A 54,316-nucleotide genomic window follows, 5' to 3' on the forward strand; every position below is an offset into this window, starting at 1 on the left:
ATCAGGTCCATCAGCTCGAAGGGGCCCATGCGGAAACCGCCGCAGTCGCGCATCACGGCATCGATCGTGGCCGGGTCGCCCGCCTGTTCGAGCAGCAGGCGCAGCGCCTCCGCATAATACGGGCGCGCCACGCGGTTGACGATGAAGCCGGGCGTCGACTTCGCATGCACGGGGTTCTTGCCCCAGGCCGCGCCGGTCGCGACCACGGTGTCCGCGACGGCCTTGTCGGTGGCGACACCGGAGATCACTTCCACCAACGCCATCAGCGGGACCGGATTGAAGAAGTGCATGCCGACGAGGCGCCCCGGGCGTTTCAGTCTTGCGCCGATGGCCGTGACGGAGATCGACGACGTGTTCGTGGCGAGGACGCAGTCCGGCCCGACGATGCCTTCCAGGTCGGCGAACAGGGCGCGCTTGACGTCGAGGTCCTCCACGACGGCTTCGACGACCAGCGCGGCATCCTTCGCTTCATCGAGCGCACGCATCGCGTGGATGCGCTCGCGCGCGAGATCCGCTTCCGCCGCGCCCATGCGGCCTTTTTCGACCAGTCTTGCCAAGGCTTTGACGATGTCGGCGATGGCCTTTTCGACGGCTTCCGGACGGGTGTCGTACAGCCGCACGGTGTGCCCGGCGACGGCCGCCACCTGGGCGATGCCGGCGCCCATCGCGCCGCTGCCGATGACGGCGACGACGCTGTTTTTCTCCAATGCCTGGGTCATGTTTACTCCCCCTTGAACGCGGGCTGGCGCTTGGCGATGAACGCGGCGACGCCTTCGCGGTAATCGTGGCTGTAGCCCAGTTCGCGCATCATCTCCGCTTCCAGTTGCAGCTGCTGTTCCAGCGTATTGCCCCAGCTTTCCTGCATGGCCCGCTTCGTGAACGCCAGACCCTTCGTCGGCGCGGTGGCGAAGTGGCGGGCCATGGCCAGCGCTTCGTCCATCAGCGATTCGTCCGGCACGCAGCGCCAGATCAGGCCCCATTGCTCGGCCTTCTCGGCCGGCAGCTTGTCGCCCAGCAGGGCGAGACCCATGGCACGCGCGGGACCGAGCAGCCGGGGCAAGGCCCACGTGCCGCCCGTGTCCGGGATCAGGCCCAATTTGCAGAACGCTTCGATGAAGGATGCCGATTGCGCGGCCAGCACGATGTCGCACGCGAGCGCCAGGTTGGCGCCGGCGCCGGCGGCCACGCCGTTGACGGCGCAGATCACGGGCAGCGGCAGGCTTTTCAAGGTGAGCACGAGCGGGGCATAGAATTTTTCGACGGATTCGCCCAGGTCGACGCCCGGCGCGCCCGGCTCCACGGCGCGGTCGTTCAGGTCCTGGCCGGCGCAGAAGCCGCGGCCGGCGCCCGTCAGCAACAGCACGCGCACCGACTTGTCCTGTTCCACGCGCTTCAAGGCGGCGCGCACTTCCAGGTGCATCGCCTGGGTAAAACTGTTCAGGCGTTCGGGGCGGTTCAGGGTCAGCGTGGCGATGCCCTGCTCGATCGTGAACAGGATGGATTCGTAGGTCAAGGTGTCTCCTCGTTCTCAATTCCGTCATTCCCGCGCAGGCGGGAATAGTGCCCCCGGCACTATTCCCTCCATACTGAGCGTCCGAAGCCGATTCAGCATGGGTCCCCGCCTTCGCGGGGACGACGGAGGGGTGTTTATTCGACCACGTCGAAATCGACGACAACCTTGTCCGTCACCGGGAAGCTCTGGCAGCTCAGCACGAAGCCGCGCGCGACCTCGTAGTCTTCCAGCGCATAGTTGACGTCCATGTCGACCTGCCCTTCGCGCACCTTGCAGCGGCACGTCGAGCACACGCCGCCCTTGCAGGAATAGCGCATGTCGAGGCCCGCGCGCAGGCCGGCGTCGAGGAGCGATTCCTTGTCGCGGTCCATCGTGAAGGTGGCGTGGTTGCCGTCCATGATCACGGTGACTTCCGTGTGGTGGTGCGTCTCGCCAGCAGCCTGGCCGCGCGGCTTGCGCGGTTCCTGCGCGGCGCCGGCGGCGAACAGCTCGATGCGGATGCGCTCCTTCGGCATGCCGGCTTCCTGCAGCGCGGCGGAGACGCCATGCATCATGTCTTCCGGACCGCAGATGAACGCGTAGTCGACGTCTTCCACGCGCAGCCAGCGCTGGAACAGCTGGCGGCATTTGTCCTGCGTGATGCGGCCGTTGAACAGCTCGATGTCCTGCTGCTCGCGGCTCATCACGTAGACGAGGTTCAGGCGTTCCAGGTACTGGTCCTTCAGCTCTGCCAGTTCGTCGCGGAAGATGACGGACGACGACGCGCGGTTCCCGTACAACACGGTGAAGCAGCTGTGCGGCTCGGCGATCAGGGTCGTCTTGACGATGGACAGGATCGGCGTGATGCCGCTGCCGGCCGCGAAGGCCAGGTAGTGGCGGCGGCTCCCGGGTTCCAGCGGCAGGTTGAAGCGGCCTTCCGGCGGCATCACGTCGAGCGTGACGCCGGGCCGGATGCACTCGTTGGCCCAGGTCGAGAACAGGCCGCCTTGCACGCGCTTGATGGCGACGCGCAGCTTGTCATCCTGCACGGCCGAGCAGATCGAATAGGAGCGGCGCACGTCCTCGCCGTCGATCATCGCGCGCACTGTCAGATGCTGGCCCTGGCGGTAGCGGAAGGCCTCGCGCAGCGGCGGCGGGACGTCGAACGTGACGGCGATCGCGTCGCGCGTCTCGTGCTTCACGTGCGCCACGGTCAATGGGTAGAACTTGCTCATGTGGGCCTCAATGGCATTTGAAGTAGTCGAACGGCTCGCGGCAATCCAGGCATTGATACAGTGCCTTGCACGGGGTCGAGCCGAACTGGCTGGTGAGACGGGTATGCATCGAGCCGCAGTGCGGGCAGGCCACGTCGGGCTGCTGGATCGCATGGCGCTTCACGCCGCGCGCCAGGCCGCTGATGTCGATCACCTGCTGCACCGGCGGCGCGATGCCGTAGCCCTTCAGCGCGGCCTTGCCGGCGGCGCTCATCCAGTCCGTCGTCCATGCGGGCGACAGGCGGGTGACGATGCGCAGGCGGTCCACGCCACGTGCGCGCAAGGCCTTGTCGATGTCTTCGGCGATGACTTCCATCGCGGGGCAGCCGGAATACGTCGGGGTGATCGTGACGACGCATTCACCGTCGTCGTGCACGTCCACGGCACGCACGATGCCCAGGTCCACGACGGAGATCACGGGAATCTCGGGATCCGGGACCTCGCCCAGCCAGGACCAGACCTCGCCGGCCGTGATGGACGCCGCGGTCATCACCATTCCACGCCCGGGTAGGCGCGCTGCAGGAACTGCATCTCGGCGAGGATGTAGCCGAGGCGCTCCGTGTGCCGGCCCTGTTTGCCGCCGCGCTGGACGTAGGCATCCGCGGGCGGCATCGTCAGCGTCGCTTCGTCCAGCACCTCGGCCACGTGGACCAGGAATGCCTCGCGCAGCGGCTCCGCTGCCGGTGCCACGCCCTGCGCGACCATCGCCAGGTCGACGTCGTCGTAGATGAACATCTCGCCGGCGTAGGTCCACAATTCGTCGAGCGCGTCCTGCATCTTGCGGCGGCTGACGTCCGTGCCGTCGCCCAGGCGCACGACGAGGTCGCCGCTGCGGCGCAGGTGGTACGTCACCTCCTTGATCGACTTTTCCGCGATCTCGCCGATGCGGCGGTCGCTGGACGCCAGCAGGCCGCGCATCAGGAAGTAGTGCCACGTATCGAACAGGAACTGGCGCGTCAGGGTCTGCGCGTAGTCGCCGTTCGGCTGCTCGACGAGCAGGCAGTTGCGGAACTCGCGCGTGTCGCGCAGGTACGCCAAACGATCCTCGTCGCGGCCGTGGCCTTCGATCTCGCCCGCATACGTCAGCCACATCCGCGTCTGGCCCAGCAGGTCGAGGGCGACATTGGTCAGCGCCATGTCTTCTTCCAGCGCCGGGCCCTTGCCGCACAGCTGCGACAGTTGCTGCGACAGGATCAAGGCATTGTCGCCCTGGCGCAGAAGGTATTCGAACTTGTTCGCGTCCATGGTCCGCTCACAGGTTCTTGACGTCTTCCGGCATCGGGAAGAACGTCGGGTGGCGGTAGACCTTGCTGTTCGACGGCTCGAACAGGGCGTCCTTGTCGGCCGGGCTGGACGCGACGATGTCGGCGGCCTTCACCACCCAGATCGACACGCCTTCGTTGCGGCGCGTGTAGACGTCGCGCGCGTTGTTGATCGCCATCCCGGCATCCGGCGCATGCAGGCTGCCCACGTGCTTGTGGGCGAGGCCGTGCTGGCTGCGGATGAAGACTTCCCACAGGGGCCATTCCTTGCTCATTATTGTCTCCGTTCAGCTCGTCGTTCCCGCGCAAGCGGGAACCCATGCTGAGGCGATTTCAGACGCCCGGTATGGATTCCCGCGTGCGCGGGAATGACGTAATTAAATTATGCGGCGGCTTTCTTTGCGGCCTGCTTGTCCGCGTGCGCGACGAGCGCCTCGCGGAACCATGCGCCATCCTCGTACGCCTTCACGCGGGTCCGCAGGCGCTCCTTGTTGCACGGTCCGTTCCCTTTCAGGATGTTATAAAACTCTTCCCAATCGATCTCGCCGAAGTCGTAATGACCCCGTTCCTCGTTCCACTTGAGGTCCGGATCGGGGACGGTGAGGCCGAGGAATTCGGCCTGGGGCACGGTCTGGTCGACCATGCGCTGGCGCAGCTCGTCGTTCGAGAACAGCTTGATGCGCCAGGCCGTCGACTGGGCGCTGTTGACGGATTCCGCATCGGACGGGCCGAACATCATCAACGACGGCCACCACCAGCGGTTGAGGGCATCCTGCGCCATCGCCTTCTGCTCGGGCGTGCCCTGGGCCAGCTTCATCATGATGTCGTAGCCCTGGCGCGCGTGGAACGACTCTTCCTTGCACACGCGGATCATCGCGCGGGCATACGGACCGTACGAACAGCGGCACAGCGGGATCTGGTTGATGATCGCGGAGCCGTCCACGAGCCAGCCGATGGCGCCGATGTCGGCCCACGTCAGGGTCGGGTAATTGAAGATGCTCGAATACTTGGCCTTGCCGGAGTGCAGGGCGGCCAGCAGTTCGTCGCGCGACACGCCCAACGTCTCCGCCGCGCTGTACAAATACAGCCCGTGGCCGGCTTCGTCCTGGATCTTGGCCAGCAGGATCGATTTGCGCTTCAGCGTGGGCGCGCGCGTCACCCAATTGCCCTCCGGCAGCTGGCCGACGATCTCGGAGTGCGCGTGCTGGGAAATCTGGCGGATCAGCGTCTTGCGGTACGCCTCGGGCATCCAGTCCTTGGCTTCGATCTTCACGCCGGCGTCGATGCGCGCCTGGAACGCCTGTTCTTCCGCGCTCATGTCGGCGCGGGTCTGGACCTGTTTCAGGCCGGTTTCAACCATCTGGGCATACATGGCTGGTCTCCCTGGGTTCTGTGTCGATTCATAATACGATACACTAATCGCGATGTATAGCGAAATTTTGAATCATATTGAGACGCGGTAAAATCGCCCACCATGACCCAGCCCAGCAGCCACGAGTGGATCAACCACTTTCTCGAGACCGACCCGCCGCGTTCCAAATCGCTCGTGATGACGATCTTCGGCGACGCCATCGCGCCGCACGGCGGCCGCCTGTGGCTGGGCAGCCTGATCGAACTGGTGGCGCCGCTCGGCGTCACGGACCGGCTCGTGCGCACGAGCGTGTTCCGCCTCGTGCAGGAGGGCTGGCTCGTCGCGAACCGCGAGGGCCGGCGCAGCAGCTATGCGCTGCAGCCGGACGCCGCGCCCCGCTTCGCGCGCGCCAACCGCCGCATCTACGCGCCGCCCGGCGTCGACTGGGACGGCCGCTGGACCCTGCTGCTGGCCCCCAACGGCAGCATCGACAGCGCGCTGCGCGCGGCCGTGCGCAAGGAACTCGAATGGGAAGGATTCGCCATGCTGGCGCCGGGCCTGCTGGCGCATCCGGCGGCCGCCCCGGACGGCGTGGCCGAGGTGCTGCGGCGGGTGGAAGGCGGCGGCAAGATCTTCGTCTGCGCCGCGACGGAGCTGCCTTGTGCCGGCGCGCGGCCGCTGGCCGAACTGGTGCGCGAAGGGTGGGATTTGTCTGCCGTCGTGACCGGCTACCGGCGTTTCATCAAGGAATTCTCGCCGCTGCTCGACCTGCTGCGCGGCGAGCCCGAACCGGATCCGCAGCGGGCCTTCATCGTGCGTACCCTGCTGATCCACGCGTACCGCCGCGTCCAGTTGCACGATCCGATGCTGCCGCTGGCGCTGTTGCCGCAGCCGTGGCCGGGGTCGGAGGCGTATGCGCTGGCGCAGGCGATCTACCGCCTCGTGTGGGCGCCGGCCGAGCGGCATCTGATGGACGTGCTGCGGCGCGAGGATGCGGCGGCGCCGGCGGCGGATGCGGGGCTGGCCGAGCGGTTCGGCGGGCTGGGCTGATCAGCAATCCAGCGCGAACTGCGCCGCCGCCATCGGATGACGAATACGGTCCAGCGCCAGTTCCAGGTCGAGCCCCGGCCAGTACAGGCATTCCGCGCCCAGGGGCTGGATATGGCACAGCTGCGCCACGGTGGCGTGCTCGAACCACGGGAACAGCGCGAACGGCACATAGAGCTCTTCGTCGCGCCAGCGCAGCCAGAAGCCGCGCCGGTCGATGGTTGTGATTTCCGGCCGCGCCACACGGATGTTCATCATGTTCCCTCCTCCTCGATGAGGCCAAGCAAGAACAGTAGCAAACCCTTGGTCGTCATCCATTAAGCAGTATCATGCCGGCTCACACCCAACAACATCAGGACGCACTATGTCTATCAAGATCAGCAGCCAGTTCGACGCTGGCGCCATCGATATCGTGAACGCCACGAGCGCGAACGCCATCGACCTGAACATCCGCAAGGACTCCCACGCCGACATCACGCAGTGGTTCTACTTCCGCCTGCAGGGCGCGCAGGCGCAGCCGTGCACGATCCGCCTGCTCAACGCCGGCAAGTCCGCGTATCCGAAGGGCTGGGAAGACTATCACGCGATGGCCAGCTACGATCGCGTCAACTGGTTCCGCGTGCCGACGAGCTTCGACGGCCAGGCGCTCACGATCGAGCACACGCCCGCCATGGACAGCGTCTACTACGCCTATTTCGAGCCGTATTCGTGGGAACGCCACCTGGAGCTGCTCGACCGCGCCCAGCTGTCCGAACACGTGCGCATGCTGGACCTCGGCTCGACCGTCGACGGGCGCGACCTGAACCTGCTCGTCATCGGCGACGAGGCCGCGAACAAGAAGAAGGTGTGGGTCATCGCGCGCCAGCACCCGGGCGAGACGATGGCCGAGTGGTTCGTCGAAGGCATGCTCGACGCCCTGCTCGACCCGGCCCATCCGTTCGGCCGCCAGTTGCTGAAAGAGACCGTGTTCTATGTCGTGCCGAACATGAACCCGGACGGGTCCGTGCGCGGCAACCTGCGCACGAACGCGGCCGGCGCCAACCTGAACCGCGAGTGGCTGAATCCGTCGTTGGAACGCAGCCCGGAAGTGTTCCTGGTCCGCAAGAAGATGGAAGAGACGGGCGTCGACCTGTTCCTGGACGTCCACGGCGACGAAGGCCTGCCCTACGTCTTCATCGCCGGCAGCGATGCCCTGCCGACCTTCACGGCGAACCAGGCCGCCGCGCAGAAGGCATTCTCGGACGCGTTCATGATCGCCAGCCCGGACTTCCAGGACGTACATGGCTACCCGAAAGAGCCGTACACGGACGAGGTGCTGACGACGGGTTCGCCGTACGTGACGCATGCGTTCGGCTGCCTGTCGCTGACCCTGGAACTGCCGTTCAAGGACAATGCCAACGACCCTGACCCGCTGGTCGGCTGGGACGGCGCCCGCAGCGCACGCCTCGGCGCCGCGGTGCTGCAGCCGGTGCTGCAGGCCGTGCGTCAGTTGCAAAAATAAGAAACGGGGCACGAGCCCCGTTATCCGCTTACAGGAAAGTAAACACCTGTTCCTGCGTGAGACGCGATTTCGGCAGGCTTGCGTTGAAATCGCTGTCGGCGTGGTAGCCGAAGCTCAGCAGGACGAGGCTGGACAGGCCTTTCTCGTGCAGGCCCAGTTCCGCGTCCAGCGCGGCCGGGTCCAGGCCTTCCATCGGGGTCGTGTCCACGCCCAGCGCGCTGGCTGCCAGCATGGCGTTGCCCAGCGCGATATACGCCTGCTTCTCGAACCACTGCGGCAGGTCCTTCAGCGTGTAGCGGTGCAGGTTGACGTAGCCCTGGCGGCCCTTGGCCTGGCCGGCCCTGGCGGCATCGTCCTTGAAGCGGCCGTCGCGCTGTTCCTGCTCGAGCAGGCGCTCCAGGTGGCCGCCTTCGGCGTCGACGCGCGTGCAGAACAGGATCACGTGCGACGCGTTCAGGATCTTCGCTTCGTTGTAGCTGTACGGACCCTGCACGCCCTTGGCCAGGCGCGCCTTCGCTTCCGGCGTGCTGGCGACGATGAAGTGCCAGGGCTGCGAGTTCACCGACGACGGGCTGTTGCGCAGCACTTCATAGATCTGCTGCATCGTCTCTTCGGGGACGCGGCGGGTCGGGTCGTAGGCCTTGGCGGTGTAGCGCTTGCGGGCGGCGGCAAGAATGTCCATCGGGTTCCTTTCAAAAATGCGTATCTGCACATTATTGCAGGAACCCGAAAAACGCGTGCGTCACATGGTCATGATGGGCGCGTCGAACACGAGGCCGTTGCCGATCAGCTGCACGCTCAGGTCCACGTTTTCCGGACTCTCGCTGATGCCGGCGAGCACCTCGCCACGGGTGGCGATCTTGCGGTCCAGGGCGTCCGTCCAGAAGTCCAGCCCGGCCTGGTCCGGCGCGCGGTGCAGGATGTGCTCGTAATACTTGACCACCAGGTCGCGGTTGGCGAGGCCGCCGTACAGCTTCTGGTATTCCGCCGATGCGAGGAAGGCGCCGGTGATCCCCGCCAGTGTCGCGCCCCCGCCATCGATCTGCTGCGTCCAGAAATCCAGGCCCGGCTCGTCCGGATTGCGGCCGAATGCGGCCTGGTACAAGCGGAACAACTGGCCGCCCGTGTTGTCGACGCTGATGAGCGCGACGTCCTTGTCGTCGAAATACACGCGTTCGACGCCCGTCAGCGTGTCGATGCCGCCGGTGCCCTTCAGGTCCGCGATCGTCCACGCGGCGCCCGTGCGTTCGATCCGGTAGTCGGCGTAGGCGCCCTTGTAGGCGATGGTGTCGAAACCGGCGCCGCCGTCGATCACGTCGCTGCCCGCGTCGGCACCGATGCGGTCGTCGCCGCCGCCGGCCCGGATGACGTCGCTGCCCGCGAAGCCTTGCAGGATGTCCTTGCCGGCGCTGCCGGTGATGGTGTCGGAGCCGGCCAGCAGGGCCGTATAAATCTGGGTATCGGTCGTGGCCTTGAGGACCGTGTCCAGGAACGTCCCGCCATCGATGGTCAGGTCCGTCGCCTGGAACACCGGCAGGCCGGAGTAGCCCAGCTGGACCAAGTTCACGGCCGTCGCGGTGCCGCTCACGTCGCCGGACGGGCCGATCGCGAAGTTACCCAGGATGGACAGGTGCTGGAGCCCGTTTTCCAGCGTGACGCTGCTGGACGAGGTCGAGATGATTTTCCATTGCACGGCCGTGCTGCCGATCAGGTCGAGCTGCAGGCCGAAAGTCTGGAGTGTTGCCATGACGTCTCCCGTGACATAGAAAGTCGTCAATGTAACACATGGTTATGACATTTTTGCAATAGATTGTCATGACCTCATGGCAAATGTGAAATCAATTGCCCGCGACGACCATCTGCTCGATCAGGATGGAACCCGTCGACTTGTTCCCGCGCGTGAGCACGTCGTTGCCGACGCCGACGATGGCCTGGAACATGTCCTTCATGTTGCCCGCGATGGTGATCTCTTCGACCGGATACTGGATGACGCCGTTCTCGACCCAGTAGCCGGACGCCCCACGCGAGTAATCGCCCGTGACGTAGTTCGTGCCCTGCCCCATCAGTTCCGTGACGAGCAGGCCGGTGCCCATCTTGCGCAGCATGCCTTCGAAGTCGTCGGCGATCTTCGTTTCTTTCGAGATGATTTCCAGGTTGTGCGAGCCGCCGGCGTTGCCCGTCGTCTGCATGCCCAGCTTGCGGGCCGAGTACGACGACAGGAAATAGCCTTGCAGCACGCCGTCGCTGACGACCTTGCGGCGCTGGGTACGCACGCCCTCTTCGTCGAACGGGGCCGAGCCCACGCCGCCGATCAGGTGCGGGTCTTCGACGATCTGGATGTGGGATGGGAAAATGCTGCTCCCCAGCGAATCGAGCAGGAAGCTCGACTTGCGGTACAGGGCACCGCCCGAGGTCGCCTGGACGAACGCACCCAGCAGGCCGGCGGCCAGCGGCGCCTCGAACAGCACGGGGCACGTGCGAGTGTCGAGCTTGCGCGCGTTCAGGCGCGCGAGGGCGCGTTCGGCGGCATAGCGGCCGATCTTTTCCGGATCGCCCAGTTTGTTCGGATCGCGCGCCGACGAATACCAGTCGTCGCGCTGCATGTGGGCGCCCTTGCCCGCGATCGGCGCGACGGACAGCGTGTGGCGCGAGAACGGGTAGCCGGCGCAAAAGCCGAGCGAGTTGGCCGCCACGAAGTGCGACTGCTGCACGTAGACGCTGGCGCCTTCACTGTTGGTGACGCGCTTGTCGACGGCGAACGCGGCCGCCTCGCAGCGCTGGGCGATGGCGACGGCATCCTCGGCGCTGATGTCCCATGGGTAACACAGGTGCAGGTCGCGCGGGTTCGTTTCCAGCAGGTCGGCATCCGGCAGGCCGGCGGCCGGGTCCTCGGCCGTGAAGCGGGCGATGTTGTACGCCGCCTCGACGGTGGCGCGCAGCGAGTCGCGCGAGAAGTCGGACGTACTGGCGTGACCACGGCGCTGGCCGGAGTAGACGGTCACGCCGATGCCCTTGTCCTTGTTCTGCTCGATGGTCTCGATCTGGCCCTTGCGGACCGTCACCGCCAGCCCGCTACCCTCGCTGATCTCGACCGACGCATCGCTGGCGCCCGTTTCCTTGGCAATGGCAAGCACGTCCTGTGCAAGCTGCTTGAGCTGATCCTGGGTATGGGTGAAGACGGTATCGGTCATGTGCGTTTTTCGTAGCGAGCCCTAAAACAGTTATCATAGCAGCCGTTTACTGTTTTTACCGGCCGGCTTCGTGCCTGCCGAATCTAGATCATCATGCCAAATGCCAACCGCGGCTCCGTCGGCTTCCGCTCCGACGAGTTCGACCAGGAATACGACCGCCCTTCCAAGTCCGAACTCAAGCGCCAGAGTAACGAGCTGCAGAAGCTCGGTGAACAGCTCATCGAGGCGCCGCGCGACCGCGTCAAGCGCGTCCCGATGCCGGACGAAGTCCGCGACGCCATCCTCATGTGCCAGACCATCACCAACCACGAAGGCCGGCGCCGCCAGCTGCAATTCGTCGGCAAGCTGATGCGCTCGCTCGACGAGGAAGAGGTCGCCGTCATCCAGCGCACCATCGAAAGCTGGAAGGGCACCTCCAAGGCCGAGGCGGCCGCGCTGCACGCGCTGGAGCGCCGCCGCGACAAGCTGCTGGCCGACGACAAAGCGCTGACCCAGTTGCTGGAAGAACACCCGGACCTGGACGTGCAGCACCTGCGCACGCTGATCCGCAATGCGCGCAAGGAACAGGCGGAGAACAAGCCGCCCAAGGCCTACCGCGAAATCTTCCAGATCCTGAAGGACCTGGCGAAGGCGCCGAAGGCCGCGCCTGCCGATGAAGCCTCCGGCGACGAGGACGAAGACGATGAGTCTGGACAATAAAGTCGAAGAGCTGGTCGTCGGCCTGGTCTCGGTCTCGGACCGCGCCAGCGGCGGGGTCTATGAAGACAAGGGCATTCCCGCGCTGCGCGAGTGGCTGGAAGCGGCCCTCGTCACCCCGTTCCGCGTCGAGACGCGCCTGATCCCGGACGACCGCGCCAGCATCGAGCAGACGCTCGTCGAGCTGGTCGACACCGCGCGCTGCCACCTCGTGCTGACGACGGGCGGCACGGGCCCCGCCCGCCGCGACGTCACGCCGGAAGCAACCGTCGCCGTGGGCACGAAGGAGATGCCTGGCTTCGGCGAGCAGATGCGCCAGATCAGTCTGCACTTCGTGCCGACCGCGATCCTGTCGCGCCAGACGGCCGTGATCCGCGAGACGCCCCATCACGCCGCCCTGATCATGAACCTGCCGGGCCAGCCGAAGTCCATCAAGGAAACGCTGGAAGGCCTGAAGGACGCGGACGGTCGAAACATCGTCGGCGGCATCTTCGCGGCCGTCCCGTATTGCATCGACCTGATCGGCGGCCCGTACGCCGAGACCGACCCGGCCGTCTGCAAGGCCTTCCGGCCGAAGTCGGCGCAACGACCAAAGGACCCCGCATGAGCGACCTGCTCGAACACATCCAGATCGAGACCAACGACAACCCCGAGATCGCCATCATCTGGATGCACGGCCTGGGCGCGGACGGCAACGACTTCGTGCCGATGGTGCGCGAACTGGACCTCGCCGGCCTGCCCAGCATCCGCTTCATCTTCCCGCACGCGAACACGATGCCGGTGACCATCAACAACGGCTACGTGATGCGCTCCTGGTACGACATCACGGGCCTGGAACTCGGGCGGCGCGAAGACGAGAATGGCCTGCGCGCCTCGCAGAAAGACATCGAAGCCTTCATCGAGCGCGAAAAGGCACGCGGCATTCCCGCCTCGCGCATCATCCTGGCCGGCTTCTCGCAGGGCTGCGCGATGGCCATCCAGACGGGCCTGCGCCATCCGGAACCGCTGGCCGGCCTGCTGTGCCTGTCCGGCTACGTGCCGTTGTCGGCCAACGTGGCGACCGAACGCTCCGACGCCAGCAAGTCCACGCCGATCTTCATGGCCCACGGCCGCTACGACAACGTGGTGCCATTCAATCGCGCGGAAGCGTCGCGCGACCTGCTCGTCTCGCTGGGCTACCGGCTCGAATGGCATGAATACGCCATGCAGCACACGCTGTGCCTGGAAGAAGTCCAGCACATCTCGGCGTGGCTCAAGAAAGTACTGGACTGAATCATGGCAAAGAAAGAGGAACTCGACGAGGAAACGCTGGCGCTGATTCACTGGTGCATCGAGGTCGAACACCACCTCGTCGCCGGCGGCGCCACGCAGAAACAGGCGCAGGAACACATCGAGGAACAGGTCGAGTGGTTCACCGACATGTTCTACGAAGGCCTGACGCCGGAACAGGCGGCGAAGGAAGCGCTGGCCTGAGCTGACCTGAGCCCGCCTACTCGGGCACGCAGCGCGGCGAATTGGCGGCAGCCCATTCCGCGGCCGTCCTGAGCGACGCCTCGACCGGCTCGCCTTTCGGCGCCGGCTGCATAGGCGCGATGCCGCCGCGGAAGACCGGACCATCGGCCAGCGCATACCGCATTTCCGTCAGCAACAGCATGGCGCCGTCGGGCAGCCAGTACACCTTGTTCGCCGTCGACATGCCGTACGACGCCTGGCCGAACGTCCGCACCCGCTCCTCCCCCATCAACGCGACGAGCAGCATCTCGCCCGCGCTCGCCGTCTTCGCGCCGACCAGCACGGCCAGCGGCCCGGCGGCAAAGGACGAGAATGGATTGGCGCGGTCCCCCACGTCGCGCGCGGCCATGCCCGCGAGACCGGTGCGATCGACCACCGGGATCGCCTTGCCGTCGCGATCCACCCAGCGCGCCTTGTTGGCATTGCCGAACAGCGGATACATGGCGATGAACGGCGGCCACGCGTTGCCGCCCGTCTGCTCGCTCAGGTCGACGACGAGCGCGCAGGCCCGTCCGACGCCGGGCAGCGCGGCCGCGTCGTCGTACACGCGCCGCACGTAGGCCGACATGGCCGCGGGCGCCATGTCCGTCGTCGCCGGCGGCACCCAGCGCAAGACCGTGCCTCGGCTCGTCGCGACCAGCTGGAACGGCGCAACGCGGGGACCGGCCGGCTGCGGCAGCGCGGACTGTCCCGGCGCCTGGGGCGGGAACAGGAACGAGTGGCCGCCCGTGTCCAGCGTGCCGAGCACCTTGCGGATGCGCGCATACAGGTCGTTCCGGTCGACGTCCGCCGTCTTGCCGTCGACCGCGGCCAGCAGGTCCTGCTTCGCCTGAGCGTATTCTTCCTGCCGGCGCGGGTACAGGCCCTTGCTCTCGACCAGGCTGATCGCCTGGTCCGCGACGGCGCGCGCCAGGGCCAGCGGCATGGTCTCCGCGGCGCCGGCGGCGGTAGCCGCGGCAAACGACAGGGCGCAAACGGCCGCCCGCAACAGGTTGCGATTCATGGTGTCTCCTTGTTGAACGAGGCGGCTACATGCCGCGGAACAGATATTGAAAGCGCTGGCTGACCGGCAGTCGCGCGGGATGCCCGCGCAGGTGCACCCACAAGGCGCCATCCTCGGCGCGCGCGGCGCTCGCGATGCGCCGCACGGCCACCATATAGCCCCGGTGGATCTGCCAGAACGCGGCCGGGTCGAGCGAATCGGCCAGTTCCTTCAGGCTGAGGCGGATATGGGCTTCCAGCCCGTCCGTCACCACGCGCGTGTACTTGGCATCCGCGCAAAAATACAAGACGTCGGCCAGGTCGATGAAGTGGATCGTGTTGCCGACCGTGGCCTGCAGCCAAGCGGGCGCCCTGGGTGCGGGCCGCAAGCGCGACACGAGGTGCGTGAGGTCCGGCGGCGGCGATGCCAGGCGCGCACGCACGCGCTCGACCGCGCGCGCGAGGCGTTCCAGCGCGATCGGCTTCACGACGTAGTCCACGGCACCTTCGTCGAACGCGGCGAGCGCATGTTCGCCGTAGGCCGTCACGAACACGACGTGGGTCCGCGCCCCGAACACGCGCGCCAGTTCCAGGCCGTCCAGGCCCGGCATGCGGATGTCGAGGAAAGCCACGTCCGGCATCCATTCGCGGCCCAGGCGCAGCGCCTCGATGCCGTCCTGCGCGGCGGCGATCTGCGCGTCCGGCCACAAACGTTCCAGCGCTTCGACGAGTTCCGCGCGCAACAGCGGTTCGTCATCGGCGACGAGGATGCGGGGCGCCGTCATGCCATCACCTCCAGCGCGGCGGCCGCCGGCAGCGTCAGCACCGCTTCCGTCAGGCCCGCATCGCCGCGGCGCAGGACGAAGCCGGCGCGCGCCCCGTACAACGCTTGCAGGCGCTCGCGCAGGTTGCGCAGGCCGACGCCGCTGCCCAGCGTGGTCTCGCCGATACCGGCGCCGTCGTCGGCGACGACGATGGTCAACACGTTACCGTCGCGAACCGCCGTCACGGCGATGCGCACGGTGCCCGGCTTCGGCTCGAGGCCGTGGCACACGGCGTTCTCGACGAGCGTCATCAGGAGCAGCGGCGGCATCGACACGGCTGCCAGCGCGGGCGGGCAATCGAGCTGGTATTGAAGACGCTCGCCGAAGCGGATCGCCATCAGCGCGAGGTAGTGGCCGGCCAGTTCGAATTCGCGGCCCAGGGTCGACGCCTGGCTGCGCATGTCGGGCAGCGCGCTGTGCAGGTAGGCGATCAGGTGTTCGAGCATCTCGACGGCGCGCGGCGGCTGGTGGCGCGCGAGATATCGCGTGTTGGCGAGCGTGTTGTACAGGAAGTGCGGTTCGACCTGGGCCTGCAGCGCTTTCAGCTCCGCCGCCAGCGCCGCGTTGCGCAGGTCGGCCAGCTGCTGCGCGTGGGCGCGGGTGCGGGCGAACCACAGCGGCAGCCCGAGGACGGCGACATTCACGCCGACGACGCAGGCCAGCACCTGCTGGTCGGGCAGCGCCTGGACGCCCCACGCGGCGAGCACGCTCTGGTATGCCGGCAGCACGGCCCACGCGCCGGCGCCGGTCGCGGCCAGCAGCAGCGTCATCGCGCTGGTCCAGCCGAGCCGGCGCGCGGCCACCAGCAGCAGTGCGCACGTCACGAAACCCGGCACCACGATCGCGCCGAACAACGCGAGCAAGGCGTAGCGCCGCAGCAGCAGCGCGCCGCCCGCGACGAGCGCCAGGCACAGGAGGCTGAGCAGCCCCTGGCGCCATGCACAGCCGTACAGGCGGCGGATGGCGCGGGCGCAGTCGTCGTCGGTCATCGATTCGCTCACAAGGTCGGCGTGGTCGGGATGGCGGCCTGCGGCGGCATGTGGTCGACGGGGACGTCACGGCCGACGGTCTCGAACGCGACCGGCTCCATCCACACCTGGCCCGTGCCGCCGCCGATGGCGCCGAACACGATCAGCGCCGCGTTGTCCGGGACATCCAGCACGACGCTGCGCTCCTGCCAGCCGGTGGTGCCCTTGAGCGGCTGGCTTTTGGTGTTATAAAAGGCGACCGACTTGCCTTCGTGCGTATCGACACGCATCCACAATCCCGCCCAGTCGCTTATCGCCTCGGTACGCAGGCGCGCGCGAAACCGCACGCGCTGGCCGAGGTAGCGCTGGGCCTGGACAGGCTGGACCAGGGCTGCCCACGCCTTGGGATCGTTCGTCTTACTGCGCAAGAACTTGGCCCCGCGCCCTTCCGGCGACGTGTCCACGCCGGCGGTGAATTTGTCGGGATTTGCACCGGTCACGTGCCAGTTCGGCGGCAACGGCGCGGGCGTAGCGGCCAGCGCGAGGACGGTCGTGGCGGCCGCCGCGGCGGCGAGGATGTAATGGGGTTTCATCGGTTTGTCTTTCGCGAGTGGTTGGGAGCCGTCACTATGCCGCCAGCGCCGGCGATGCGCCGGGCAATGCGACGGACGACTACCGCGCCGCGACGAACGCGGCCTGGCGCCGATGGGCTAATCGGGCAGCGGCGCCGCACTCGACGCCGGCGCTTCCGTGCGCGCCGTGTTCATCACCATCGCGAGGAACGTGTAATAGCCGTTCACGCCCATCAGGTCGACGACGCCCTGCTCGCCGAACAGGGCCAGCGCGTCGTCGTAGACGCGGTCCGACACGCGCTTGTGGCGGTGCAGTTCGAGGCAGAAGTCGTACACGACCGCTTCGTCGACGAGCATCGCGGCCGGCCGCTCGTGCCGCGCGATGGCCGCGATGACGTCCGGCGGGACGCCCACCTGCTGCGCGATCGGCGCGTGGATCGCCCACTCGACCTGCTGGTCCCATTCGCGCGCCGTGACGAGGATCGCCAGCTCCGACAGGCGCACGCCGATGGCACTGCGGTAGCGCAGGTACTCGCCGACCCGCTGCGCATGGCCCATCAGCTCGGGACTGCGCAGCAGCGGCACGAACGGGCCGTACAGCGCGCCGCGCGGGCCATTGATGATCTCCTGGGCCGCGGCGCGCTGGGCGTCGGTCCAGTCTTCCGGCGGAATCGGGCGAAGGCGGTCTGTCATGACGAAAATATTCGCATGCCTTGAGGCAAAAATCAAAAGAATCCCGACGGTTCCCGTTTATTGTCAAACGTCAACTTTTTGGGGAGCTTCCAATGACGCATATCCTGCATCGCAGCCTGCGCCAGACGCCGCCCGTCGCGGTCGGCGGCGCGGGCGTCTATCTGTACGACAGCCACGGGCGCAGCTACCTGGACGCGAGCGGCGGCGCGGCCGTGTCGTCGCTCGGGCATGGCCATCCGGACGTGATCGCGGCCATGCACCGCCAGATCGACCAGTGCGCCTACGCCCACACCGCGTTCTTCACGACCGAGGTGGCGGAGCGGCTGGCCGACCGCCTCGTGGCGAACGCGCCGGCCGGCATCGAAGGCGTGTACCTCGTGTCGGGCGGATCGGAAGCGATGGAGACTGCGCTGAAGCTGGCGCGCCAGTACTGCGTCGAAGGCGGAGAGCCGCAACGCTCGCTATTCATCGCGCGGCGCCAGAGCTACCACGGGAACACGCTCGGCGCGCTGGCCGTGGGCGGCAACGAATGGCGCCGCAAGCCCTTCGCCCCGCTGCTGATCGACGTCGAGCGGGTGTCGGCCTGCTACGAATACCGCGGCCGGGCCGAGGACCAGACCGTCGACCAGTACACGGCGATGCTGCTGGACGAACTCGAAGCCGCGATCCTGCAGGCCGGCCCGGACCGCGTGATCGCGTTCTGCGCCGAACCCGTCGTGGGCGCGACCGGCGGCGCGATCCCGCCCACGCCCGGCTACTTCCGCGGCGTGCGTGCACTGTGCGACAAGTACGGCATCCTGTTCATCGCCGACGAGGTGATGTGCGGGATGGGCCGCACGGGCACGATGTACGCGATCGAGCAGGATGGCGTGGCGCCCGACCTGATCGCCGTGGCGAAAGGCCTGGGCGCGGGCTACCAGCCGATCGGCGCGGTGCTCGTGAACGGCGCCATCGTCGAACGCCTGCGCGCCGGCAGCGGCGCATTCCTGCACGGGCACACCTACATCGGGCATCCGGTCGCGGCGGCGGCGGCCCTCGCCGTCCAGCAGGTCATCGAGCGCGACGACCTGCTCACGCAGGTGCGCCTGCGCGGCGCGCAGCTGCGGGCCATGCTGGACGAGGAATTCGAAGACCATCCGCACGTGGGCGACATCCGCGGCCGCGGGCTGTTCCTAACCCTGGAACTGGTGCGCGAGCGCGCGCACAAGACGCCGTTCGCGCCGGAGCTGAAACTGCACGCGGCGATCAAGGCGCGCGCGATGGAGAACGGGTTGCTGGTGTATCCGATGGGCGGCACGATCGATGGCCGCCACGGCGATCACGTGCTGCTGGCGCCGCCGTTCGTCGTCACGCAGGGGGACCTGGGCGAGATCGTGGGGCGGTTGAAGGAATCGGTAGAGGGGGCGTTAAAAACAGTGGCTATCTAAAACAACGTCGCCCCTGCGAAGGCAGGGGCCCAATTTCTTGGCTCAGCTACGAACTTGGATTCCCGCCTGCGCGGGAATGACGGATCAAAGGCCACGGGCCATATCAGGCTTTGGGAAACGCGACCACTTCCTGCTGCTGCTCGCCCAGCCCCGCAATCCCGAGGCGCAGCTTGTCGCCCTTCTTGAGGAAGCGCTGCGGGCTGCGGCCGAGGCCCACGCCTGGCGGCGTGCCCGTGGTGATGATGTCGCCCGGTTCCAGGGTCATGAAGCGCGACAGGTAGCTGACGATCTGCGCGACCGTGAAGATCATCTTCGACGTATTCCCGGTCTGCACGCGCTTGCCGTTCAGGTCGAGGTACAGGTCGAGGTCCTGCACGTCGAAGATCTCGTCCTTCGTCACGAGGAACGGACCGACGGGGCCGAAGGTGTCGCAGCCTTTGCCTTTATCCCACTGCGAGCCGAGTTCGAACTGGTAGGCGCGTTCCGAGACGTCGTTGACGACGCAGTATCCAGCCACGTATTTCAGCGCATCCTTTTCGTCGACGTACTGCGCGCGGGTGCCGATGACCACGCCCAGCTCGACTTCCCAGTCGGTCTTTTTCGAGCCTTTCGGCAGCTGGATGGGATCGTCCGGGCCGTTCAGGCAGGACGTCGCCTTCATGAACATGATCGGTTCCTTCGGGATCGGGGCCCCGACTTCGGCCGCGTGGTCGGAGTAATTCATGCCGATGCCGATGAACTTGCCGACGCCCTTGACCGGCACGCCGAAGCGGGGGTTGCCGCGGACGACCGGCAGCGTTTTCCAGTCGACCTTGGCGAGCTTGCGCAACGCCTTTTCCGACAGCACCGACGCGTCGACGTCGTCGATGACGCCGGACAGGTCGCGCAGGCGGCCTTCTTCGTCGAACAGGCCCGGTTTTTCCTTACCGGGGCGACCGTAACGAACCAATCTCATATTCTTCCTTCTGGGTGAGCAAAGCGATGCCGCATTTTACTTGACGGCGCCGAAGGAAGTCGTGGACGTACCCGAGCAGGCCAGGCATCTGCAGCGCCACCAGCACGCCGAATGCGACGCGGTAGGCGAGCGCCGGAAAGTGGCCGGCAGCGTCGGGGCGCCACAGGCCGACGATCAGCCCGAACCCCGCCTGCACGAGGAACGCGCCGATGAAGATCAGGAGGTTCAGGCACGTCGCCGCGCGTCCCGTCAGCGTGCGCGGCAGGCTCTGGGCCACGATCGCGTATTCGATCCCGGTGATCGTCCCCACGAGCGTGAACAGCACCGACAGCAGCTGCAGGCTGGGCCGCCAGTTCAACACGATGACGACCTGCACCAGGATGAAGAGGAACACGCCGACGGCGGCCACGTCCAGCGCCTCGATGCCGCGCCGCCCCGCCCATTCCGTGATCATGCCGACCGCGATGGCGCCGAAGATCACCGACGCCATGCCCATGTACAGCAGGTAGGCGACGGCGGCGTCGGGAAAACGGGCCACGTCGGCCAGCCAGCGCCCGATCCACAGGCCCTGGATGCCGAAGAAGATCGCATGCGGCACGAGCACCAGCGAGATCGTCGCGCGGAACGCGGGCGCGCGGTACACGTCCAGCACCGAGCGCACGGTGGGCAGCGCGCCGCCGGGCGCCTGCGACCTGGGCGTGACCAGCCAGATCAGCAGGCCGCTGCAGGCGGTGAGCGCGGACAGCAGCATGAACAGGCCGCGCCAGTCCGTGTGCTGCAACAGCATCCGCACCGGCATCGTGCTCGAGGCCGCGCCGAGCCCGCCGACGGCGATCAGGTAGCCCTGCACGGACGGCAGGCGCGTGGGCGCGATCCAGGTGGAGATCGCCTTCACGGCCGACATGAAGCATCCACCGAGGCCGCAGCCGATGATGGCGCGCGCCAGCACCAGCTGGCCGAACGAGCGGCCGGTGGCGAACAACAGCGCGCCGATGGCCGCCAGCATCAACAGCACCACCTGCACCTTGCGCGGGCCGTAGCGGTCGAGCGCGATCCCGACCGGCAGCTGGACGAGGGCGAACGCGAAGAAGAACGCGCTGGTGAGGAGGCCGAGCTGGCCCGGCGTCAGCGCGAGCGCGCCGACCAGATGCGGTGCCAGCACGGCGTTCACGTTGCGCAGCAGCGAGGACAGGTAATGCCCCAGCGCGAACGGCAGGAACACGTAGAAAAACACTGCCACCCCGTTGAGGCGCGACTGGCTCTGGTCGGTTTCCATGGACATCTCCTGCGGGTCAGGCCGCGTCGGGTTGACTGTCGCTGGCACGCCGGTCCTGCGCCTGGACAGCCTGGATCGGGATCACGCGGCCCGCCGCACCAAACGTGTCGTGATCGTCCTCGCCGCCCTCGAAGAAGAATTTCTTGCGGCCGAACGCGGGCTTCAGGTGATCGAGCCAGGTGGCGTCGGGATCGTATTTCGCGAAGAACGGCCGGCGCACCCAGTCCGGATTGCGCGCCTGCAGGAACTGCAACGCGAACAGCTTTTCGCCGTTGATGGTGACGACGCCGTCGATCACGACCTTGCCCGGGAACGCGCTCATCGACGGCCCGCGCACGGTGCGCGACAGGCCCGACACCATGCTGTACGCGGACTGGAAGATCTCGTGCGCGCGCGCCAGGGGCAGCGCGAAGTACTCGCGCGGCCCGGTGTCGCGCTCGACGAACATGTAATAAGGGATCGCGCCCAGGCGCACGCCCGTCGTCCACAGTTCGGCCCAGCTGTTCGGGTCTTCGTTGATGTGGCGGATCAGCGGCCCCTGCATGCGCAAGGTGGCGCCCGTGCCGACGATGCGCTTGACGGCCTGCTGGGCCACCGGCTGGCGCAGCTCGACGGCGTGGTTGTAATGCCCCATCAGCGCGAGGTTCTTGCCGGCCTTGACGACTTTTTCGAACAGTCGCATCAGGTCGTCGCTGTCCTTGTCCGACACGTAGCGCTGCGGCCAGTATGCGACCGACTTGGTGCCGATCCGGATGTTCTGGATATGCGCCAGTTCGGGCGCCAGCAGCGGTTCGATGAACTCGGCCAGCGAGCGCGTATTCATGATCATCGGATCGCCGCCCGTGATCAGGACGTCCGTCACGTCTGGATGCGTGCCGAGGTAGGACACCAGTTCCGTCGATTCGCGCGCATCGAACTTCATCTCTTCCATGCCCACGAACTGCGGCCAGCGGAAGCAGAAGGTGCAATAGGCGTGGCACGTCTGGCCCGCGCTGGGGAAGAACAGCACGGTTTCCTTGTACTTGTGTTGCAAGCCCTTGAGCGGGGCGTCGTTCACGCGCGGCACGTTGTGCGTCATCTGCCCGGCCGGGTGCGGATTCATGCGCATGCGGATCTGGTGCACGAGCTGCGCGATCGCGGCGTCGTCCTTCTTGACCAGCACGAGGTCGCGCAGCTGCTCGTATTCGCGCGCGGGCAGCATGTCGCGGTGGGGGAACGTCAGGCGATAGATCGGATCATCCGGAACATTGCTCCAGTCGATCAGCTGCTCCATCACGTATTCGTTCGTGCGGAAGGGCAGCACGTGGGACACCACCTGCACTGCTTCCTGCAGATCCGGGCTCAGCCATTGCCATTGGCGCGCGTTCTGGATCGACTGGCGGGTATAGGGCTTGAACTTGGCGGGGGTTGCGTCGAGGGTCACGGGATTTCTCCTGAGGGAAGTGGTTGATGGCAGCAAAAGGTGACGCATGGAAATAATTGCCGACAGGAACCGATGGTAGGGAGGCGGCCTCGCCTTTGAGTTGCCATCAGTCAAGTTCCGATTCCGTTTCTCACTGATTTCCACATGCCCTGCGAAAGATCAGCGTTGCCGTTGCGGCGGCACATCGGGCGCTACTTGCGTTAGCACAACAGCCCGGCTGGGGCCGCGGCGTAGAGTAGGAAATGCAAATAGGCAACATTCAGACCTATTCATCTTTTCCCCCGAAAGGACATCCTATGAAGCTGACCGCAACCGTAGTCGCTACCGCCCTGACCCTGTCCTGCGCCGGCGCACTGGCGGCCGAACCGACCGAGAAAGATGCGATCGCCATGGCCGAGCGCGGCGCCGCGATGGTCAAGGCCAAGGGCAAGGAAGAAGTCATGAAACGCATCACGTCCAAGGATCCGGAATTCGTCCAGGGTTCGCTGTACATCGACATGCGCGACGTCAAGACCGGCATCGTGCTGGCCCACCCGTACAACCCGTCGATCGTCGGCAAGGACTTGACCGACGTGCCCGATGCGAACGGCAAGAAATACCGCCGCGAGATCATCGAACTGGCCGCCGCCAAGGGCAAGGGCTGGGTCGACTACCAGTACAAGAATCCGACCACGGGCAAGATCGAGCCGAAGACGACGTATATCCTGCTCGTCGACGGCGTCGTGCTCGAGGCCGGGCTCTACAAGAAGCAATAGGTCGTGCACGCGGGCGGCATGCCCGCGTTCGTTGTTCTGGCGGGCGGCATGCCCGCGTTCTTTTTTAAGCGGGAGCGCAACATGCTGAAAAAACTGAGGATCGGTCCGAAGCTGCTGCTGGCGCCCGGCATGGTGCTGGTGCTGCTCTTGATGCTGTCCGGTGCCGCCTGGTACGGGATGGTGCGCCAGAACGCGTCGCTGGAAAACATGGTGCAGGTCCGCGCGGCGCGCCTGAAAAACGTGGCCGACGTGGCGGGCGACGCCAAGTACGTCCACGCCAACGCTTATCAACTGCTGGCCTGGATCAACGGCAGCTTCGCCAAGAACCGTCTCGACGCGCTGATCGCCGACATCGGCAAGCGCCACGCCGCCGTGCAGGCGCAGTTGCAGGAACTCGCGCGCACGACCGAAGGCGTGGAACGCAAGCCCGTCGACGCGTCGCTGGCCGCGCTGGCGGCCTACCGCAAGGCCGTGCAGGAGACCATCGAGATGGCGCAGGTCGACCAGTCGATCGCCACCAACTCGATGCAGAAAGCGGAAAAGGAATTCATGGTGCTGAACCAGCAACTGGCCCAACTGGCCGCGCTGGAAAAGACGCTCAGCGAACAGGCCTACGCCGCCGCGCGCACGGAGTTCCACGACCTGGGCACGTGGATGGCCGCGCTGGTGCTGCTGTCGATCGCCGCGTCGCTGGCCGTCACGATGTTCGTCCGCCGCGCGATGTTGCGCGACATCGGCGCCATCTCGGCCGTCGTGGGCGAACTGGCCGAAGGCCGCCTGTGCGCGAGCGCCCACAACGACGGCCGCGACGAAATCGCCGACACGGCGCGCGCGCTCGACCAGACCATCGCCAACCTGAACACGACGCTGCGCAGCGTGCTCGATTCGGTGCGCTCGATCGACACGGCATCGAAGGAAATCGCCAGCGGCAACCTGGACCTGTCGACCCGCACCGAGCTGCAGGCCGGTTCCCTGCAGCAGACCGCGAGCGCGATGGAGACGCTGACCCAGGCCGTCAAGGGCAATGCGGACAACGCGCGCCTGGCAACGGGACTCGCGGCCGAGGCGGCGCGGCTGGCGGCCGGCGGCGGCCAGGCCGTCGACCGCGCCGTCGCCACGATGGAATCGATCCGCGCCAGCTCGCGCAAGATCGTCGAGATCACCGGCGTCATCGACGGCATCTCGTTCCAGACCAATTTGCTCGCGCTGAACGCCGCCGTCGAAGCGGCGCGCGCCGGCGAGCAGGGCCGCGGCTTCGCGGTCGTCGCCAGCGAGGTGCGCACGCTCGCGCAGCGCTCCGCCTCCGCGGCCAAGGAAATCAAGGCGCTGATCGCCGATTCGGTCGCGATCATCGACAACGGCAGCGCCTCCGTCAACGAGGCGGGATCCAGCATGGGCAGCGTGGTCGCGTCGGTGCAGCAGGTGAACGACATCATCAACCGCATCAGCGCCGCCAGTAGCGAGCAGGCCGAGGGCATCGCCGAAGTCAATCTCGCCGTCGGCCAGATGGACGACATGACGCAGCAGAACGCCGCGCTCGTCGAACAGGCCGCGGCGGCGGCGGCCAGCCTGCACGAGCAGACCGTCAACCTGGCGCGCGCCGTGGCTATCTTCCGCATCGAGGATGCCCAGGACGAGGCACCGGCCCCGATCGAACGGCGTGCCGCGGACAGCGCGATGCGCGGCCTGCCCGCGCTCGCGCATCATGCGACGCAAGACGAGGAAGAAGCGCCACGACCGCAGGCAAACGGTGCGCGGGCGCGGGCCGCCAACGGCCGCTAAGCGTTCAGCGGAACGGCTTGCTGACCCAGCGCGACCCGGCCAGGCCGAACCGCCAGGGCACGTCGACGGCCTTCGAAATCCCGATGCGCGGCCCGCTGACCACGTCGATGCCGGAGGGTGCCGGCGCCAGTTCGAACGGCGCCGCGGCCAGCGAGCGGCCGTTCAGGTCGCGCGTCACGCCCAGTGCCTGGCACAGCTTGCCGGGCCCGGAACACAGCAGCCAGTGGTCGCGCGTGCCGCGCCGCTCGGCCATCGTCTCGATGCCCGTCACGGGTTCGAGCGCGCGGATCAGCACCCCGGCGCCATGCCCCTCTTCCCGGCAGACGAAGTTCAGGCACCAGTGGATGCCGTACGAGCGGTAGACGTAGGCGTGGGCCGGCGGGCCGAACATCGCGAAATTGCGGTCGGTCGGGCCGGAATAGCTGTGCGACGCGGGATCCTCGCCGTCATAGGCCTCCGTCTCGACGATGCGGCCGCCGACGCCGTCGACGAGCACCGTGACGCCGATCAGCTGGCGCGCGACCAGATGCGAGGGTGCTAGAAAATCAATATCGGCAAGGATGGTTGAGGACATGGAGCAATTCTATATTGTTAAGATTTGACAGGTCGCACTGTCGGTTTTGCTACACAAAAGCAATACTTTGCTGCAACTTCAACGGCACTGGTTTATAGTGACAAACTTCGCACGGATTTCCGTGCAGCATCATTTTGTTCCCTTCCCGTCATGAGTACAGCAGCTGCCCTGGCGCGCCCGAGCGCCGTCGCCGAGGATCCCGTCGACGCCCTGATCAGGTCGATCCGGATCCCGCCGCGTCCCAGCCTGCTCGCCGACCTGCAACGGGAGCTCGCGTCGTCCGATCCGAGCCCGGCCGCCATCGGCCGCATCGTCGCCAGCGACGTCGGCATGTCGGGCGCGCTGCTGAAGCTTGCCAATTCATCCATCTTCGGGGGCCGGCGCAAGGCCAAGTCGATCGAGCAGGCGATCCTGTTCCTCGGCATTAACCAGGTCGCGTCCCTGATGACGGGCCTGCTCGCGCGCCGGGCGATCCCGGCCAACAGCGCGGCACTGGCCAGCTTCTGGGAAGTGTCGAGCCGCCGCGCCGAGGCGATGGTGTTCCTGTCGCGCCGCCTGCGTATCGGCGAGGCCGACGTGGCGCACACGTTCGGCCTGTTCTGCGATACCGGCGTGCCGCTGCTGATGGACCGCTTCCCCGACTACGCCGGCACGTACGCCGCGGCGTCGCTGGAGACGGAGCGTCCGTTCACGGCGCTGGAAGAAGAGCGCCACAACACGAGCCACACGGCGATCGGCACCCTGCTGGCGCGCAACTGGGGCCTGTCGGAAGACGTCGCGTGGTCCATCCTGCATCACCACGATTACGCGGTCCTGGACGACGCCAACACGACGCCGACGGTGCGTTCGCTCGTCGCGCTGTCGCTGCTGGCCGAAAGCGCGATCTGCAAATACCAGGGCGACGCCGAATCGCTCGAATGGAACAAGGGCGGCGCGCGCGCGCTCGCCTACCTGGGCCTCTCCGACGAGGAAACGGCCGAGCTGCTCGACGAGCTGCACGAAGCCTTCCACGACGACCAGTAGCGCGTCTTTACTTCCGCCCCGGACCGGCAGATACTTCATTCACAAGAATGAGAATCGACGAATCGCCGGCCGAGGAGGAGACATGAAACGCCTGGCGTCCCTATTGCTCGTATTACCTTTGCTGCTGGCCGGCTGCGCCGGCACACCGCAACTGAGTGCCCCGCCCCCGCTGTTCGCCGACGCGTCGTTCAAGCCGCCGTCCGAGACCATCGGCGCACACAACCTGTTCACACTGAGCCCAGCCATGCAGGCCTACGTGCACAGTCCCGCCTTCGAAGCGCATCTGCGCAGCAAGGGGTTGGAACGGGGCCTGATCGACGCGCTGTACAGCAAGACCGACCTGAAGCTCGAATACGATTCCAGCCGCACCCGCACGGCGGCCGAAACGTACGAGGCGCGCGCCGGCAACTGCCTGTCGCTCGTCGTCATGACGGCCGCCTTCGCGCGCGAACTCGGCATGACGGTGCGCTTCCGCAGCGTGCTCGCGGACGAGACCTGGAGCCGCGACGGCGGCATCTATCTCGTGGCGTCGCACGTCAACATCGCGCTGGGCCACCGCAAGCGCAACGGCCTGCTGTACGACGAGACGTCGGAGCACGAACTGGTCGTCGATTTCCTGCCGCCGCCGGAAGCGAGCCGCTTCCATACGCGCCAGCTGGAAGAAGAGGACATCGTCGCGCTGTACCTCAACAACCGCGCCGCCGAGTCGCTCGTGCGGGGCAAGATCGACGACGCCTACTGGTGGGCACGCGCCGCGGTGGCGACCAATCCGCCGAACGCGATCGCCTACAACACGCTGGGCGTCATCTACCAGCGCCACGGCGACCTCGTCATGGCCGAACGGGCCTTGCGCACGGCCCTCGAACGCGAACCGGAAAGCCTCGTCGTGATGCAGAACCTGGGCCCCCTGCTGGCCGCGACGGGCCGCACGGCCGAAGCGGCCGAGATGGCGCGGCGCGTGGCCAGCATCGAGCCGGTCCCGCCGTTCCAGTACTTCGACAAGGGCATGGTCGCGCTCAAGGCAGGCGACTACGACGCCGCGCGCAAGCTGTTCGAACGCGAAGTCAAGCGCGCGCCCTACTACGACGAGTTCCACTTCTGGCTGGCGGTGACGCTGCTGCAGCTGGGCGAGGCAAAAGAAGCGCGCGAACAGCTCGCGCTGGCGATCGACACGAGCACGAAGTCGGACAATCGCCAGCTGTACTCGGCCAAGCTGGCGCACCTGAAACGCCAGAGCGCGAACAGCGTCCGCATCTACTAGAACGAAAAACGGCCGCGTCGGCGGCCGTTGTATCGCTGTCGCCCGCCGATCAACGGCGGCGCTGGCGCGCGGCCGACGGCGCGGGGGTGCCGCGGGTTTCGAGATGGCGGAACACGATGCGGCCCTTGTTCAGGTCATACGGCGACATCTCCAGCGTGACGCGGTCGCCGGCGATGATACGGATGTGGTTCTTCTTCATCCGGCCGGACGTGTACGCGACCAGCTGGTGACCGTTCTCGAGGTCCACGCGGAAACGCATCTCCGGCAGCACTTCGGTGACCTTGCCATTCATTTCGATCAGATCTTCTTTCATGGATTTCCTTTCAATGTGATCCCTGCCCCTCCGTATGGCACGCGCCCGGGATGGCGAAACGGCCATCGCAGCGTCATCCTCGGGACGCTGGTCACGCATTGCCTGCTGGGGTCGGGAAAAGCGGCGCCGGCTTGGTTCGTGGCGCCGTGAATGGGGATGGCACCGATATGGGGACGTTGCTGCGAAAAAAAAGGGGGGACACTTCCAGCTTTTGTTGCCACGAAGCCATAATCTTGTAAAGTTTCCCAATATCCATGCTAAGCTTTCAATCAAAAAATATCGGGTCAGCAGACTAAGCCTCGACCGACACAAGACAGATAACCGCCGTGCTGCCAGGGCCGGCACCGGCACGCAGCCGAGGCACAGCGTGCGGAGGGAACTCAATGGGCTTGATGGCTTCCATCTCGCCGGGAAGCGTCTTGCGCCGCCGGCTCGTGCTGGTGTGCGCGCTGCTGGCATACGCGTTGCACGCCGACGGCAGGACCCTGCACGTCGTTACCGACAACAACTATCCACCTTATCTTTTCCTGGATAGCAACGGGCGCCCCGAGGGATATATCGTCGACCTCTGGCACCTGTGGGAACAAAAGACAGGCGTCCACGTCGACCTGCAGCCCATGCAGTGGAGCAACGCACTCCAGACGATGCAGGACCGCCGCGCCGACGTAATCGACATGATTTTCCGGACCCCGGGGCGCGATGCGCTCTACGATTTCTCCCGGCCGTACGACACGCAGACGGTCGGCATCTATGTCGATCCGTCGATTTCAGGCATCCATGACGTGCAGTCGCTGAACGGCTTCCTGGTCGGCGTGCAGCGCGGCGATGCCTGCGCCGAACAATTGGCCAGGCAAGGCATCACGAACCAGGTCGCCTACCCCGGCTACGTCGCCATCCTGGATGCCGTCCGCGCCGGCGACATCAAGATCTTTTGCATGGACGACAGTCCGGCAAACTACTATCTCTATCTCTACCGCGACCAGAAGAAGTTCGCCAAAACCTTTACGCTGTATTCGGGACAGTTTCGCTGGGCCGTCGCCAAGGGCGACAAGGCGACCTTCGATCTCGTCGAGCAAGGCATGGCGCGCATCACGCCGGCGGAGCGCGAGGCGCTGCGGCACAAGTGGTTCAACCAGCCGATACAGTTCCGGCCCTATCTGCGCATCCTTGCGTTCGTGATCCTCGGCGCGCTCTCGGCGCTGGCCGCCACCCTGCTGTGGATCCGGTTCCTGCGCCGCGCCGTCCATGCGCGCACCGCCGAGATCCAGCGGACCGCCCGCGCGCTCATGGTCGAGCAAGCCCAGCTCCGCACGCTGGTCGAAAACAGCCCCGATGCCATGGCGCTGAAAGACAGGAACAACGTCTACGTCCACTGCAATGCCGGCGCCCAGTCCCTGCTCGGCCTGCCGGAGGACAGGATCATCGGGCGCACCGACGACGACCTGTTCGCGGACAAGGCGTTCGCCGCGTTCAGCAAGGAAAGCGACGAGCAGGTCCTGCGCACGGGCCAGACGCACAGGTACGAGGAAGCGATCGCTGCGCCGGACGGCACCCTGCGCGACCTGGAAGTGATCAAGGTGCCGATCCGGGCGGACGACGGCGAGACCGCGGGTGTCCTTGCCGTCGCGCGCGACATCACCGAACGCCGCCGCGCCGAGCGCGAACTGCGCGTCGCCTCGGTCGCCTTCGAAAGCCAGGATGGCATGCTGATCACCGATGCCCAGGGACACATCGAGCGCGTCAACGCCGCGTTCACCCGCATCAGCGGCTACGCAGCCCTGGAAGCCATCGGCCAGAGTCCGCGGCTCCTGCGCTCCGGATTGCACGAGGACGGTTTTTACCACGCCATGTGGTCGACGCTGACGGCGACCGGGTACTGGACCGGCGAGGTGATCAACCGTCACCGCGACGGCAGCCTGTACACGGCGCGGCTCTCGATCACGGCGGTACCGGACGCGCAGGGCCGGACGATCCACTATGTCGGCAACCTGCAGGACATCACGGCGGAAAAACAGGCCCGTGCCCTTGCCGAGCGCCTCAAGTCGTTCGATCACCTGACCGACCTGCCGAATCGCTTCCTGCTCGCAGACCGCATGGCCCATGCCATGGCCGGTGCCGGCAGCGCCCGGGAGTTCGGCGCCGTCATGATGGTGAACCTCGACCACTTCCAGAAGCTGAACGACTCCCTTGGCCATGCCGTGGGTGACCAGTTGCTCGTGGAAGTGGCGCGCCGCATCCGTTCGATCCAGCGCGACGACGATACGCTGGGCCGGTTCAGCGGCGACAGCTTCGTGCTGCTGACCGAACGCCTCGGCACGGACAGGAACACGGCGGCGGCCCGCGCGCTGCTTGCCGCCGACGCCATCAGGACGGCGATCGCCGAGCCGATGATGCTCGACGGCCACCGGCTGACCTGCACCGGCTCGCTCGGCGTCACGTTGTTTCGCGACGGCGCGGACAGCCCCGACGCCCTGCTCTGCCAGGCCGAGCTGGCGCTGTACAAGAGCAAGCAGAGCGGACGGAACACGGTGCGTGTCTTCGAGGACGAGATGCAGGCCGAGCTCGACGACCGCAACTGGCTCGAGAAAGCGTTGCGCGACGCCCTCCGCGACGACGCGCTGACGCTGCATTACCAGGTCCAGGTCGATGCCTGCGGGCGTCCGATCGGGGCCGAGGCGCTGCTGCGCTGGACGCACCCCGAACGCGGCGCCCTTTCTCCCGCCGCGTTCATTCCGCTGGCCGAGGAGACCGGGCTGATCGGACCGATCGGGCGCTGGGTGCTCGCCACGGCCTGCCGTCAGCTCGCCGCATGGGCGCGTCACGAGGCCATGCGTGGCCTGACCCTCGCCGTGAACATCAGTGCGCGCCAGTTCGAGTCGGAAAGCTTCGTCGACGACATCCTCGCCGAAGTCAGGCGGTCGGGGGCGCCCGTGGACAAGCTGAAGCTCGAGGTCACGGAAAGCCTGGCATTCGGCGACCTCGACGCGTCGATCCGCAAGCTGCACGTCCTCCGGGCCAACGGCTTCAGCATCTCGCTCGACGACTTCGGCACCGGCAATTCCTCGCTCAACTACCTGACCAAGCTGCCGCTCACGCAGCTCAAGATCGACAAGTCGTTCGTCGACGAGCTGCCGGCCAGCCATCGCGACGCGATGGTGGCCCAGACGATCATCGCCATGGGGCGGGGCCTGGGACTGGACGTGATCGCCGAAGGCGTGGAGACGGCCGCGCAACGCGATTTTCTCGTCGCGCACGGATGCCATTCCTTCCAGGGCTATTTGTTCGGCAGGCCGCTGCCGGTACGCGAATTCGAGGCGCAGGTGCTGGCCGCGCTGGTCGCGGCGGAGGCATAGCGCCCGCCGCGCCAACCGATTTATCCACCCAAGAGAAGACAATGCGACGACTGCTCCCCCTCCTGTTCGCTGCCGTTTCCCAAGCCGCCAGCGCCAACCCGCCCGCCGTGACCCTGCACACGGAATTCACGGGGCGTAATCACTGCCTCGATATCGTCAACGCGGATAACCGCGACCAGTTGCACATGGCCCGCTGCGGGCGCTATTCAGGCCAGATGTGGGAGATTGCGCCCGACGCCGAGAACAGCTTCGTGCGCCTGCGGACGCGCTTTGCCGGCGCGGACATGTGCCTGGACGTGGTCAACGACGGCACCAACGACCAGGTGCACATGGCGTCCTGCGCCAACGTGACGGGCCAGCTGTGGCACATGGACCAGACCGGCCCCGGCCCGGGGCTGCGTTTGTGGAACCAGTTCACGGGCCCGGGCAAGTGCCTGGACATCGTCAACGATGGCAGCGGCCGCGTGCAGCTTGCGTCATGCGGCCATTATTCGGGCCAGTACTGGAGCAGGCGCGGTTTTCGCTGACCGGTTCAATCGCGAAGCAACCGCCTCCAGCTTGCCAGCTTCTGCTCGAACGTCAGCGCCATGTGCGCCGGCGACGATGACGGCAGCACGACGGTCCGATACCCTTGCTCCGCGAACTGCGGCGCGAACCTGCCCGACGTCTGCCCATTGAACCCGACCGTTTCCAGTTCGGGACACAACCGGTGCAAGCGCTCGAAGTCATTGGCTGCCGGATTGCGGATCGCGGAATCGAGACTGCCTTCGCGCTCGCACGCGGCCAATACGTCCCACAGGCCGAAGCGGTGCGCGACGAGGCGCGGCAGGCGGTCCGCATACGGCAGTGAATAGAGATCCTCGCCGACCAGCGCGCCGACCAGTTTCCAGAACTGGTTACGAGGATGCGCGTAATACTGCTGGGCCGCGAGCGATGCGGCGCCCGGAAAGCTGCCCAGGACGAGGATGCGCGTGTCGGGGGCAATGACGGGCGCGAGGCCGGTGAGCGGGGAAGAATCGGTCATGGCGCGATTCTAGCCCGCGCACGAAAAAAGCGGCGATACGCTCACACGTACCGCCGCAAAGGGCATTACCGGAATCACAGTAAGGCCAGGGACTTCGTCTTCAGTTGCGCGCCTGCGCGGTATCGTCCGCGCGGGTAGTGGCATCCCAGCCGCCACCCAGAGCGCGGATCAGCGCCACGGTGGTGATCGCACGGTCGCCGCGCAGCTGCACGGCGTTGCGCTCGACGTTCGCCAGGTTGCGCTGCGCGTCCAGCAGTTCGAGGTAGCTGCCGCGACCCGCGTCGTACAGCTTCTGCGCCAGGTCGGCCGAGCGGCGGGCGGAGATCACGCCCGCCTCGATCTCGGCGCTCTGTCCGGCCAGGATGCGCAGGCCGGCCAGGTTGTCCTCGACCTCGGCGAAGGCCGTCAGGACGCTCTGGCGATAGGAGCCTACCGCTTCTTCCAGCGCGGCCTCGCTGCGCACGACATTGTTGCGGTTGCGGCCACCGTCGATCAGCGGCATCGACAGCGCGGCGCCCAGCAGCCACGAACGGCTGCTCCACTTGAACACCTCGGCGAAGCTCGTGCCGACGCCGCCGGCGCCTGCCGACAGGTTCAGCGCCGGGAACATCGCGGAGCGGGCCACGCCGATGCGGGCGTTCGCCGCTTCCATCGAGCGCTGGGCGCTGGCGATGTCGGGACGGCGCTCCAGCAGCGTGGACGGCAGGCCGGCCGGAATCACCGGCAGCGCGGCGACATCCGACAGCGGCGCCGACGGTGCGGTGAAGTTCGACGCCGGCTTGCCCAGCAGGACGGCCAGCGCGTGTTCCGCCGCGGCGCGCTGGCGCTGCAGGCCGATCGCTTCCGAACGCGCCGTCGCCAGTTCCGTCTTTGCCCGCGACAGGTCGAATTCGCCGATGTCGCCGGCGTCGAAGCGGCGGCCCGTCACGCGCACACTCTCTTCGCGCAGCTGCACCGTGTGGTTGACGGTCGCGATTTCCGCATCCAGAGAACGGAGGCGGAAATAGGTCTGCGCCACGTCGGCCTGCAGCGACAGCAGCACGGAGCGGTACGTCGCTTCCACCGCGCCGGCGTCGCCGCGGGCGGCCGCCACGTTGGACGACACGCGGCCGAACAGGTCGACTTCGTAGCTGGCCGACAGCCGCGCGCTATAGACGTTCGCCGGCGCGACGGGAGAACCCTTCGGCAGCGACGCTTCCAGCGGCGACAGGCGTTCACGCTGCGCGCCGACACCGACGCCGACCTGCGGGATGCGGTCCGCTTCGGCGATGCCCGCGATGGCGCGGGCCTGCTTCACGCGGGCGGCGGCCACCGTCAGGCTCTGGTTGTTGGCCGCTGCTTCCGCGATGAGGCCATTCAGCGTCTCGTCGTGGAAGGCGCGCCACCATTCGCCGCGCGGCTGGGCTTCGGCCGGACGGCCGACCGTCCACGTGGTGCCGTCGGCGGCGCTGCGCACGTCATTGGCTGCGCCGGCAGGCACCGTTTGCGACTCCTTGAACGCCGTCGGCGTCGTGATCGCCGGTTGCTTGAATTCCGGGGCGGCGCACGCCGTCAGCAGCAGGGCCGCCATCAGCGGGGCCACGCCCCTTGCAATCATCGTTTTCATATCAGTTTCCTTCCAGGGCCGGTGCGTGGTCGCCATCGACGACGGTATTCGGCGCCGTGTCGTGGGCGTGGGCATGCTTCGGCTTCTCGAAACGCTTGGCCAGCGTGCGCAGCAGGACGTAGAACACCGGCGTCAGGAACAGGCCGAAGAACGTCACGCCCAGCATGCCGGCGAACACGGCGACGCCCATCGCGTGGCGCATCTCGGCACCTGCGCCGTGCGACAGCACCAGCGGCACCACGCCCATGATGAATGCGATCGACGTCATCAGGATCGGACGCAGACGCAGGCGGCAAGCTTCCAGCGCGGCGGCCACGATGCTGCGGCCATGGTGTTCCAGCTCCAGCGCGAATTCCACGATCAGGATCGCGTTCTTCGACGCGAGACCCACCAGCACGAACAGGGCGATCTGCGTGAACACGTTGTTGTCGCCGCCGGTGAGCTTGACGCCGATGAGGGCGCACAGGATCGACATCGGCACGATCAGGATCACGGCCAGCGGCAGCGTCCAGCTTTCGTACTGCGCGGCGAGCACGAGGAACACGAGCAGCACGCACAGCGGGAACACGTACAGCATGGTGTTACCGGCCAGGATGTCCTGGTACGTGAGGTCCGTCCATTCGTACGAGATTCCTTTCGGCAGCGTGGCCTTGACGATTTCTTCCATCGCGGCCTGCGCCTGGCCCGACGACACGCCCGGTGCCGGACCGCCATTCAGCTCGGCGGCGACGTAGCCGTTGTAGCGCTGCACGCGATCCGGACCATACGTGTCCTTGACCTTCATGAGCGAGGACAACGGGATCATCTCGCCCTTGTCGCTGCGGACCTTCAGCTGCGCGATCTGCTCGCGCTGCGAACGGAACGGCGCATCCGCCTGCACGCGCACCTGGTACGTGCGGCCGAACTGGTTGAAGTCGTTCACGTACAGCGAACCGAGGTTGATCTGCAAGGTCTGGTTGATCTCGGCCAGCGGCACGCCCAGTTGCTTCGCTTTCACGCGGTCGACGTCGGCGAACAGCTGCGGCACGTTGATCTGGTAGCCGGAGAACACGCCTTGCAGGCGCTTGTCGGTCCACGCCTTGGCCTGGACGGCCTGCACGGCTTTATACAGCTCGTCGTAGCCGACGCCGGCGCGGTCTTCGATCATCATCTTGAAGCCGCCCGTCGTGCCCAGGCCGTTCACCGGCGGGGGCGACAGCACCATCACGAACGCGTCTTCGATGGCGCCCATGCGCTTGTTGATCTCGGCGGCGATCGCGTCGGCGCTCTGCTCCTTGCCTTTACGTTCGTCGAACGGTTTCAGCGTGGTGAACACGATGCCGGCGTTCGGCGCGTTGGTGAAGCCGTTGATCGACAGGCCCGGGAACGCGACCGACGATTCCACGCCCGGGATCTGCTTGGCCACGTCCGACATCTTGCGGATGACGGCGTCCGTGCGGTCCAGCGAGGCGGCATCCGGCAGTTGCGCGAAGCCGATCAGGTAAGCCTTGTCCTGCGCCGGCACGAAGCCGGGCGGCACGGCCTTGAACATGAAGACGCCGGCGATGGCGAGCAGCACGTACACGCCCAGCGCGGCACTCTTGCGCTTCAGGACGCCCTTCACGCCGCCTTCATAGGCATGCGACGAGCGGCCGAAGAAGCGGTTGAAGCCGGCGAAGAAGCGGCCGAACACGGCGTCCATCATGCGGGTCAGGCGGTCCTTCGGTGCGTGGTGCGACTGCAGCAGCGCGGCCGACAGGGCCGGGGCCAGGGTCAGCGACGAGAACGCGGAGATCACGGTCGAGATGGCGATGGTCAGCGCGAACTGGCGGTAGAACTGGCCGGTCAGGCCCGACACGAACGCGATCGGGATGAACACGGCGCACAGCACGAGGGCGATCGCGATGATCGGGCCGGAGACTTCCTTCATCGCCTGCACGGTCGCGTCGTGCGGATTCAGGCCGTTCGCGATGTTGCGCTCGACGTTCTCCACCACGACGATCGCGTCGTCGACCACGATACCGATGGCGAGCACGAGGCCGAACAGCGACAGCGTGTTGATCGAGAAGCCGCAGGCGAGCATCACCGCGAACGTGCCGACGACGGACACCGGCACGGCCAGCAGCGGGATCACCGAGGCGCGCCACGTCTGCAGGAACACGATGACGACGATGGCCACCAGGATCACGGCTTCGATCAGCGTGTGGATCACGGAGTCGATCGACTCACGCACGAATTGGGTCGGGTCGTACACAATGCTGTATTCGACGCCTTCCGGGAAATCTTTCGACAGCTCCTTCATCTTGGCGCGCACGTCGGACGACAGTTGCAGCGCGTTGGCGTTCGGCGCCTGGAAGATGGGGATCGCGACGGCCGACTGGTTGTCCAGCAGCGCGCGCAGGGCGTACGAGTTCGAGCCCATTTCGAGGCGCGCGACGTCCTTCAGCAAGGTGGTCGCGCCGTCGGCATTGGTCTTGATGACGATGTTGCCGAACTCCTCGACCGACTGCAGGCGGCCCTGCGTGTTGACGGTCAGCTGGAAGTCCGCGCCTTTCGACGGGCCCTGGCCGACGACGCCGGCCGCCACCTGCACGTTCTGCTCGCGGATCGCGTTCACGACGTCGCTGGCGGTCAGGTTGCGTGCCGCGACCTTCTGCGGATCGAGCCAGACGCGCATCGCGTAGTCGCCCGAACCGAACAGCTGGACTTCGCCCATGCCGTTGATGCGCGCGAGTTCGTCCTTGACGTTCAAGGTGGCGTAGTTGCGCAGATAGAGGTCGTCATAACGGCCATCCGGCGAGCGCAGGTGGACCACCATCGTGATGTTGGGCGAGCTCTTGACGGTCGTGACGCCGATCTGGCGCACCTCGTCCGGCAGGCGCGGGAGCGCGCGCTGGACGCGGTTCTGCACGGCCGTCTCGGCCTGCTCCACGTTGGTGCCGATCTTGAAGGTCACCGTCAGCATCAGCGCGCCGTCGGAGGTGTTCTGCGACGTCATGTACAGCATGTTTTCGACGCCGTTGATTTCCTGCTCCAGCGGCGTCGCGACGGTTTCCGCGATCACCTTCGGGTTGGCGCCCGGGTACTGGGCGCGCACCACCACGGAGGGCGGCACGACGTCCGGGTATTCGGAGATCGGCAACTCGAAGATCGAGATGAGGCCGGCCACGAAGACCAGCACCGACAGCACGGCCGCGAAGATCGGCTTGTCGACGAAAAAGCGTGAGATGTTCATTGTTGTTGTCCCTCGATTCCTATGGGATTACTTCGTGTCCGCCATGGCCAGCTTCGCGTCCTTGGCGGGCGCTTTCGCAGGCGCGAGCGACGCGACCATCGGCACCACCTGCGCCGTGATGGGCGCACCCGGATGCACGCGCTGCAGGCCGTTGACGACGATCTTCTCGCCCGGCTTCAGGCCGGCGCGCACCACGCGCAGGCCGTCGACGACGGGGCCGAGCTTCACTTCGCGGTACTCGGCCTTGCCGTCCGCGCCCACGACGAACACGAACTTGTGGCTCTGGTCCGTGCCGATGGCGCGGTCCGTGATCAGCAGCGCGGGCTTGGCGTCGCCGCCGCCGATCTGCACACGGGCGAACAGGCCGGGCGCCATGCTGCGGTCCTTGTTCTCGAACGTGGCACGCATGCGCACGGAGCCGGTCTGCGAGTCGAGCTGGTTGTCGACGAATTCCAGCTTGCCCTCGTGCGGGTAGCCTTCTTCGTTGACGAGGCCCACCTTCACCGGCACCGACTGGCCGTCGTGCGCCTGCTTGGCGACGCGCAGATAGGTCTCTTCGTCGCCGTCGAAGCTGGCGTAGATGCGGTCCAGCGACACGACGGACGTCAGCACGGCCGATGCATCGACCAGGTTGCCGAGGGTGATCTCGGCCTTCGACACGCGGCCGTCGATGGGCGCGACGACGCGGGTGTACGACAGGTTCAGGCGCGCGGCGTCGGCCTGCGCTTCGGCGGCGCGGGCGGACGCGTCCAGTTCCTTCTGGCTCGACAGGCTCGCATCGTATTCGCGCTGCGCGATCGCCTTGTCGCCCAGCAGGCGCTCGGCGCGCGCCAGTTCCGTGCGGGCCAGGTCGGCCTTGGCGCGGGCCGATTTCGCGGAAGCGATGGCGCGCTCGGCTTCGGCCTGGTACGGACGCGGATCGATCACGAACAGCACGTCGCCCTTTTTCACTTCCGCACCCGGCTTGAAGTTGACGGCGGTGATGTAGCCCGACACGCGCGGACGGATCTCGACGCGCTCGATGGCTTCAAGGCGGCCCGAGAATTCCTGCGTTTCGGCGACCGGCTTTTCGAGCACGGCGGCCGCCGACACGGGCGGACCTGCCTGCGCCTGGGTTTGCGCCTCGGCTGCCTTGCCGGTCGCGTCGGAGCATCCGGCGATCAGGGCGGCGACGCCGGCTGCGCCCAGCGCCAGCACGACGGGTCGCACGGCCATCTGGAATTGTTGAATCGTTTTCATGGTTAGCCCTCCGGTTATTAACTAGCTTTTAATGATTGGACGAAAACGGTCCTTTCCAGGCTTTTGCAGGAAAAGACAGGTCTTCCGTGCCTCGCAGGCACGTTTTATCGTTGGTGGTAAAGTAATTGATCCGGGGGATCAATTACGTGAACTGCGGCGTTAGCTACTGGCCGGTTCGTCTTCCTCGTCGAGTCCGGCAATGAAGTTGGCAATCTCGCTCAACGCGTGGCCCCGACAGGCACACGTGTCGCGCGCATTCGGTTCCTGCAGGGCTTGCGCCGCCTGCAGGCGTCTGACCGTCGTCGGCACGCCCGACTGGATCAGCTTGCCGCCGTAGGCTTCCGCTTCGTCGCGCAGCGGGTCGTCCTCGATCGACAGGATCAAGGCCGGCGGCAGGTTCTTCAAACGGCTCGACTGCAGCGGCGATGCATACGGATGGCTGCGGTCGGCCGCGTGCGGCAGGTAGCCCCGGTAGGCGGCGGCGCATTCGTCGAACACCTTCGCCTTGTCGGGACAGGTCGGCATCTCGCGCATCGAGCAGGTCGAGAGGCCCGGGTCCAGCATCGGCATCAAGAGGATCTGGCCAGCCAGCCGCGGCGCACCCCGGTCGCGCGCCATCAGGGTGCACACGGCGGCGAGGTTCGCGCCCGCCTCGATGCCCGCGACCAGCATGCGCTTGCCGGTCCAGCCGAGCTTCGTCTTGTTCTTCTTTGCCCACAGCAGCACGGCATGCGCATCTTCCGCGGCGGCCGGGAACGGCTTCACCGTCGCCAGCGTATAGGTCGACGACAGCACGACCGGATAGCCGCTCGCCTCGGACAGGTGGCGCAGGAACGGATCGGCATCTTCCAGGTCGCCGTCGACGAAGCCGCCGCCATGGAAGAACACGATCAGCACATCGCGCTTGCCGTCGACGGCAGCCTTGTACAGGCGGGCCGCCAGCGGTCCTTCCGCGCCCACGACCTGCAAGTCACGTACCGCCAGCGTATGGCCGTCGTCCGGCTTGCGCGCTGCGCTCATCGATTTACCTCATTGGACGCCACCAGCACGGCCGGGATCGCGGTCGCATCGCATTGTTCGCCCGTGGCGACGACGTGGAACAACGCATCGTATCCGCGTGCCTCGGCACCGGCCGCATGCGCGTACTCGTCGGTGAGTACCGTGCCTGCCATGGCCACGACGCCGAGTATCAGCCCGAACACTGCCGCGATTCCATCGCGATGCGCTTTCATGATCCTCTCCTTGGGTGTGTCAAATATCGAAACTATCAGCTACCGTACCGACACTATAAACTTCGACTAGAATCTAATAAATAGCTCAATTGCGAATCCATTGTTCAGATTTTTGAACAATCACGCATTCTCACCGCTTATATGATGCCGATCTAGTATGAACAAGTTACAAGCGATGGAAGTTTTCGTGCAGGTCGTGGACGCCGGCAGCTTCACCCGGGCGGCCGAGATGATGAACCTGCCCAAGGCGACGGTGTCGACACTCGTGCAGGCGCTCGAGGGGGCACTGTCGGCCAAGCTGCTGCACCGGACCACGCGCCAGGTGACGGTGACGACGGACGGTGCCGCATATTACGAGCGCTGCCTGCGCATCCTGTCCGACGTGCGCGACGCCGAGGAATCGCTGTCGCGCACGCGCCTGTCGCCCAGCGGCCGGCTGCGCGTCGATTCGCCGACGGGGCTGTCGAGCGAGATCCTCGTGCCCGCCCTGCCCGACTTCTTCGAGCGCTATCCCGACATCATGTTGGAACTGGGCAGTTCCGACCGTCCCGTGGACCTGGTCGAGGAAGGCGTCGACTGCGCGGTGCGCGGCGGCGCCCTGGGCGACACGAGCCTGATCGCGCGGCGCGTGGGCGTCGTCAACTTCCTGACGGCGGCGTCGCCCGCCTACATCGCGCGCCACGGCATGCCCCAGCACCCGCGCGACCTCGACCGGCACCGCTGCGTGAATTATTTCTCGGCCAAGACGGGCAAGATCTACGACTGGGACTTCAACCGCGGCGACGAACGGATCGAAGTGCCCATGCGCGGCGTGATCGCGCTGAACGATTCCAACGCCTACGTGGAAGCGGGGCTGGCGGGCCTCGGCATCATCCAGATGACGGACTACCTGCTCGACAAGCACGTGGCGACGGGGCGCATGGTGCAGGTGCTGGCGGACTGGCGCAGCGATCCGCTGCCGATCCACGTCGTGTATCCGCAGAACCGCCACCTGTCCGCGAAGGTGCGCGTGTTCGTCGAATGGGTGGCCGAGCTGTTCGCCGCGAATCCGTACATGCACATGGGCGCGGTGCCAAGAGTCCCTGCGCCTGTCCCGGCCGCGGCGTAATCACGGGTGTAGAATCGAAAGCACCACAGGACAGGAGACCACGATGCCCCGGACCATCGACGTGCTGCTCGACCAGTACAGCGACAGCCACCGCAATCCGACCAACGAGCTGATCCATATTGTGTGCGTGCCCGTGATCGTGTTCACCCTGCTGGGCATCCTGTGGAGCATCCACCCGGCCGTCGCCGTCGTCGCGGTGCTTGCGGCACTCGTGTATTACTTCCGGCTGTCGCCGCCGTTCGCATTCGGCATGCTGTTGATGAGCGCCGTGATGCTGGCGCTGCTCGCGCTGATGCCGCCGTTCACCGTGCTGCCGCTGTCGATCGCGATCTTCGTCGTCGCGTGGATCGGCCAATTCATCGGGCACAAGATCGAGGGCAAGAAACCGTCGTTCTTCGACGACGTGCGCTTCCTGCTGATCGGTCCGCTGTTCGTGCTTGGTTTTTTGTATCGCCGCCTCCATGTCGCTTATTAATTGCTTTGGAGTAAACATGAAACGCATCGCCATCCTCGCCCTCGTCCCGCTGACCGCCCTGCTTGCCGCGTGCGCGGGTCCGTCGAACTCGGGCAGCGTCTACAGCAGCTACCAGACGATGAATGAACAATCGGTGCGCATGGGCACCGTGGAATCCGTCCGCAACGTGACGATCGCGAATCCGGAATCCGGCGTCGGCACGATGGCCGGCGCCGCGCTGGGCGGCCTGGGCGGTTCGCAGGTCGGCGGCGGCAACGGCTCGGCCGCGGTCGGCATCCTGGGCGCCGTCGCGGGCGGCATCATCGGCAACCGCGTCGAGAACCAGGCCAACAACCGGCCGGGGTTTGAAATTACCGTCAAGCTCGACAACGGCGAACTGCGTTCCATCACGCAGGCGGCCGACGAGATGTTCAGGCCGGGCGAGCGCGTACGTTTGCTCAGCAACGGATACACGACGCGCGTGACGCACTAACATTTACCACCGGCCACAACAGAAGAGGGATCGCGATATACTTTCGCGATGCCCTCCTACGTCCTCTTCACCATTGCCTCCCTGATCTGGGGATCGACATTCTTCGCGATCACGCTCGAGCTGGGTGAAGTCCCGCCCGCGGTGTCGGTCGTCTACCGGTTCGCGCTCGCGTCGCTGACCTTGTTCGCGGTCTGCCTGCTGCGCGGCGACAGGCTGCGGCTGCCCTGGCGCGTCCAGCGCTGGACCCTGCTGCAAGGCTTTTTTACTTTTTGCGTGTCGTACGTCTGCACGTACAACGCCGAACAATATGTCGTGTCGGCGCTCGTCGCCGTGCTGTTCGCGCTGATGGTGTTCTGGACGCCGATCTGTGCCCGCATCGCGTTCGGCACCCCGATCCCGCGCCGCACATGGGGCGCCGGCGCGGCGGCCATCGCCGGTGTCTCGCTGCTGTTCTGGCATGCGATCGGCACCGAGCTGCGCCACCTGGGCCAGGGCGGGCAAGGCCATTTCACCCTCGGCCTCGTGCTCGGCATCGCGGCGTCGATCGCCAGCTCGGCGGGCAGCATCGTCGTGGGCAAGGTGCGCGAGGAATCGAACAACCTGGTGCTGACGACGGGCTGGTCGATGTTCTGGGGCACGTGCATGGTCGCCGCATGGTGCCTCGCGACGGGCCAGGCCTTCATCATCCCGCGCACGGCCAGCTACGTGCTGGGCCTGCTGCACCTGTCCATCTTCGGCTCGGTCGTCGCGTTCATCTGCTACTTCACGCTGATCAACCGCATCGGCTCGAACAAGGCCGTGTACATCGGCGTGATCACGCCCGTGATCTCCGTGCTGCTGTCGATCAAGCTCGAACACTACCGCCCCGGCCTCACCGAATGGCTGGGCATGGCCGTGTGCCTGGGCAGTGTCGCCTGGGCCCTGCGCGCGCCCGCGGCCAAACCAGCCGTATCCGTCAACCTCAACGATTGCATCGAAACGACGCCATGACTCTTGATACCACCTTCGCGATCCGCCCCGCCACCCCGGCCGACGTCCCTCACATCCAATCGATGATCGTCGAGCTGGCCGTGTTCGAAAAGCTCGAGCACCTTGTCGTGGCGACGGAAGAGAAATTGCACGAAGGCCTGTTCGGCCCGCAGCCGGCCTGCGAAGCCATCGTCGGCGAAGCGGATGGCGACGTCGTCACGTTCGCCCTGTTCTTCCACAATTTCTCGACGTTCCTCACCAAGCGTGGGCTGTATCTGGAAGACCTGTACGTGCGGCAATCGCATCGCGGCAAGGGTTACGGCAGCCGCATGCTGAAGCACCTGGCGCGCCTGGCCGTCGATCGCGGCTGCGGCCGCTTCGAATGGTCGGTGCTGGACTGGAACACGCCGGCAATCAATTTCTACCAATCGATGGGCGCCGAGGTCATGCCGGACTGGCGCATCTGCCGCGTGACGGGCGCGCCGCTGGAAGCGCTGGCCCAAGGCTGATTCTGGCAAGAAAAAACCCGCGGGCTGTTCGCAGCGCCGCGGGTGAACCCATTCGTCGATGGGGAGGGGAGACTTGAATCCAACGGCTTCAATATAGTCTCCCGACCGCGGCATTTGCAGATTCCTTACAAATGCTTACCTCGGTAACAGAAAGCTGGAGTTTGTGGGCCGGACGCGATTGAGTGATCACAAATGCAAGAACGCGTCGAGCGGGACAATGTGCTCATTCACGAGGACATGGACATGAAAACGATCACCCGATGGGTCTACCGGGTTTGGCTCCGCTCCCGGATAGACACCTATACCCGCAGCCTGCACGCCATCGCCGTCCAGCGCGAAAACGACTTCCACGCGGAACGCATCCTGCACCGCGCGATCTCCACGACCCGTTCCAAACTTCAATCGCTGTAGCGCCGACGCTGCGCCAGAAGACGCTCGCACAGCTCGAACGCCGCCTGGGTCAGCAAGGCCAGCAACGCGGCCGGGATCGCGCCCGCCAGCAGCATGTCGTTGTCGTTCAGCGCGAGGCCCGTCGTGATGCGTTCGCCGAAGCCGCCGGCGCCGATGAAGGCGGCGATGGTGGCCGTACCGACGCTCATCACGGCCGCCGTTTTCACGCCGGCGAGGATCGTCGGCATGGCCAGCGGCAGCTCGACCTCGACCAGCGATTGCCGCCGTGTCAGCCCCAGCGCCAGCGCAGCCGTGCGCAGGCCGGACGGCACCTGCAGCAGCCCCGTGCACGTATTGCGCACGATGGGCAGCAGCGCATACGCGCACAGGGCGACGAGCGCAGGAACGGTGCCGATGCGGCCGAGCAACGGGATCAGGATCGCGAGCAGCGCCAGCGACGGCACGGTCTGCAGGACGCCCGCCACGGCCAGCACGGCCTGGCGCAGGCGCGGCACGAGCGCGGCCACGATACCGAGCGGAATGCCGGCGACGCTGCCGAGCAGGACGGCCAGCACGACCAGCAGCAGGTGCTGGCGTGCAAGGTTCATGAAACCATTGCCGAACGTTTTGGTAAGCAGACCGTCGCGCACGATGATCGGGGAGTTTGTAGGGTGGACGGGAAACCCGTCCACCCTACCCAGCCACGACTTCGCAATGCTTGCGAAGCTCTGACCGTCGAGTTCGGCCGCCGCGTTCATCGCGATCATGTCGTTCACCGTGATCGTGCCTTCCAATTTCTCGATGGCACGCCACGCCTGCGGAAACCGCTGCGGCACGTCGAGCCGGTACAGCAGCACGGCGTCATAGCGCGGGAAATACTGCTGGTCGTCGTCCAGCACGCGCAAGCCGTACTGGCGGATCTTGGCGTCCGTCGAATAAATGTCGATGGCGTCGACCTGGCGCTGCGCCAGCGCCTCGTACGCGATGCCGTGGTCCAGGCCGCGCGGTTGCTGCGCGAGGCCGTAGCGCCGCGCGAGGCCCGGCCAGCCGTCCGCGCGGCCCAGGAATTCATGCGACAGCCCGATTTTTATTTCTGGATGCGCCGCCAGGTCGGACAGGCGGCGCACATCCGCATCGCCACGCACCGCCAGCGCGTAGCCGTTGGAAAAGCCCAGCGGCACCGCGACACCGAGGCCCAGCGAGCGCAGCGCCGCGCGCATCGCGTCGAGCGACGTCGGCTGGGCATTCTTGAGGATTTCGAGGTCGATGGTGCCCAGGTATTCCGGATAGACGTCGATGGCACCCGAGCGCAGCGCGCCCAGCACGATGGCCGTGTTGCCCAGGCCTTGCTTGTGTTCGGCCGGCCCGACGCGCGCCGCGGTCTGGGTGAGGATCTCGCCCAGGATGTACGACTCGGTGAAGCGCTTGGAGCCCACGCGCAGGGTTTCGTCGGCATGGGCGGACGACAGGATGCCGGCGCAGGCGAGCACCAGCATGGCAAATCTCAGCATGCGGTTTCCGGTGGCGTTGTGGATGAGCCGTCAGGATACCTGATCGCGCCACACGCCGGCATGGACGACGCCCCGGCACGGGTTCGCGCCGATCGCATACGCCAGGTCGGCCGGCCGGGCGATGTCCCACAAGGCGAAGTCGGCGTGCTGGCCCGGCGCCAGGGTGCCGGTCTCAAGCAGGCCCAGCGCGCGCGCCGCGTTGACGGTCACGCCCCGCAAGGCTTCCAGCGGCGTCAGGCGCCACAGCGTGCACGCCATGTTCATCGCGAGCAGCAACGACGTCATGGGCGACGTGCCCGGGTTGCAGTCGGTGGCGACGGCCAGCGGCACGCCCGCGGCGCGCAGTTGGGCCAGCGGTGGCATGCGCGTCTCGCGCAGGAAGTAATAGGCGCCGGGCAGCAGCACGGCCACCGTGCCCGCGCGCGCCATCGCGGCCACGCCCTCGTCCGACAGCCACTCCAGGTGATCGGCCGACAGCCCGCCGTACCGTGCCACGAGTGCCGCGCCGCCCTGGTCGGACAGCTGCTCCGCGTGCAGCTTCACGGGCAGGCCGAGACGCCGCGCCACGTCGAACACGCGCGCCGTCTGGTCGTGCGAAAAGCCGATGCGCTCGCAGAACGCGTCGACCGCATCCACGAGACCCTGCGCGGCCAGCGCCGGCAGCATCTCGCTGCACAGCATGTCGATGTAGTCGTCCGCGCGGCCCGCGTACTCGGGCGGGAGCGCGTGCGCGCCGAGGAAGGTCGTGCGGACCGTCACCGGCAGCAGCTCGCCCACGCGGCGCGCCACGCGCAGCATCGTCGCTTCGGATTCGACATCGAGACCGTAGCCGGACTTGATTTCCAATGTCGTCACGCCCTCGGCCAGCAACGCACGGATGCGCGGCAGGCTGGCTTCCAATAAGTCGTCCTCCGATGCCGCCCTGGTGGCGCGCACGGTCGACATGATGCCGCGACCGGCCCGCGCGATGTCTTCATAGGTGGCGCCGTTCAGGCGCGCTTCCCATTCGTCGCTGCGGTTGCCCGCGTAGACGACGTGCGTGTGGCAGTCGACGAGGCCGGGCGTGAGCCACAAGCCGCCGCAATCGTGAACGGACAAAGCCGGCGGCGCCTCGGCACGCGGCCCCACCCACGCGATACGGCCGTCACGCACGGCGACGGCGCCATCGTCGAGGATCCCATAGCCATCCGCCAGCGTCGCGACGCGCGCATTCGCGTACAGGACGTCGACGGCTTCACTCATACATGCCGTCCTCGTTGTCGAGGTCGTCCTCGTCGTCGTAGTAATGGATGTCGACGATGAAGATGGCGCCCTGCTCCGCCCGCAGTTTCCACTTCGTGTCCGGGTCGAGCACGACGGCGTCGAAGCGCACGAGGTTGATGCGCTGGTCGTCGCTGCAGAGTTCCAGGCTGTCGCCTTCGGCCAGGAACAGCACGGTGACGTCGGCGCGCGCGACGAACGTGGAGTCGCCGTCCAGCCGGCGGCGGCCGAAGCGGTGCCAGCAGCGTTCGGTACGGGTCATCACGTTGAAGTCGGTGCTGGCGCCGCGGTTCAGCTTGGCCTCCACGCGCGACTCGCCGTCGAACGCGGCGACCGGCTCGCCCTTCGACAGCAGCGTGGGTGCGCCGTCGATGTCGAGCGTCATGCCGGGACCGTCGACGAGCACCAGCGTGCGCTCGACGCCGGGGAACATGGAGAACGGGCCGTCGTTCGCGATCGTGGCGAGACTCACGCGCCAGTCGAAGCCGTCGAAGCCGGCGTCCGGTGGGAACACGGCGATTTCGGTCGTGCTGCCGCCGCCGTTCTTCCACGACACCGGTTCGAGGTTCGCATACGGAATCAGCATCGTCATGGCTTGCTTCCCTTCGTCGTTGGCATCAATGTGCGTGCAGTGTACGCGCTGCGGCCTTGTAGCGCTGCGCGATCGCGTCCTGCGCCTTGTGGCGGCCGCCCTGCACCACCCAGTGGCCGCCGGCCAGCACGTCGCGCACGAGGTTGTCGTTGCCGCTGAACAGGAAGCGGCCCAGCACCTCGTGCGGCGGCACGCCGTCCAGGTTCGGGTGCGCGCTGTCCAGCACGAGCAGGTCGGCGCGCCGGCCCTGCGCGAGCACGCCGAGACGGCGCCCCGCCGCCTGCGCGCCGCCCGCCAGCGCCTGCTGCCACAGGAAGGCGCCGACGTCGCGTTCCTCGCCGTGGACGGCGATATTGCGGCGCAGGTAGCGGAGCCGCTGGCCGTATTCGAGCCAGCGCAGTTCTTCCACCGGACTTTGCGACACGTGGCTGTCGCTGCCGATGCCGAAGCGCCCGCCGGCCGCGATGTAGGGAGACAACGGGAACAGGCCGTCGCCCAGGTTCGCTTCCGTCGTCGGACACAGGCCCGCGACGGCGCCGCTGGCCGCGATGCGGTCCCGTTCTCCGTCCGACAGATGCGTCGCGTGCACGAGGCACCAGCGCGCGTCGACGTCCGTCTGCTCCATCAGATAATCCACCGGGCGCATGCCGGTCGCCTCCACGCACTGCGCCACTTCGAGCTGCTGCTCGGCGATGTGGATGTGCAGCGGCCGCCCTGCCGGCAGCGCCTGCGCCAGTTCGCGCAGCTGGCTCGCCGATACGGCGCGCAGCGAATGCGGCGCCGCGCCCACTTCCAACTGCGGCCCGCGCAAGGGTTCCAGCGCTTCGACGATGCGCAGCACCTGCGCGGGATCCGTGCGGAAGCGTTCCTGGTCCTGGCGCAACGGCGTGTCGTTGAAGCCCGCGTACGCATACATCACAGGCAGCAGCGTCACGCCGATGCCGGCTTCGTGCGCGGCCTGGGCGATGCGCTGCGCCGTCTCGGCCGGATGGCCATACAGATGGCCGCCCGGCGCGCGCTGCACGTAATGAAATTCGCAGACCGCCGTGTAGCCGTGGCGCAGGCATTCCGCGTACAGCTGCGCGGCCACGGCTTCCATCTGCTCGGGCGTGATGCGGTTGGCGACGCGGTACATCAGGTCGCGCCAGGTCCAGAAGCTGTCAGGTCCGCTCCCTGCGCGTTCCGTCAGCCCGCCGATGGCGCGCTGGAACGCATGCGAATGCAGGTTGATCATGCCGGGCAGGACGTAATCGACGCGCGCCACGCCGAGCGGCGGCGACGCCTCCGGCGCGACCTTCGTCAGGTCGCCGCGCACGTCCCATTCGAGCAGCACGTCCCGCTCCCAGCCGCCCGCCAGCAGCGCGTGGCGCGCGAACAGCGCGTTCATGCGTGGCCCCCTGCCCGCGCCCATCCAATTGCCGATTCCATGAGTTCGCGCAGCAAAGGCTGCACCTTGCCGGCGACGTCGGGCTGATAGGCGAACGGCGGCGCCTCGTCCATGTACAGGCACTGGCACATTTCGAGCTGGATCGCATGCACGCCGGCGGCCGGATCACCGTAGAAGCGCGTGATGTGGCCGCCCTTGAAGCGCCCGTTGAAGACGAACGTGAACAGATCCTGGGAGCCGGCCACGCGCATCATCTCGCCCTGCAACTGCAGCGAGCAAGAGTGGCCGTCGGCCGTGCCGAAATTCAGGTCGGGCAGGCGGCCGTCGAAGAAGCGCGGCACGACGGACGCGATCGAATGTGCATCCCACAGCACCACTTGCCCGTGCAACGCGAGCAGGCGGTCGAGTTCCGCGCGCAGTTGCTGGTGGTATGGGCGCCAGTACAGGCCCAGGCGGCGCTCGATCTCCCCGGCGTCCGGCTCGCGGCCGTCCTGGTATAACCGTTCGCGCGCGAACGTGTCGACGGGGCACAGGCGCGTCGTGTCCTGGCCGGGATACAGATTCGTGTCCTCGGGCGGCCGGTTCAGGTCGATCACGTAGCGCGACCAGCGTGCGGACAACGTGGAGGCGCCGATGCTGTCCGCGAATGCGTACAGGTCGGGCAGGTGCCAGTCCGTGTCGGCCCGCACCAGCGCGCACGGCGCCATGTTCGCCGCGATGTCGTCGGGAATGTCGGTGCCCGCATGCGGCATCGACAGCAGCAGCGGCACGGAACCCGGCTTGAACCTGAAATCCATTGAGACTCCCTGATCAGTGCAGCGAGGCGAACAAGTCCTTGCACGCGGCCGACAGCTCGCCTTCCATCACCATCCGGCGCGCCGCCTCGATGTCCGGCGCGAAGAACCGGTCTTCGTCGAACGCCGGCACGTGCTCGCGCAATTTTGCGTGGACATGTTCCAAGTGGCTGGAGCTCGTCAGCGGGCGGTGGAATTCGATCCCCTGCGCCGCCGCCAGCAGCTCGATGCCGACGATGACACCCGTATTGTGCGCCATCTGGCCGAGACGGCGCGCCGCGAATGTCGCCATGCTGACGTGGTCTTCCTGGTTGGCGGACGTCGGCAGGCTGTCGACGCTGGCCGGATGCGCCAGCGACTTGTTTTCCGATGCCAGCGCGGCCGCCGTCACGTGCGCGATCATGAAGCCGGAGTTCACGCCCGGCTCGCGCACGAGGAACGGCGGCAGGCCGGACAAGGTGGAATCGATCAGCAGCGCGATGCGGCGTTCGGCCAGCGCGCCGATCTCGGCGATGGCCAGCGCCAGGATGTCGGCAGCGAATGCGACGGGTTCCGCATGGAAATTCCCGCCGGAAATGACTTCGCCGGAGTCCGGGAAGACGAGCGGGTTGTCCGTGACGGCATTGGATTCGATGAGGAGTGTCCGGCCGGCCTGGGCGATGAGGTCCATCACGGCGCCCATCACCTGCGGCTGGCAGCGCAGGCTGTACGGGTCCTGCACGCGCTCGTCGCCGACGAGGTGCGACGCGCGGATCGCGCTGCCCGCGACCAGCTGGCGATAAATCTTCGCCGCCGCGATCTGGCCCGGCTGGCCGCGCACTTCATGCACGCGCGGGTCGAACGGGGCGTCGCTGCCGCGGGCGGCGTCCAGCGACAGCGCGCCCGACACCATCGCCGCTTCCAGCAGGCGCTCCGCGAGGAACAGGCCGTTCAACGCGAGCGCCGTCGACACCTGCGTGCCGTTGATCAGCGCAAGACCTTCCTTGGCGGCCAGCACGACCGGCTCGATGCCGGCCGCGGCCAGCGCGGCGCGCGCGTCCATCAATTCGCCGCGCATGCGCACCTGGCCGACACCCAGCATCGCGAGCGTCATGTGCGCCAGCGGCGCGAGGTCGCCGGACGCGCCGACCGAACCCTGCGACGGAATCGCGGGCATGATGCCGGCGTTGTACAGCGCGATCAGGGTGTCGACGATCAGCGGCCGCACGCCGGAATAGCCGCGCGCCAGGCTGCCGATCTTGGTCAGCAGGATCAGGCGCACGACGTGGTCTGGCAGAAGCTCGCCGGTGCCGACGGCGTGCGACAGGATCAGGTTCTGCTGCAGCTGTTCGAGCTGGGCCTGCGGGATGTGGCGCTTGGCCAGGATGCCGAAGCCCGTGTTGATGCCGTAGGCCGGATCGCCCTTGGCGACGATGGCCTGCACGGTGGCGGCCGATGTCTCGATGGCGTCGTACGCGGCCGGCGCGAGCGTGAGCCGGCTGTGCGCGCCCCAGACGGCGCGCAGGTCGTTCAGGGACAAGGCGCCTGGTTGCAGGATGAGGTGATGGTCTTGGGTCATGGTGTCGTGATGGAGCTATGCAGTCTTACTTGATCATCGGGAGGCGCAGGCCGAAGCGCTTGGCCGTCTCGATCGCGAGTTCGTAGCCGGCATCCGCATGGCGCATCACCCCGGACGCGCAATCGTTGACGAGGACGCGGGCCAGGCGTTTATCCGCGGCCTCAGTGCCGTCCGCCACGATGACGAGGCCCGCATGCTGCGAATAGCCCATGCCGACGCCGCCGCCGTGGTGCAGCGACACCCACGTCGCGCCGCCGGCCGTGTTCAGCATGGCGTTCAGCAGGGGCCAGTCGGAGACGGCATCGGTGCCGTCGCGCATCGCTTCCGTCTCGCGGTTCGGGCTCGCGACGGAGCCCGTGTCCAGGTGGTCGCGCCCGATCACGATCGGCGCTTTCAATTCTCCCGTGCGCACCATCTCGTTGAACGCGAGGCCGGCCAGGTGGCGCTCGCCGAGGCCGAGCCAGCAGATGCGCGCCGGCAGGCCCTGGAACGCGATGCGGTCGCGCGCCATGTCGAGCCAGCGGTGCACGCGGGTGTGCTGCGGGAACAGCTCCTTGATCTTCGCGTCGGTTTTATAAATGTCTTCCGGATCGCCGGACAACGCCACCCAGCGGAACGGGCCGCGCCCTTCGCAGAACTGCGGGCGGATGTATGCCGGCACGAAGCCGGGGAAGTCGAACGCATTTTTCACGCCCTGGTCGAAGGCGACCTGGCGGATGTTGTTGCCGTAGTCGACGGCGTACGATCCCATCGCCTTGAAGTCGAGGATCGCCTGCACGTGCACGGCGCAGGATTCGGCCGCGGCCTGCTTCAGGGCCGCGTGCTGCGCCGGGTCGCGCTGGGCCGCCAGCCACTGCCCGACGGTCCAGCCGCGCGGCAGGTAGCCGTGGATCAGGTCGTGGGCGGACGTCTGGTCCGTCACGAGGTCCGGCACCATTCCTCCCTCTTTGGCGCGGCGAACCAGTTCCGGCAACACGTCGGCCGCATTGCCGAGCAGACCGATGGAGACGGCCTCCTTGCGCGCCGTGTGGTCGCGGATCATGGCCAGCGCGTCGTCGATGTCCTTCGCCTGCTTGTCGAGGTAGCGGGTGCGCAGGCGGAAGTCGATGCTGCTTTGCTGGCATTCCACGTTCAGCGACACGGCGCCGGCGAACGTCGCGGCCAGCGGCTGCGCGCCGCCCATGCCGCCCAGGCCCGCCGTCAGGATCCAGCGGCCGGACATGTCGCCGCCGAAGTGCTGGCGGCCCGCTTCGGCGAAGGTCTCGTACGTGCCCTGCACGATGCCCTGGGTGCCGATGTAGATCCAGCTGCCGGCCGTCATCTGGCCGTACATGAACAGGCCTTTGCGATCGAGCTCGTTGAAATGCTCCCACGTCGCCCATTTCGGCACGAGGTTCGAGTTCGCGAGCAGCACGCGCGGGGCGTCGGGATGCGTCTGGAACACGCCGACCGGCTTGCCGGACTGGATCAGGAGGGTCTGGTCGTCGTCGAGATCGCGCAGCGACGCGAGGATCTGGTCGAAGCAGGCCCAGTCGCGCGCCGCGCGGCCGATGCCGCCGTAGACGACGAGGCCCTGCGGGTTTTCCGCCACCTCGGCATCCAGGTTGTTCTGCAGCATGCGGTAGGCCGCCTCGGTCAGCCAGCTTTTACATGTGAGCTCGCTGCCGCGCGGGGCGCGGATGACGCGGGTGGGATCGAAACGCGGATCTCCGGCGGGAGAGGCTGTGGTCATGACGGACTCCTCGATAAGCGTTCCAGAAAGTCTAAGTTGTCTATACAACTCCGTCAAGAGCGATCATTGAACCTTGCGATACACCTGGCGGCCGCCGACCCAGGTCTCGAGGACGCCGATCTCGTGAATGTCGTAGGGCGATATCTTGAAGAGGTCGCGGTCGATGACGATGAAGTCCGCGTACTTGCCCGCTTCGAGGGAGCCCTGCGTCTGTTCCTGGTGGCCGGCGTAGGCCGCGTCGAGCGTGAAGCAGCGCAAGGCCTCTTTCAGCGACATCTCCTGCTCGGGATACCAGCCGGCGATCGGATTGCCGTTTGCGTCCTGGCGCGTGACGGCCGCGTGGATGCCGAAGAACGGATTCGGCGCCTCGACGGGGAAATCCGAGCCGCACGCGATGCGCGAACCCTGCGCGAGGAACGTGCGCCACGCGTACGCACCCTTGATGCGCTCGGGGCCGATGCGCTGCTCGGCCATGTTCTTGTCGGACGTCGCGTGCGTCGGCTGCATCGACGGGATGATGCCGATGCGCTTGAAGCGCGGGATGTCGGCCAGGGTCACGACCTGCGCATGCTCGATCCGGTGGCGCAGCGCCTGGCTGCGGTTGGCCGGGATCTCCTTCGCGAAGGTGTCGAGGATTTGCCGGTTGCCGGCGTCGCCAATCGCGTGCACGTTGACCTGGTAGCCCTTCTTCATGGCCTTGGCGATCATCGCGTCGATCTCGCCGTTCGAGTGGAACAGCAGGCCGTGCGAATGCGGATCGTCCGTGTACGGCGCCAGCAATGCGGCGCCGCGGCTGCCCAGCGCGCCGTCGGCGTACAGCTTCACGGCGCGCAGCGCGTACATGTCGTGGCCGTACGTGTTCAGCGGGCCGTTCTGCGCCAGCTGGTCGAAGTCGGCGCCGGTGCCACCGATCATCGCGTAGATGCGCGCCGTCAGCTTGCCGTGGTCCGCGTAATCGCGGTACAGCCGGTCCTGGGCGATGCCAATGCCCGCGTCGTGCGCACTGGTGAGGCCGACGCTGGCCATCGTGCCCAGCGCGCGGTCGAGCATCGTGCGCGCTTCCTGTTCGGTCGGTTGCGGCAGCACCTTCTGGATCATCGCCTGCGCCGCATCCACCAGCACGCCCGTCGCATGGCCGGCGGTGTCGCGCACGATCTTGCCGCCGACCGGGTCCGGCGTCTGGTCCGTGATACCGGCCAGCGCCAGCGCGCGGCCGTTGGCCCAGCCGGCGTGGCCGTCGACGCGTTCCAGCCACACGGGCCGGTCGGCCACGACGCCATCGAGTTCCCGCGCGGTCGGGAAGCGCCCGAGCTTCCAGTTCTCCTGGTTCCAGCCACGCCCGCGCACCCACGCGGCCCTGGCGTTGCCGCGCGCGTAGTCGCCGATGGCGGCCAGGGCCTGCGGCAGCGACGTCGTGGTGGACAGGTCGAGCTGCGTCAGCATCTCGCCCAGGCCGAACACGTGGCCGTGCGCGTCGATGAGACCCGGCAGCACGGTGCGGCCGGCCATGTCGACGTGCTTCGCCTGCGGGGCCTTCGCAGCGACGTCGGCGGCGGTGCCGACGGCGAGGATGCGGCCGGCGTCGTCGAACGCGAGCGACGCGAACTGGATGACGTCGCCCTTCGCGTTCAGCGTGTAGCCGTTGGCGTTGTCGATGACGGTGGTGGCGTGGGCCGTGGCGGTGGCGAGGGCCAGGGCGATCAGGGTGTGCCTGAGTTGCTTGTGGCGGGGGCGCATC

Annotated in this window: 54 protein-coding genes (1 of these 54 running past the window's edge); 19 read left to right on the plus strand and 35 right to left on the minus strand. The window is 66.8% G+C overall.

What is annotated here, in order from left to right:
• The 7 genes from paaH to paaA form a co-directional block, all read right to left on the minus strand.
• Nucleotides 1–719, minus strand: partial view of a 3-hydroxyacyl-CoA dehydrogenase PaaH gene (paaH, locus tag QPK29_RS24980; protein WP_371768908.1) — the 5' portion only. The gene continues 772 nt to the left of window position 1, outside the view; the window shows 719 of its 1,491 coding nt (coding positions 1–719); the start codon lies at nucleotides 717–719; its stop codon lies beyond the left edge, outside the window.
• A gap of 2 nt (nucleotides 720–721) precedes the next feature.
• The gene (paaG, locus tag QPK29_RS24985) at nucleotides 722–1,513 is read right to left on the minus strand and encodes a 2-(1,2-epoxy-1,2-dihydrophenyl)acetyl-CoA isomerase PaaG (RefSeq protein WP_371768907.1); all 792 of its coding nucleotides are present in this window, start codon (nucleotides 1,511–1,513) and stop codon (nucleotides 722–724) included.
• 134 nt (nucleotides 1,514–1,647) lie between these two features.
• Nucleotides 1,648–2,727, minus strand: a complete 1,080-nt coding sequence (paaE, locus tag QPK29_RS24990) for a 1,2-phenylacetyl-CoA epoxidase subunit PaaE (RefSeq protein WP_371768906.1) — start codon at nucleotides 2,725–2,727, stop codon at nucleotides 1,648–1,650.
• Between the two features lie 7 nt (nucleotides 2,728–2,734).
• A complete protein-coding gene (gene paaD / locus QPK29_RS24995; RefSeq protein ID WP_371768905.1) occupies nucleotides 2,735–3,256 on the minus strand; it encodes a 1,2-phenylacetyl-CoA epoxidase subunit PaaD in 522 nt (173 codons plus the stop codon).
• Nucleotides 3,256–4,011, minus strand: a complete 756-nt coding sequence (paaC, locus tag QPK29_RS25000) for a 1,2-phenylacetyl-CoA epoxidase subunit PaaC (protein ID WP_371768904.1) — start codon at nucleotides 4,009–4,011, stop codon at nucleotides 3,256–3,258. Before paaC ends, paaD begins: the two co-directional genes overlap by 1 nt.
• 7 nt (nucleotides 4,012–4,018) lie before the next feature.
• A complete protein-coding gene (gene paaB / locus QPK29_RS25005) occupies nucleotides 4,019–4,303 on the minus strand; it encodes a 1,2-phenylacetyl-CoA epoxidase subunit PaaB (protein ID WP_056124395.1) in 285 nt (94 codons plus the stop codon).
• A 107-nt stretch (nucleotides 4,304–4,410) separates the two neighbouring features.
• Nucleotides 4,411–5,400, minus strand: coding sequence for a 1,2-phenylacetyl-CoA epoxidase subunit PaaA (gene paaA, locus QPK29_RS25010; protein ID WP_371768903.1), 990 nt, complete (start codon nucleotides 5,398–5,400; stop codon nucleotides 4,411–4,413).
• A gap of 102 nt (nucleotides 5,401–5,502) precedes the next feature.
• Here paaA and paaX point away from each other — a divergent pair, with 102 nt between their 5' ends.
• On the plus strand, nucleotides 5,503–6,429 hold the full coding sequence (gene paaX / locus QPK29_RS25015) for a phenylacetic acid degradation operon negative regulatory protein PaaX (RefSeq protein ID WP_371768902.1): 927 nt from the start codon (nucleotides 5,503–5,505) through the stop codon (nucleotides 6,427–6,429).
• Here the strand turns inward: paaX and QPK29_RS25020 are convergent, their stop codons facing one another.
• Nucleotides 6,430–6,684, minus strand: a complete 255-nt coding sequence (locus QPK29_RS25020) for a DUF2442 domain-containing protein (RefSeq protein WP_056124402.1) — start codon at nucleotides 6,682–6,684, stop codon at nucleotides 6,430–6,432.
• Nucleotides 6,685–6,790: 106 nt separating this feature from the next.
• Here QPK29_RS25020 and QPK29_RS25025 point away from each other — a divergent pair, with 106 nt between their 5' ends.
• Entirely contained in the window at nucleotides 6,791–7,927 is a 1,137-nt protein-coding gene (locus tag QPK29_RS25025) for a M14 family metallopeptidase (protein ID WP_371768901.1), read from the plus strand.
• Nucleotides 7,928–7,955: 28 nt separating this feature from the next.
• Here the strand turns inward: QPK29_RS25025 and QPK29_RS25030 are convergent, their stop codons facing one another.
• From QPK29_RS25030 to pmbA, 3 genes are all read right to left on the minus strand, one after another.
• Nucleotides 7,956–8,609 carry an oxygen-insensitive NAD(P)H-dependent nitroreductase NfsB gene (locus QPK29_RS25030; RefSeq protein ID WP_056124406.1) on the minus strand — a complete coding sequence of 218 codons (654 nt, stop codon included), beginning with the start codon at nucleotides 8,607–8,609 and terminating at the stop codon, nucleotides 7,956–7,958.
• 60 nt (nucleotides 8,610–8,669) lie between these two features.
• Nucleotides 8,670–9,674 (minus strand): DUF4214 domain-containing protein, encoded by a 1,005-nt coding sequence (locus QPK29_RS25035; protein WP_371768900.1) that lies wholly within the window; start codon nucleotides 9,672–9,674, stop codon nucleotides 8,670–8,672.
• Between the two features lie 91 nt (nucleotides 9,675–9,765).
• On the minus strand, nucleotides 9,766–11,118 hold the full coding sequence (gene pmbA, locus QPK29_RS25040) for a metalloprotease PmbA (RefSeq protein WP_371768899.1): 1,353 nt from the start codon (nucleotides 11,116–11,118) through the stop codon (nucleotides 9,766–9,768).
• Nucleotides 11,119–11,211: 93 nt separating this feature from the next.
• Here pmbA and yjgA point away from each other — a divergent pair, with 93 nt between their 5' ends.
• The 4 genes from yjgA to QPK29_RS25060 are packed head-to-tail and all read left to right on the plus strand — an operon-like array spanning nucleotide 11,212 to nucleotide 13,287.
• Nucleotides 11,212–11,817, plus strand: coding sequence for a ribosome biogenesis factor YjgA (yjgA, locus tag QPK29_RS25045; protein WP_056124414.1), 606 nt, complete (start codon nucleotides 11,212–11,214; stop codon nucleotides 11,815–11,817).
• Nucleotides 11,801–12,421 (plus strand): molybdopterin adenylyltransferase, encoded by a 621-nt coding sequence (gene mog / locus QPK29_RS25050; RefSeq protein WP_056124417.1) that lies wholly within the window; start codon nucleotides 11,801–11,803, stop codon nucleotides 12,419–12,421. The genes yjgA and mog overlap by 17 nt, the downstream gene beginning before the upstream one ends.
• Nucleotides 12,418–13,086, plus strand: a complete 669-nt coding sequence (locus tag QPK29_RS25055; protein WP_371768898.1) for an alpha/beta hydrolase — start codon at nucleotides 12,418–12,420, stop codon at nucleotides 13,084–13,086. Before mog ends, QPK29_RS25055 begins: the two co-directional genes overlap by 4 nt.
• A gap of 3 nt (nucleotides 13,087–13,089) precedes the next feature.
• Nucleotides 13,090–13,287: a hypothetical protein gene (locus QPK29_RS25060; RefSeq protein WP_056124423.1), complete on the plus strand. Its 198-nt coding sequence runs from the start codon at nucleotides 13,090–13,092 to the stop codon at nucleotides 13,285–13,287.
• 16 nt (nucleotides 13,288–13,303) lie between these two features.
• Here the strand turns inward: QPK29_RS25060 and QPK29_RS25065 are convergent, their stop codons facing one another.
• The 5 genes from QPK29_RS25065 to QPK29_RS25085 all read right to left on the minus strand — a co-directional run bounded on the left by QPK29_RS25065 (nucleotide 13,304) and on the right by QPK29_RS25085 (nucleotide 17,364).
• On the minus strand, nucleotides 13,304–14,329 hold the full coding sequence (locus QPK29_RS25065; protein WP_371768897.1) for a S41 family peptidase: 1,026 nt from the start codon (nucleotides 14,327–14,329) through the stop codon (nucleotides 13,304–13,306).
• A gap of 25 nt (nucleotides 14,330–14,354) precedes the next feature.
• Nucleotides 14,355–15,092 carry a LytR/AlgR family response regulator transcription factor gene (locus QPK29_RS25070; protein WP_371768896.1) on the minus strand — a complete coding sequence of 246 codons (738 nt, stop codon included), beginning with the start codon at nucleotides 15,090–15,092 and terminating at the stop codon, nucleotides 14,355–14,357.
• Nucleotides 15,089–16,120, minus strand: coding sequence for a sensor histidine kinase (locus QPK29_RS25075; RefSeq protein ID WP_371768895.1), 1,032 nt, complete (start codon nucleotides 16,118–16,120; stop codon nucleotides 15,089–15,091). Before QPK29_RS25075 ends, QPK29_RS25070 begins: the two co-directional genes overlap by 4 nt.
• An 8-nt stretch (nucleotides 16,121–16,128) precedes the next feature.
• Complete coding sequence (locus QPK29_RS25080; RefSeq protein WP_056124434.1) at nucleotides 16,129–16,692, minus strand: hypothetical protein; 564 nt, start codon at nucleotides 16,690–16,692, stop codon at nucleotides 16,129–16,131.
• A 117-nt stretch (nucleotides 16,693–16,809) separates the two neighbouring features.
• Entirely contained in the window at nucleotides 16,810–17,364 is a 555-nt protein-coding gene (locus QPK29_RS25085; RefSeq protein WP_160409444.1) for a carboxymuconolactone decarboxylase family protein, read from the minus strand.
• A 92-nt stretch (nucleotides 17,365–17,456) separates the two neighbouring features.
• On the opposite strand from QPK29_RS25085, the gene QPK29_RS25090 reads away from it, so the two are divergent.
• Nucleotides 17,457–18,791, plus strand: coding sequence for an aspartate aminotransferase family protein (locus QPK29_RS25090; protein WP_371768894.1), 1,335 nt, complete (start codon nucleotides 17,457–17,459; stop codon nucleotides 18,789–18,791).
• 103 nt (nucleotides 18,792–18,894) lie between these two features.
• Here the strand turns inward: QPK29_RS25090 and QPK29_RS25095 are convergent, their stop codons facing one another.
• Genes QPK29_RS25095 through QPK29_RS25105 form a run of 3 tightly spaced genes read right to left on the minus strand, consistent with a single transcriptional unit; the run spans nucleotide 18,895 to nucleotide 22,445 of the window.
• Entirely contained in the window at nucleotides 18,895–19,746 is an 852-nt protein-coding gene (locus QPK29_RS25095) for a fumarylacetoacetate hydrolase family protein (protein WP_056328261.1), read from the minus strand.
• Nucleotides 19,715–21,022, minus strand: coding sequence for an MFS transporter (locus tag QPK29_RS25100; RefSeq protein WP_371768893.1), 1,308 nt, complete (start codon nucleotides 21,020–21,022; stop codon nucleotides 19,715–19,717). The genes QPK29_RS25095 and QPK29_RS25100 overlap by 32 nt, the downstream gene beginning before the upstream one ends.
• A 16-nt stretch (nucleotides 21,023–21,038) precedes the next feature.
• Nucleotides 21,039–22,445 carry a KamA family radical SAM protein gene (locus QPK29_RS25105; protein ID WP_371768892.1) on the minus strand — a complete coding sequence of 469 codons (1,407 nt, stop codon included), beginning with the start codon at nucleotides 22,443–22,445 and terminating at the stop codon, nucleotides 21,039–21,041.
• Nucleotides 22,446–22,741: 296 nt separating this feature from the next.
• On the opposite strand from QPK29_RS25105, the gene QPK29_RS25110 reads away from it, so the two are divergent.
• Together QPK29_RS25110 and QPK29_RS25115 are read left to right on the plus strand one after the other, a co-directional pair.
• The gene (locus QPK29_RS25110; protein ID WP_371767166.1) at nucleotides 22,742–23,200 is read left to right on the plus strand and encodes a cache domain-containing protein; all 459 of its coding nucleotides are present in this window, start codon (nucleotides 22,742–22,744) and stop codon (nucleotides 23,198–23,200) included.
• Nucleotides 23,201–23,281: 81 nt separating this feature from the next.
• Nucleotides 23,282–24,982 (plus strand): methyl-accepting chemotaxis protein, encoded by a 1,701-nt coding sequence (locus tag QPK29_RS25115; RefSeq protein ID WP_160409447.1) that lies wholly within the window; start codon nucleotides 23,282–23,284, stop codon nucleotides 24,980–24,982.
• A gap of 4 nt (nucleotides 24,983–24,986) precedes the next feature.
• Here QPK29_RS25115 and QPK29_RS25120 read toward each other — a convergent pair whose 3' ends face one another.
• Entirely contained in the window at nucleotides 24,987–25,556 is a 570-nt protein-coding gene (locus tag QPK29_RS25120) for a DNA-3-methyladenine glycosylase (RefSeq protein ID WP_371768891.1), read from the minus strand.
• Between the two features lie 150 nt (nucleotides 25,557–25,706).
• Between QPK29_RS25120 and QPK29_RS25125 the strand changes: the two genes are divergently transcribed.
• The gene (locus QPK29_RS25125) at nucleotides 25,707–26,579 is read left to right on the plus strand and encodes an HDOD domain-containing protein (RefSeq protein ID WP_371768890.1); all 873 of its coding nucleotides are present in this window, start codon (nucleotides 25,707–25,709) and stop codon (nucleotides 26,577–26,579) included.
• An 82-nt stretch (nucleotides 26,580–26,661) separates the two neighbouring features.
• Complete coding sequence (locus QPK29_RS25130; protein ID WP_371768889.1) at nucleotides 26,662–27,840, plus strand: tetratricopeptide repeat protein; 1,179 nt, start codon at nucleotides 26,662–26,664, stop codon at nucleotides 27,838–27,840.
• Nucleotides 27,841–27,889: 49 nt separating this feature from the next.
• On the opposite strand, the gene infA is transcribed toward QPK29_RS25130, so the two are convergent.
• On the minus strand, nucleotides 27,890–28,153 hold the full coding sequence (gene infA / locus QPK29_RS25135; protein ID WP_056124464.1) for a translation initiation factor IF-1: 264 nt from the start codon (nucleotides 28,151–28,153) through the stop codon (nucleotides 27,890–27,892).
• 392 nt (nucleotides 28,154–28,545) lie between these two features.
• Here infA and QPK29_RS25140 point away from each other — a divergent pair, with 392 nt between their 5' ends.
• Nucleotides 28,546–31,506 (plus strand): EAL domain-containing protein, encoded by a 2,961-nt coding sequence (locus QPK29_RS25140; protein ID WP_371768888.1) that lies wholly within the window; start codon nucleotides 28,546–28,548, stop codon nucleotides 31,504–31,506.
• Nucleotides 31,507–31,547: 41 nt separating this feature from the next.
• Complete coding sequence (locus QPK29_RS25145) at nucleotides 31,548–32,033, plus strand: RICIN domain-containing protein (RefSeq protein WP_371768887.1); 486 nt, start codon at nucleotides 31,548–31,550, stop codon at nucleotides 32,031–32,033.
• Between the two features lie 5 nt (nucleotides 32,034–32,038).
• On the opposite strand, the gene QPK29_RS25150 is transcribed toward QPK29_RS25145, so the two are convergent.
• The 6 genes from QPK29_RS25150 to QPK29_RS25175 form a co-directional block, all read right to left on the minus strand.
• Nucleotides 32,039–32,530, minus strand: a complete 492-nt coding sequence (locus tag QPK29_RS25150; protein WP_371768886.1) for a DNA-deoxyinosine glycosylase — start codon at nucleotides 32,528–32,530, stop codon at nucleotides 32,039–32,041.
• 100 nt (nucleotides 32,531–32,630) lie between these two features.
• A complete protein-coding gene (locus QPK29_RS25155) occupies nucleotides 32,631–34,136 on the minus strand; it encodes an efflux transporter outer membrane subunit (protein WP_371768885.1) in 1,506 nt (501 codons plus the stop codon).
• 1 nt (nucleotide 34,137) lies between these two features.
• Nucleotides 34,138–37,350, minus strand: a complete 3,213-nt coding sequence (locus QPK29_RS25160) for an efflux RND transporter permease subunit (RefSeq protein ID WP_056124476.1) — start codon at nucleotides 37,348–37,350, stop codon at nucleotides 34,138–34,140.
• 27 nt (nucleotides 37,351–37,377) lie between these two features.
• Nucleotides 37,378–38,589, minus strand: a complete 1,212-nt coding sequence (locus QPK29_RS25165; RefSeq protein ID WP_371768884.1) for an efflux RND transporter periplasmic adaptor subunit — start codon at nucleotides 38,587–38,589, stop codon at nucleotides 37,378–37,380.
• A 159-nt stretch (nucleotides 38,590–38,748) separates the two neighbouring features.
• Entirely contained in the window at nucleotides 38,749–39,609 is an 861-nt protein-coding gene (locus QPK29_RS25170) for an alpha/beta hydrolase (protein WP_371768883.1), read from the minus strand.
• Nucleotides 39,606–39,821: a hypothetical protein gene (locus QPK29_RS25175; RefSeq protein ID WP_160409453.1), complete on the minus strand. Its 216-nt coding sequence runs from the start codon at nucleotides 39,819–39,821 to the stop codon at nucleotides 39,606–39,608. Before QPK29_RS25175 ends, QPK29_RS25170 begins: the two co-directional genes overlap by 4 nt.
• Nucleotides 39,822–39,978: 157 nt before the next feature.
• Between QPK29_RS25175 and QPK29_RS25180 the strand changes: the two genes are divergently transcribed.
• The 6 genes from QPK29_RS25180 to QPK29_RS25205 all read left to right on the plus strand — a co-directional run bounded on the left by QPK29_RS25180 (nucleotide 39,979) and on the right by QPK29_RS25205 (nucleotide 43,765).
• Nucleotides 39,979–40,929 (plus strand): LysR family transcriptional regulator, encoded by a 951-nt coding sequence (locus QPK29_RS25180; RefSeq protein ID WP_371768882.1) that lies wholly within the window; start codon nucleotides 39,979–39,981, stop codon nucleotides 40,927–40,929.
• Between the two features lie 43 nt (nucleotides 40,930–40,972).
• Nucleotides 40,973–41,404 carry an Mpo1 family 2-hydroxy fatty acid dioxygenase gene (locus QPK29_RS25185; protein WP_056124490.1) on the plus strand — a complete coding sequence of 144 codons (432 nt, stop codon included), beginning with the start codon at nucleotides 40,973–40,975 and terminating at the stop codon, nucleotides 41,402–41,404.
• Between the two features lie 16 nt (nucleotides 41,405–41,420).
• Entirely contained in the window at nucleotides 41,421–41,876 is a 456-nt protein-coding gene (locus tag QPK29_RS25190) for an outer membrane lipoprotein (protein WP_036236083.1), read from the plus strand.
• A 48-nt stretch (nucleotides 41,877–41,924) separates the two neighbouring features.
• Entirely contained in the window at nucleotides 41,925–42,866 is a 942-nt protein-coding gene (locus QPK29_RS25195) for a DMT family transporter (protein ID WP_371768881.1), read from the plus strand.
• A complete protein-coding gene (locus tag QPK29_RS25200; protein WP_371768880.1) occupies nucleotides 42,863–43,354 on the plus strand; it encodes a GNAT family N-acetyltransferase in 492 nt (163 codons plus the stop codon). The genes QPK29_RS25195 and QPK29_RS25200 overlap by 4 nt, the downstream gene beginning before the upstream one ends.
• Nucleotides 43,355–43,597: 243 nt before the next feature.
• A complete protein-coding gene (locus tag QPK29_RS25205) occupies nucleotides 43,598–43,765 on the plus strand; it encodes a hypothetical protein (RefSeq protein WP_371767179.1) in 168 nt (55 codons plus the stop codon).
• Here QPK29_RS25205 and QPK29_RS25210 read toward each other — a convergent pair.
• From QPK29_RS25210 to QPK29_RS25245, 8 genes are all read right to left on the minus strand, one after another.
• Nucleotides 43,753–45,255 (minus strand): ABC transporter permease/substrate-binding protein, encoded by a 1,503-nt coding sequence (locus QPK29_RS25210; protein WP_371768879.1) that lies wholly within the window; start codon nucleotides 45,253–45,255, stop codon nucleotides 43,753–43,755. The genes QPK29_RS25205 and QPK29_RS25210 overlap by 13 nt on opposite strands.
• A gap of 30 nt (nucleotides 45,256–45,285) precedes the next feature.
• Entirely contained in the window at nucleotides 45,286–46,497 is a 1,212-nt protein-coding gene (gene hutI, locus QPK29_RS25215) for an imidazolonepropionase (RefSeq protein ID WP_371768878.1), read from the minus strand.
• A complete protein-coding gene (locus QPK29_RS25220) occupies nucleotides 46,490–47,107 on the minus strand; it encodes a HutD/Ves family protein (RefSeq protein WP_371768877.1) in 618 nt (205 codons plus the stop codon). The genes hutI and QPK29_RS25220 overlap by 8 nt, the downstream gene beginning before the upstream one ends.
• Before the next feature lie 25 nt (nucleotides 47,108–47,132).
• Nucleotides 47,133–48,494 carry a formimidoylglutamate deiminase gene (locus QPK29_RS25225; protein WP_371768876.1) on the minus strand — a complete coding sequence of 454 codons (1,362 nt, stop codon included), beginning with the start codon at nucleotides 48,492–48,494 and terminating at the stop codon, nucleotides 47,133–47,135.
• Complete coding sequence (gene hutG, locus QPK29_RS25230; RefSeq protein WP_371768875.1) at nucleotides 48,491–49,291, minus strand: N-formylglutamate deformylase; 801 nt, start codon at nucleotides 49,289–49,291, stop codon at nucleotides 48,491–48,493. Before hutG ends, QPK29_RS25225 begins: the two co-directional genes overlap by 4 nt.
• A 13-nt stretch (nucleotides 49,292–49,304) precedes the next feature.
• A complete protein-coding gene (gene hutH / locus QPK29_RS25235; RefSeq protein WP_371768874.1) occupies nucleotides 49,305–50,846 on the minus strand; it encodes a histidine ammonia-lyase in 1,542 nt (513 codons plus the stop codon).
• A gap of 25 nt (nucleotides 50,847–50,871) precedes the next feature.
• A complete protein-coding gene (hutU, locus tag QPK29_RS25240; protein WP_371768873.1) occupies nucleotides 50,872–52,578 on the minus strand; it encodes a urocanate hydratase in 1,707 nt (568 codons plus the stop codon).
• Nucleotides 52,579–52,641: 63 nt separating this feature from the next.
• Nucleotides 52,642–54,315, minus strand: a complete 1,674-nt coding sequence (locus tag QPK29_RS25245) for an amidohydrolase (protein WP_371768872.1) — start codon at nucleotides 54,313–54,315, stop codon at nucleotides 52,642–52,644.
• Between the last annotated feature and the right edge of the window lies 1 nt (nucleotide 54,316).

Source organism: Massilia orientalis (assembly GCF_030411975.2).
Classification (GTDB): domain Bacteria; phylum Pseudomonadota; class Gammaproteobacteria; order Burkholderiales; family Burkholderiaceae_D; genus Telluria; species Telluria orientalis.

What these genes read in the sequence shown, in the direction of transcription:
- paaE (WP_371768906.1), bottom strand. Translation starts at nt 2,727, where the DNA reads ATGAGCAAGTTCTACCCATTGACCGTGGCGCACGTGAAGCACGAGACG.
- paaD (WP_371768905.1), bottom strand. Translation starts at nt 3,256, where the DNA reads ATGACCGCGGCGTCCATCACGGCCGGCGAGGTCTGGTCCTGGCTGGGC.
- paaC (WP_371768904.1), bottom strand. Translation starts at nt 4,011, where the DNA reads ATGGACGCGAACAAGTTCGAATACCTTCTGCGCCAGGGCGACAATGCC.
- paaB (WP_056124395.1), bottom strand. Translation starts at nt 4,303, where the DNA reads ATGAGCAAGGAATGGCCCCTGTGGGAAGTCTTCATCCGCAGCCAGCAC.
- paaA (WP_371768903.1), bottom strand. Translation starts at nt 5,400, where the DNA reads ATGTATGCCCAGATGGTTGAAACCGGCCTGAAACAGGTCCAGACCCGC.
- paaX (WP_371768902.1), top strand. Translation starts at nt 5,503, where the DNA reads ATGACCCAGCCCAGCAGCCACGAGTGGATCAACCACTTTCTCGAGACC.
- QPK29_RS25020 (WP_056124402.1), bottom strand. Translation starts at nt 6,684, where the DNA reads ATGATGAACATCCGTGTGGCGCGGCCGGAAATCACAACCATCGACCGG.
- QPK29_RS25025 (WP_371768901.1), top strand. Translation starts at nt 6,791, where the DNA reads ATGTCTATCAAGATCAGCAGCCAGTTCGACGCTGGCGCCATCGATATC.
- QPK29_RS25030 (WP_056124406.1), bottom strand. Translation starts at nt 8,609, where the DNA reads ATGGACATTCTTGCCGCCGCCCGCAAGCGCTACACCGCCAAGGCCTAC.
- QPK29_RS25035 (WP_371768900.1), bottom strand. Translation starts at nt 9,674, where the DNA reads ATGGCAACACTCCAGACTTTCGGCCTGCAGCTCGACCTGATCGGCAGC.
- pmbA (WP_371768899.1), bottom strand. Translation starts at nt 11,118, where the DNA reads ATGACCGATACCGTCTTCACCCATACCCAGGATCAGCTCAAGCAGCTT.
- yjgA (WP_056124414.1), top strand. Translation starts at nt 11,212, where the DNA reads ATGCCAAATGCCAACCGCGGCTCCGTCGGCTTCCGCTCCGACGAGTTC.
- mog (WP_056124417.1), top strand. Translation starts at nt 11,801, where the DNA reads ATGAGTCTGGACAATAAAGTCGAAGAGCTGGTCGTCGGCCTGGTCTCG.
- QPK29_RS25055 (WP_371768898.1), top strand. Translation starts at nt 12,418, where the DNA reads ATGAGCGACCTGCTCGAACACATCCAGATCGAGACCAACGACAACCCC.
- QPK29_RS25060 (WP_056124423.1), top strand. Translation starts at nt 13,090, where the DNA reads ATGGCAAAGAAAGAGGAACTCGACGAGGAAACGCTGGCGCTGATTCAC.
- QPK29_RS25065 (WP_371768897.1), bottom strand. Translation starts at nt 14,329, where the DNA reads ATGAATCGCAACCTGTTGCGGGCGGCCGTTTGCGCCCTGTCGTTTGCC.
- QPK29_RS25070 (WP_371768896.1), bottom strand. Translation starts at nt 15,092, where the DNA reads ATGACGGCGCCCCGCATCCTCGTCGCCGATGACGAACCGCTGTTGCGC.
- QPK29_RS25075 (WP_371768895.1), bottom strand. Translation starts at nt 16,120, where the DNA reads ATGACCGACGACGACTGCGCCCGCGCCATCCGCCGCCTGTACGGCTGT.
- QPK29_RS25080 (WP_056124434.1), bottom strand. Translation starts at nt 16,692, where the DNA reads ATGAAACCCCATTACATCCTCGCCGCCGCGGCGGCCGCCACGACCGTC.
- QPK29_RS25085 (WP_160409444.1), bottom strand. Translation starts at nt 17,364, where the DNA reads ATGACAGACCGCCTTCGCCCGATTCCGCCGGAAGACTGGACCGACGCC.
- QPK29_RS25090 (WP_371768894.1), top strand. Translation starts at nt 17,457, where the DNA reads ATGACGCATATCCTGCATCGCAGCCTGCGCCAGACGCCGCCCGTCGCG.
- QPK29_RS25095 (WP_056328261.1), bottom strand. Translation starts at nt 19,746, where the DNA reads ATGAGATTGGTTCGTTACGGTCGCCCCGGTAAGGAAAAACCGGGCCTG.
- QPK29_RS25100 (WP_371768893.1), bottom strand. Translation starts at nt 21,022, where the DNA reads ATGGAAACCGACCAGAGCCAGTCGCGCCTCAACGGGGTGGCAGTGTTT.
- QPK29_RS25110 (WP_371767166.1), top strand. Translation starts at nt 22,742, where the DNA reads ATGAAGCTGACCGCAACCGTAGTCGCTACCGCCCTGACCCTGTCCTGC.
- QPK29_RS25115 (WP_160409447.1), top strand. Translation starts at nt 23,282, where the DNA reads ATGCTGAAAAAACTGAGGATCGGTCCGAAGCTGCTGCTGGCGCCCGGC.
- QPK29_RS25120 (WP_371768891.1), bottom strand. Translation starts at nt 25,556, where the DNA reads ATGTCCTCAACCATCCTTGCCGATATTGATTTTCTAGCACCCTCGCAT.
- QPK29_RS25125 (WP_371768890.1), top strand. Translation starts at nt 25,707, where the DNA reads ATGAGTACAGCAGCTGCCCTGGCGCGCCCGAGCGCCGTCGCCGAGGAT.
- QPK29_RS25130 (WP_371768889.1), top strand. Translation starts at nt 26,662, where the DNA reads ATGAAACGCCTGGCGTCCCTATTGCTCGTATTACCTTTGCTGCTGGCC.
- infA (WP_056124464.1), bottom strand. Translation starts at nt 28,153, where the DNA reads ATGAAAGAAGATCTGATCGAAATGAATGGCAAGGTCACCGAAGTGCTG.
- QPK29_RS25140 (WP_371768888.1), top strand. Translation starts at nt 28,546, where the DNA reads ATGGCTTCCATCTCGCCGGGAAGCGTCTTGCGCCGCCGGCTCGTGCTG.
- QPK29_RS25145 (WP_371768887.1), top strand. Translation starts at nt 31,548, where the DNA reads ATGCGACGACTGCTCCCCCTCCTGTTCGCTGCCGTTTCCCAAGCCGCC.
- QPK29_RS25150 (WP_371768886.1), bottom strand. Translation starts at nt 32,530, where the DNA reads ATGACCGATTCTTCCCCGCTCACCGGCCTCGCGCCCGTCATTGCCCCC.
- QPK29_RS25155 (WP_371768885.1), bottom strand. Translation starts at nt 34,136, where the DNA reads ATGAAAACGATGATTGCAAGGGGCGTGGCCCCGCTGATGGCGGCCCTG.
- QPK29_RS25160 (WP_056124476.1), bottom strand. Translation starts at nt 37,350, where the DNA reads ATGAACATCTCACGCTTTTTCGTCGACAAGCCGATCTTCGCGGCCGTG.
- QPK29_RS25165 (WP_371768884.1), bottom strand. Translation starts at nt 38,589, where the DNA reads ATGAAAACGATTCAACAATTCCAGATGGCCGTGCGACCCGTCGTGCTG.
- QPK29_RS25170 (WP_371768883.1), bottom strand. Translation starts at nt 39,609, where the DNA reads ATGAGCGCAGCGCGCAAGCCGGACGACGGCCATACGCTGGCGGTACGT.
- QPK29_RS25175 (WP_160409453.1), bottom strand. Translation starts at nt 39,821, where the DNA reads ATGAAAGCGCATCGCGATGGAATCGCGGCAGTGTTCGGGCTGATACTC.
- QPK29_RS25180 (WP_371768882.1), top strand. Translation starts at nt 39,979, where the DNA reads ATGAACAAGTTACAAGCGATGGAAGTTTTCGTGCAGGTCGTGGACGCC.
- QPK29_RS25185 (WP_056124490.1), top strand. Translation starts at nt 40,973, where the DNA reads ATGCCCCGGACCATCGACGTGCTGCTCGACCAGTACAGCGACAGCCAC.
- QPK29_RS25190 (WP_036236083.1), top strand. Translation starts at nt 41,421, where the DNA reads ATGAAACGCATCGCCATCCTCGCCCTCGTCCCGCTGACCGCCCTGCTT.
- QPK29_RS25195 (WP_371768881.1), top strand. Translation starts at nt 41,925, where the DNA reads ATGCCCTCCTACGTCCTCTTCACCATTGCCTCCCTGATCTGGGGATCG.
- QPK29_RS25200 (WP_371768880.1), top strand. Translation starts at nt 42,863, where the DNA reads ATGACTCTTGATACCACCTTCGCGATCCGCCCCGCCACCCCGGCCGAC.
- QPK29_RS25205 (WP_371767179.1), top strand. Translation starts at nt 43,598, where the DNA reads ATGAAAACGATCACCCGATGGGTCTACCGGGTTTGGCTCCGCTCCCGG.
- QPK29_RS25210 (WP_371768879.1), bottom strand. Translation starts at nt 45,255, where the DNA reads ATGCTGAGATTTGCCATGCTGGTGCTCGCCTGCGCCGGCATCCTGTCG.
- hutI (WP_371768878.1), bottom strand. Translation starts at nt 46,497, where the DNA reads ATGAGTGAAGCCGTCGACGTCCTGTACGCGAATGCGCGCGTCGCGACG.
- QPK29_RS25220 (WP_371768877.1), bottom strand. Translation starts at nt 47,107, where the DNA reads ATGACGATGCTGATTCCGTATGCGAACCTCGAACCGGTGTCGTGGAAG.
- QPK29_RS25225 (WP_371768876.1), bottom strand. Translation starts at nt 48,494, where the DNA reads ATGAACGCGCTGTTCGCGCGCCACGCGCTGCTGGCGGGCGGCTGGGAG.
- hutG (WP_371768875.1), bottom strand. Translation starts at nt 49,291, where the DNA reads ATGGATTTCAGGTTCAAGCCGGGTTCCGTGCCGCTGCTGCTGTCGATG.
- hutH (WP_371768874.1), bottom strand. Translation starts at nt 50,846, where the DNA reads ATGACCCAAGACCATCACCTCATCCTGCAACCAGGCGCCTTGTCCCTG.
- hutU (WP_371768873.1), bottom strand. Translation starts at nt 52,578, where the DNA reads ATGACCACAGCCTCTCCCGCCGGAGATCCGCGTTTCGATCCCACCCGC.
- QPK29_RS25245 (WP_371768872.1), bottom strand. Translation starts at nt 54,315, where the DNA reads ATGCGCCCCCGCCACAAGCAACTCAGGCACACCCTGATCGCCCTGGCC.